This is a genomic window from Alkalibacter mobilis, from assembly GCF_015594845.1.
Taxonomy (GTDB): Bacteria; Bacillota; Clostridia; order Eubacteriales; family Alkalibacteraceae; genus Alkalibacter; species Alkalibacter mobilis.
This window is the reverse complement of record NZ_JADNRK010000003.1, coordinates 114557-171667: the sequence shown is the minus strand read 5'-3', so window position 1 is coordinate 171667 and position 57111 is coordinate 114557. Positions and strand designations below refer to the sequence as shown.

The window sequence follows — 57111 nt, the reverse complement described above, 5'->3', positions numbered from 1 at the left end:
GTTGATAAGATTTTTAAAATCGAAATTTTCTTCCATTTCCTTCGTTATTTTGTCAACTGCGTGAATGACTGTGGAATGATCCCTTCCGCCAAATTCTTCTCCTATTTTAGGAAGTGACAGATCAGTCATGTCCCTGGAAATGTACATTGCAACCTGCCTTGGATAAGCTATGGATTTAGTTCTCTTTTTAAGATTAAAATCCTCAACTTCGATATTAAAGTATTTGGCTGTAACTTCCTTGATAAGGTCAACAGTTATAATATCGGGTTTTTTGGCGGAAATTATGTCTTTGAGTGCTTCAGCAGCCAAGTCTACGGATATGGATTGACTTGTCAATCTGGAAAATGCATTTACTCGGATCAAAGCACCTTCAAGTTCCCTTATGTTGGACTGGATCTTGTTTGCTATGAAACCCAGAACTTCGTTGTTTATATCGATTTTTTCGGTATTTGCCTTCTTTTTCAGGATAGCTATCCTAGTTTCAAGATCTGGCGCTTGAATGTCTGTTATAAGACCCCATTCAAATCTGGATCTGAGTCTTTCTTCCAGTGTCGGGATCTCTTTGGGAGGCCTGTCGCTTGAAATAACTATTTGCTTGTTTGCATCGTGCAAAGCATTAAATGTATGGAAGAATTCCTCCTGGGTACCTTCCTTACCCGCAATGAATTGAATATCGTCTATGAGAAGAACATCCACATTACGGTATTTGTTTCTAAAAGAAATATTGTTTTTGTTTTGAATCGAATCTATAAAGTCATTGGTGAATTTTTCGCATGAAACATAAACTACCTTTTTATTGGGCCACTGCTCGAGGGTATAATGTCCTATAGCATGCATCAAGTGAGTTTTACCAAGTCCTACCCCTCCATATATGAACAAAGGGTTGTATCTTTGAGCAGGAGCCTCTGCGACTGCAACAGAAGCGGCGTGGGCAAACCTGTTGCTTTCTCCTATAACGAATGTGTCGAATGTATACTTTGGGTTGAGATTGCTGCTGTTTTCAAGATTTACACCATTTGATGATAAATCATTGTTGTAGCTGTTTGGTGAAGGATTGTTTTGAGAAGGATTTTCCATCTTGTTTGATGAAGGTATAACAAAATCTACGCTAACATTTTTACCGGTAACGTGTTTGAGTGAGTTACCTATCAAAATTGCATATCTTGCTTCAAGGATTCCTTTTGTAAAATCATTCTCAACACCTAAAACTATGGTGTTGTCGTTATAGGAAAGTGGCTCGATCCGTTTAAGCCAGGTTTCAAAACTGACCTGGGTAAGTTCGTCTTCGATTATTTCCAGTGTTTTGTTCCAGAGATGTTGTAGATTGTTATCCATAAAATGCCTCCTAATTAGGAAAATAAGTGTTTATATCTTGTATACAATCCATCAAAACAAATAACAACATCCATTTAACAAACAGATGTTGATAAAATTTATTAACACGCAAAATGCGATAAATATAGGCTGGATGATCTTTTTATAAACAAATTAGTGCTACATATCCACAAGTTATCAATATATTGTGGATATGTTCATAATAATAACTTGAAGTTATCAACACTTGTTTATATAATAGCAGATAGAGGAGTGATTTATCAACAATTATATTGAGTCAAACTTTAAAAATATTTTCTATTGAAACTCAAAACGTGGATAATTCTTGACATGCAATCTCATTGCATATATAATTTTATGGTAAATCCATTATAGGGAAAGTACTGTTTAATATAAATATCAGGTGTTGGGAGGTGTTGGTAATGAAGATGACTTATCAGCCAAAAGTAAGACAAAGATCCAAAGTGCATGGTTTTAGACAAAGAATGAAAACTGCTTCCGGAAGAAAAGTTTTGAGCAATAGAAGAAGAAAAGGAAGAAAGCGTTTATCAGCTTAAGGCCGCGTTTGAGTGGCCTTTTTCTAACATTGAGGGAAGGCCGGTAAATGAATGAAAAACACTTCATTTAATAATAGAAGATTCAGAGTGATATATGAGAAGGGAAAATCTACTGCAAACAGGAACCTTGTAATGTATTACATCGAAAATCAACTGAAAATGAATAGATTGGGAATTACAGTAAGTAAAAAGATTGGAAACAGTGTTACCCGTAATAGAGTTAAGCGATTGATAAAGGAATCATACAGATTGAACCAATCGATGGTAAAAGAAGGATATGACATAATCTTCATTGCAAGAAAGGGATGTGAGGCACTGGACTTTCACACTATTGAGGGTTCGGTCAAACATCTTCTAAGAAAATTGAAGTGAAATTATGTTTATTAGGTAAATAAATGAAAACAATATTTATTTTAATGATAAAATTTTATCAGAAGGCCATATCTCCGTTGCTGCCTAAAACTTGTCGTTTTTATCCGACATGCTCGGAGTACTGCCTTAAGGCGATAGAAAAGTATGGGGCCATCAAAGGTTTGTTCCTTTGCGTCAAAAGAGTTGGAAGGTGTCACCCATTCAATCCAGGGGGATATGACCCTTTGAAATAGAGTCCTTTTAGCATAATAATAAAGGTAAGAAAAATAAATTTCCAGGAGGAAAGAGATGTCGATTTTATATACCTTTTTTGGAAGTATTCTGCATACGATATACACTATAGTACAGGATTACGGTGTAGCGATCGTTGTGTTTTCGATATTTGCAAAGCTGATGCTTTTGCCTATAACGATAAAGCAAAACAAATCAATGCAGGAAATGAACAAATTACAGCCTGAGATCCAAGCTTTGCAAAAGAAATATGCAAATGACAAACAAAAATTAAACGATGAAACTATCAAGTTGTATCAAAAACATAATTATAATCCAATGGGTGGTTGTCTCCCCATGCTCATCCAATTTCCGATAATCATAGGATTGTTCGGTGTTATGAGAGAACCCGCAAAATACGTGTTTACGCCGGAAGTTTTTGCGACCATAGACAAATCTTTTTTGTGGCTGGCTGATTTGAGTGTATCGGATCCATTGCATATAATACCTATTTTGGCAGCTGCGACTACATATGCAAGCATGTCCAATCTGGGAGGTCAGTCAAAAGGTGCAGGAGGGAACAATCAGGCACAGGCTATGACTCAATCCATGAAAATAATATCTCCTCTTATGATAGGATTTGTTTCATGGACATTGCCGTCAGGTTTGGGACTGTACTGGATAATTCAAAATATTTTAACGTACGTACAACAGCTGATAATGCAGAAGGGTATCGGTTTTAAAAAGGGGGAATAGTAAATGAGAAGTGTTGTCACCGAAGGCAATTCCATTGAAGAAGCTATTGATAAAGCACTTTTAGAACTAAAAGCCACCAGAAACCAAGTTGAGACAAAAGTTTTGGAAATTCCTTCAAGAGGTATTATGGGAATCTTTGGAGCAAAAAAGGCAAAAGTTGAAGTTTTTGTTAAAGAAGAAGATTTTGTTGAGAAAGCGGTAAATTTTTTAAAGCAGATTTTTGATAAATTTGGCGTGGAAGCAACCTGCAAGGTAAAGTTGGAGCAAAGAAATCTTAGTATTACATTGGAAGGCGAAGACATGGGAATATTGATCGGAAGAAGAGGTCAGACTCTGGATGCGATCCAATATTTGACGAGTCTCGTCGTGAATAAGGATACTCAAGAGTATGTACGAGTCGTTATAGATACTGAAAATTACAGAGAAAAGCGCGAACAGACTTTGGTGGAGTTAGCAAAAAAATTAGCCAAAAAAGTTGAGAGAAACAAAGAAAAAGTTGTTTTGGAACCTATGAATCCTTATGAGAGAAGAATAATCCATGCAACTCTGCAAAATAATAGCAAGGTTTACACATATAGCGAAGGTGAAGAACCTTTTAGAAAAGTAGTTATCGATTTGAAGAAGACCAGCTAAAAGGCTGGTCTTTAATGATATTAAGAAGGTGAAACAATGAATTATTTGGAAGATACTATAGTTGCCATATCTACACCGGTTGGATTTTCAGGCATAGGCATAGTCAGAATGAGTGGAGAAAATTCCGTTGAAATAACAAAGGAAATTTTTAAGACAAAAACAAAGAAAGATTTTGACGACTATGATAACAGGTCCATCATATACGGACACATAATAGATGGAAGCGGCGAAGTTATTGATGAAGTCCTGGTTTCAAAAATGCTAGGTCCAAATACTTATACAAAAGAGGATGTTATAGAAATCAATTGTCATGGAGGCATGATATCTGTGCGAAAGATCCTGGAATTGATCGTAGAAAAGGGAGCCAGAATAGCGGAGCCCGGCGAATTTACAAAGAGAGCATTTTTAAACGGTAGATTGGATCTTTCACAAGCAGAAGCTGTAATAGACGTGATCAATGCCAAAACTGAAAAAAGTCTTCAGATGTCGGTCAAACAACTGGAAGGAAGCCTTTCTTACAAAGTAAAGACCATTAGAAATCAGTTGATAGAGATATTGGCATATATCGAGGCGGGAATAGACTATCCTGAGTACGACATAGAAGAAATGTCGTATGAAATAATAAGGGAAAAGACAAATCTTATTAAAGAGAGCATAGACAAGATGATACTTTCATCTGAGAGCGGGAAGATAATCCGTGAGGGAATAAAAACTGCAATCGTAGGAAAACCCAATGTGGGCAAATCGTCCTTGTTAAACATGCTTTTGGGGGAAGAGAGAGCCATCGTGACTGAAATCGAAGGAACGACCAGGGATACCATCGAAGAATATATAAGTATAAAAGGCATACCCTTAAAAATTATAGACACAGCTGGCATTAGAGAAACGGAAAATATAATTGAAAAGATAGGAATTACAAAGACAAAGGAAATTCTTGCCCAGAGTGATTTTGCAATTCTTTTACTGGATGGACAAAGACCTCTGGATGCGGAAGATGAAATGCTCCTCGAATTGGCAAAAGATAAAAAGGGTATCGTTGCAATAAACAAAGTCGAGAAAAATGTCATAATATCCAAAAAAGAAGTGGAAGAAAAATCACACATGGAAGTCGTGGAAATATCGGTAATAGAAGAATTAGGCATAGACAACCTGAGGAACAAAATATATGAAAATATAACCAAATCTCAGATAGATTCCGAATCTTACGATATGGTTTCCAACATAAGACATATAAATCTCTTAAAAGAGGCATCAAAATCTTTGGAAGAAGGTTTGGAAGGAATAAAGGCAAATATTCCGGTGGAGATGTTGTCGGTAGACATAAAGAATGCCTGGGATAAAATGGGAAGAATAACCGGCGAAACTGTAGCAGATGACATAGTGGATGAGATATTCAGTAAATTTTGTATTGGAAAGTAGGTGCTGATATGAATTATATAGCAGGTGATTACGAGATAATCGTTGTTGGTGGAGGTCATGCAGGTTGTGAAAGTGCATTGTCAGCCGCCAGATTGGGCCATAAGACATTGCTATTGACGTTGAATTTGGATTCTGTAGCACTAATGCCCTGCAATCCGTCCATAGGAGGTACGGGAAAAGGGCATCTGGTAAGAGAAATCGATGCTTTAGGCGGAGAAATGGGTAAAAACATCGACAAGACGATGATACAATGCAGGATGCTAAACACTGCCAAAGGTCCGGCTGTACACTCTTTAAGAGCTCAAGCAGACAAGTTGATGTATCAAAAGGAAATGAAGATGACATTGGAAAAGCAGGATAATCTTCATATAAAGCAACATGAGGTTGTAAGTCTTCAAGTAGAAGATGGGAAGGTGACAGGAGTCGTCGTAAAGACTGGAGCCATTTTCAAATCAAAAATAGTCGTACTGACCACTGGAACTTACCTCAAATCCAGGATCGTTATCGGAAATACCAGCTACGACGGTGGTCCCAACGGATTATTTGGAGCAAATGAATTATCGGACAGCTTGTTTGAAAACGGAGTCAAGCTCCTTAGATTCAAGACCGGCACTCCGGCTAGAGTAGATAAAAGAAGTGTAGATTTTTCAAAGATGATAATCCAGGAAGGTGACAAAAATATAGTACCATTCTCATTTGAAACAGACGAGTTGGAAATAGACCAAATACCATGTTATCTTACGTATACCAATGAAGAGACCCACCAGGTGATCAAGGACAATTTACATCTCTCACCTCTTTTCAGCGGAGACATACAGGGAGTGGGACCAAGGTATTGTCCTTCTATAGAAGACAAGGTAGTCAGGTTTTCAGATAAACCCAAACACCAAATTTTTGTCGAACCCGAAGGCAGGGATACCTATGAATTATACGTACAGGGTATGTCTTCAAGTTTACCTGAAGAAGTGCAGCTAAAGATGTTGAGAACTGTAGAAGGAATGGAAAATGTAGAAATCATGCGTTTGGCATATGCGATTGAATACGACAATATCGACCCTTTACAGTTAAAACCTTCACTTGAATTTAAAACTATCGAAAACTTGTTTTTTGCGGGTCAGATAAATGGAACATCAGGTTACGAAGAGGCGGCGGCACAGGGGTTGATGGCAGGGATCAATGCTTCCCGCAAACTAAAGGGAAGTGAACCGTTGATATTGGACAGGTCTCAAGCATATATTGGAGTTCTGATCGATGACATAGTAACCAAGGGTACATTGGAGCCGTATAGAATGATGACATCACGAGCAGAGTACAGATTGATATTGCGACAAGATAATGCAGATATAAGATTGACAGACATCGGAAGAAAGATTGGATTGATCGGAGAAGAAAGATATCTTAAATTTACCACTAAAGTAAAAATGATCGAAAATGAAATAGAGCGCATTAAAAAAGTATCAATAAAACCAAATTCGGATTTAGAGGCGCTTTTTGCTGCCAAAAGCAGTACTTTTTCAAATAAGGGCTTTACCCTTTACGAATTATTAAAAAGACCCGAAATGAGCTATTTTGAGCTCGAAAAATTTGATCCTGACAGACCAGAATTACCAAAAAATGTAATTGAACAAGTTGAGATACAAATCAAGTACGAGGGTTATATTAAAAAGCAAATGAATCAGGTCGAACAGTTTAAAAAACTTGAAAAGAAGAAAATTCCTGAAAGTATCGATTATGAAAAAATTAATGGACTGCGATTGGAAGCCAGACAGAAGCTATCCAAGATCCAACCGATTTCCATAGGTCACGCTTCAAGGATTTCCGGAGTATCACCTGCGGACATTTCAGTTCTTTTAGTTTATATGGAAAATTTCAGAAGGAAGGAATCTTCAAAAGCCAATGAATGAAAAAGAGATGTTGATAAGCGAATTGATCCAAAAAGACATTAACGTGACAGACGACCAAGCAGAAAAGTTGATTTCATATATGAATATGGTGCTGGAAGAAAACAAGGTCATGAATTTGACGGCTATAACCGATCCTGTTGAATTTATTTATAAACATATAATAGATTCGATAATGATGTATAAAGACGACCATAGAGAACTCAAAGTTCTGGATCTTGGAACAGGAGGCGGTTTTCCTGGGATTCCATTAAAAATAATCCATCCTGAATGGAAAATGACCATGCTGGATTCTACAGAAAAAAAGATAAGATTCATAGAGAGAGCTTCAAAAACTTTAGAATTATCGGGTGTTGAATTCGTACACGGTAGAGCTGAAGATTTGGGACAAGAGGCTTCAAACAGAGAAAATTACGATTTGGTTTTTTCCAGAGCTGTCGCTTCTTTGAATGTACTGGCTGAATATTGTATTCCTTTTGTCAAAAAAGGAGGCCATTTTATAGCTTCAAAAGGGCCCAAGTACGAGGAAGAGGTAGAAACGGCTAAAAAGGCAGTAGCAATATTGGGCGGTAAAATGGTAGAAATTAAAACTGTAGAAGTATTAAAAGATCAAATAGTAAGATATATTATAGATATTGAAAAAGTCAAAGAGACACCGAAGAAATATCCCAGAAGACAGGGAATTCCTGCAAAAAAGCCATTGTGAGGGGGAAATGAAGTATGGAAGACATGAAAGTAGAGTATGTGCCCTTAGAATATATCAAGCCTAATCCATATCAACCCAGAAATAAGTTTACGACTACTACCTTGGAAGGATTGGCTCAATCAATAGAGAGTTACGGAGTACTTCAGCCAATAACAGTTAGAAAGTTCAGCGAAACTAATTATGAATTGATTGCAGGTGAGAGAAGATTACGGGCGGCAAAAATAGCCGGACTGGAGAAAATTCCAGTAATAGTAACAGATATTGTCGATTCTGATTCTGCAACTATAGCGTTGATTGAAAATATACAGAGAGAAAATCTTGATTTCATAGAAGAAGCTGAAAGTTACAAGCAACTTATGGAACTGCATGGTTTGACGCAAGAGCAAATTGCCGGAAAAGTGGGGAAGACCCAGTCAACTATCGCAAATAAGTTAAGATTATTAAAGTTGAGCCAGCCGGTAAGGGATAAAATACTGAGTACCGAACTCACAGAAAGACATGCAAGAGCTTTATTGAAAATACCGGATGAAGAGTTGCAAATGGAAGCTCTCAAGAAGATCGTTGGTCACGATTTAAACGTAAAAAAGACAGAAGAACTTGTTGATGGGATTAGAGAAAAGGTTTTAACCAACAATTATGATGAAAAGCTAACGCCGGAAAAAAAAGCGAGGATCAAAAGCTTTATAAATCTTAAAATCTACACTAATACCATAAAAAGGGCATACGATGAGATCTTAAAGACGGGAATCGATGCTTCATATGATGAAAAGGATATGGATGAGTATTTGGAAGTTAAAATCAAAATCAAAAAAAACAGGTAGAGATACCTGTTTTTTTAATGTTTCACGTGAAACAATCAAATCTTCGTTGATATTGCATGGATAAATGTTAAAATAGTATTATGAATCATTGGAGGGTAAAAATGACTAAAACCATATCAATATTTAATCAAAAGGGTGGGGTCGGCAAAACTACCACTAACGTTAACCTCAGTACCAGTCTAGCCAGTCTTGGCAAAAAAATTCTTGTAGTGGATGCAGATCCCCAAGGAAATACAACAAGCGGATTTGGAATCGACAAGGACATGCTCGAATATTCTTTATATGACGGGATGATAAACGGCGTTGACTTCAGTGAAGTCAAAATAGAAACCAGATTTAAAAATCTTGACTTGATTCCATCCAAACCGGAACTGGCAGGATCTGAAATAGAAATGACCGGTATTAAAGATAGAGAATTATTAATGAGCAGGTTTCTAGGTGAAATTAAAAATGAGTACGATTATATATTTATAGATTGCCCTCCTTCATTGGGTTTAATATCGTTAAATGCGCTGGCAGCATCAGATTCAGTGCTTGTGCCAATACAATGTGAATTTTACGCTTTAGAGGGTGTCAGCCAATTGATGAACACTATAAATCTCGTGAAAAGAGGATTGAACAACAAGCTGCACATAGAAGGGATCTTGTTGACCATGTTTGACGGGAGAACGAACCTGTCATTGCAGGTGGTTGATGAAGTTTGCAGTTATTTTGGCGATAAGGTTTATAAAACCGTAATACCTAGAAATGTAAGGCTTGCCGAAGCTCCAAGTCATGGAATGTCCATACTTGAGTACGATGACAAGTCTAAAGGAGCGCAGGCGTATTTGGAACTCGCACAAGAATTCATTAAGAGAGCAGGTGATACTCTTTGAAAAGTAAAAGAGGACTTGGGAAGGGACTTCAAGCTCTGATCCCGGAAGAAAAAGAATCGGAAAACAAGGACATCAACAAATTGGATATAAACAAAGTTTTTCCCAACAAAAACCAACCAAGAACCAAGTTTGACAAGGAAAAACTTGAGGAACTTTCCGTATCTGTAAAAGAACATGGAATAATACAGCCAATTGTGGTTACGGCCCATGAAAAGGGATATCAAATAGTAGCCGGTGAAAGAAGATGGAGAGCAGCAAAAATGGCAGGACTTAAGGAAGTGCCTGTCATAATTATGGAGTTGGACGACAAGGAGATCATGGAGCTTGCGCTTATTGAGAATTTGCAACGTGAAGATCTGAATGAAATCGAAGCTGCAATTGCATATAGAGATTTGATCGACAAGTATGACCTGACGCAACAAGAGATTTCTGAAAGAATAGGAAAGAGCAGGGCTTCTATCGCCAACACCTTGAGATTGTTAAATCTCTCCGTCAAGATAAGAAAAATGATAGTGGACGAGACGATATCACCTGGACACGGAAGATGCCTGTTGTCAGTTGAAGGAGAGGACAGAGAAGTATTGCTCGATGCCATTATTAAAAGTAGCCTTTCAGTTAGAGAAGCGGAAAAAATGGCGCAAAAACTGAAGTTAAAAAAGCCTGAAGACAAACATAAAAAGAATGAAGACCCCCGAAGAATAATACTCTTAAGGGATCTTCAGGAAAAGATACAGTCAAATTTGGGTACTAAAGTTAGAATCAATGAAAAGGATGATAAAGGAAAAATCGAAATTGAGTTTTACAATTCCGATGATCTGGAGAGGTTGACAGAAATTCTATTAAAATAATGTTTCACGTGAAACATATCGGAGGGAAGCATGAAAGAAAAAGCAAACACTATTTTGAAGTGGGCTGTAATAGGCAATACGGCACATTTGATCATCGCAGTCTTAAATACGTACGTTGAAAAGAACAGCCTGGGGATAATGGCTTTAATGACAGCTGTTTCACTTCTGATGTGGCTGTTTATAGGATTTAAAATGGGTGAATCATCTGCAAAATCAAAAGAGACAGACTTTTTGCTCTTCGGCATCATATGTATCTTACCTGTATTTCTGTATATACTTATAGCACAATTGACGCAAGGGATTTCAGGGGAACTGACAACGTTGCAAAACTACAATATGTTTTACTTTTTGGGAGCGCCAATCTTGTTTTGGAATACACCATTCTATCCAATCATGAATTTGTTTTCCGACAGTAACATATATGTACAAATGAATATAAATTTATTGCTTGTTTTGCTTGTTGTATTTATTGGAGCATACGTGGGCAAAGAAGTGAAAATAATAAAAATTAAAAAAAATAGGAAAAAAATGGCATATAATGAAAACTGAGTTGAAAGGGCGGAGATGTTTTTGTCTTGGATAGATATAATGATATTTGGCATTTTCTTATTCTACTTTATCATGGACTTCAATAGGGGTCTTGTAGATTCACTGGCATCGGTTTTTTCGTTTTTAATATCTCTTGTGGCGGCAACAGCACTGTACAAGACTATTTATGCTTATATAGTGGAGAATACTGAAATTTACGAAAATCTGTATGGCTTTATAAAGGAGAGTTTTAATAAAGGAGATTCCATTGGCCAAAACGGGATCGAAAAAATAGATATCAGTAAATTACCGGCTGGAGCCCGGGAGTATATTGAAAACTTGGCTGTTGAAGCAGGAAATATGGATATGGGATTCGACTTTGTTGCATCCATAGCGGACATGATTTTGTATTTAATGTGTTTTGTAGGAGTGTTTTTAATAGTTAGAGTTGTAATATTCATGGTTGCGGGTATCTTCGATTTCATAGCAAAACTCCCGGTGCTCAATGTGATGAACAAGCTCGGTGGTGCGGCCATGGGGATAATAGAAGGTGGGATCGTGAGCTTGATCGTGGTGAACTCAATATACACCCTGGCCATACTGTTCAGTATGGATGGAATGACCAATGCGTTGAACAACTCAAATCTCGCACAGTATTTTTATATAGGGTATCTTTTTCTTTAAGCATTGGAGGCGTTTAAATGGAAATAAATGTAGGGGACCGAGTGGAAACCAAAAAAAAGCATCCATGCGGGAGCAGTGTCTGGACAGTTATCAGAACCGGCATGGACTATAAGATCAAATGTGATGGATGCGGAAGGATCGTTATGTTGGATAGAGAAAAATTTTTAAAGCGAATAAAAAGAATTTTGGATAAAAAAGATTAAAAGAGTTGTATGATTTTTCAAATGTGATATAATAAAAATACTGCGTGCATCCTTGCCCTTTTTTAAAGGGCCTAAAGTCCAAAGGGAGGTGAAAAAATGAACAGTTATGAAGCTATGATTATCTTTAATCCTGAACTTACAGCAGAGCAACTGACTGAAAACATTGAAAAAGTAAAAGGAATGATTTCAGCCAAAGGTGAAGTTGAGTCAGTAGATGAATGGGGTAAAAGAAAATTAGCGTACAAAATCAAAAACAAGTTTACAGAAGGTTTTTATGTTCTGATCAATTTCAAAGGAACTAATGAGCTTTTGGCAGATTTGGATCACGGTTTTAAAATTTCCGAGAATTTTGTGCGTCACATGATAATTAAAAAAGATGCTTAATCGGAGTGATAAATAATGAACAAAGTCGTACTCGTAGGTCGTTTAACAAGAGACATTGAACTCAGATATACACAAAAGGGCACAGCAGTTGCTTCTTTTACGATTGCCATAAACAGAAGGTTTAAAAATCAGAACGGTGAAAATGAAACTGATTTTATAAATTGTGTTGCATTTGGTCCTGCAGGAGAAAATGCCTCAAAGTATGTTGGCAAGGGAAGTCAAATAGGTATATCTGGTAGAATTCAAAGCCGTTCCTATGAAGCAAACGACGGCGGAAAGAGATACGTCACAGAAGTTGTTTGCGACGAAGTCGAATTTTTGGATTCACGATCCGGCCAGACCAGGCAGGGTGGAAATTACTCTCCGGCCAAACAGGATCAGAGAAGAGATGACAATGACTTCGGAGTGCCAATGGATGATTTCCAACCATTGGAGGATGAAGATGACGATCTTCCATTTTAAGTAAGGAGGTATAGAAATGGCAAAACCTTTTAGAAGAAGCAGAAAAAAAGTTTGTAACTTTTGCGAGAACAAATCTGCTGAGATAGATTATAAAGACCTGAAAACTTTAAGTAAATATGTCTCTGAAAGAGGCAAGATATTACCAAGAAGAGTGACTGGAAACTGTGCAAAACATCAGAGAGAACTTACTGTTGCAATAAAAAGAGCAAGAAGCATAGCTTTGTTGCCTTATACAGCAGAATAATGAAGATTCCCGCAAGGGAATCTTTTTTAATTGTGCGCCCTAAAAGAGGGTTATGGTATAATGTTCTTATGACTGCGTAAAGGAGGGATAGTTCTGGATAATAAGAAAATCAGCAGTTTTTTTATTCCGAATTCCAATATATATCTTTGGATTATCGGTGTATTGGTGTTTGTCCTTTATAAATACAATCTAATGCTGGCCATATTTGGAACTTTCGTTCTGATTTATTTGATATTTTACAAGTATAGATCTGCAAATCAGAGTGAGGAAAGATGGAGAGAACTGGTTGAGAATTTGCAATTGGACATGGACACAGTTTCTCAAAACACTTTGATGGACTTGCCTTTTCCGCTTTTGATATTAAAAAGCGACAGTGATGTTGTATGGTACAACAGCGGGCTGCGCGAAATGCTGCCCAAGGGAAGAAATATTCTAAACAAAAGGATTTCAGATGAATTTGAAAATTTTGACATAAAAAAATTAAACGGTGACAAGAAAGAATTTCTGGAATACAAGCTTAATGACAAAAATTATCGGATTTATTCGAGCTGTGTGAAAAATTCCAAGGGAGAAAAGTTGAACATGCTTTATTGGGTAGAAAACACAGAGTTTTACGAACTCGAAAAGAAATACCTGGATGAAATGCCGTCCCTTGCTTTTATCCAAGTTGATAATTACGATGAAATAATGAAAAGCAGCAACGAAAGTTACAAGCCGTTGATAAATGCAGTTATTGATCAAAAGATAAATTCATGGGCAAAAGAGAACAATGCATTTTTGAACAAATACGAACAAGATCAATATGTAATGTTTTTTGAATTCAAAGACTTGAAGCGCATCGAAGAGAAAAAATTTGACATTCTCGATGTGATGCGTGAGACGCAAAGCGGAAACAAATTGCCCATAACTCTCAGTATAGGCATAGGGATCTCGGATGAAAAGAAGTCCTTTTTCAATCTTAAGGAGTTGTCGAAATCGGCTCTGGACATAGCGCTTGCAAGAGGTGGAGATCAGGCGGTTATAAGAAAAGACGGCAAGATTTCATATTATGGAGGAAAAACTCAAGCTGTGGAAAAGAGGACTAAAGTCAAAGCAAGGCTCAAAGCCCACGGAATAAAAGAGTTGATCGAAAACTCCAGCAAGGTTTTTATCATGGGTCATAGCGTACCCGACATAGACGCTCTGGGAGCAGCACTGGGGATTTACAGAACAGCAGTATTTCTCGGGAAGGAAGCATACATCATAGCTGATGGATCGAATCCTTCCATAGATGTGTTATATGGAGAACTTAAAAAAGAAAATTACGGCAATATTTTGATCACATCCGATACTGCAAGAAAATCAGTGGGAGATAATAGTTTGCTTGTCATAGTGGATGTCCATCGAAAAAGCCTTGTTCAAGATCCGGCTATGGTGGACAAGGTCGACAAGGTCATCATAATCGATCATCATATAAGAGCATCGGAGTTCATTGAAGATACCGCACTTACGTATATAGAACCTTACGCATCTTCCACTTGCGAGTTGGTTACCGAGATCATAGAATACGTTGACGACAGGATAGAACTTACGGAATTGGAAGCTACAGCCCTGTTGGCGGGCATTCACATGGATACAAAGGGGTTCTCCATCAAGACGGGGGCCAGGACTTTTGAAGCAGCATCTTTTTTAAGAAAAAAAGGAGCTGACACTTTAAAAGCAAAAGAATTATTGAAGGATGACATGAGTATAATAATGGCCAAGGCGGAGGCACTTAAAAGATCCGAATTTATAAGGGATAAAATTGCGGTCACGTTTATTGACAACAAGACGGACAAAATCAATTTGATAACTGCACAGACTGCAGATGCACTGTTGAACATTCAAGGTGTCGAAGCGTCATTTGTAATTGCCCAAGGGGATGAAGGATCCATAATAAGTGGACGATCCTATGGGAAAATAAATGTCCAAAGAATTTTGGAGGAGTTGGGCGGTGGAGGCCACATGAACGTTGCAGGAGCCCAGCTGCCAGGAAATAACGGGGAAGAAGCGAAAAAAATGCTGGAAAAAGCAATAGATGAATATTTTGAGGAAGGTGAATTGAAATGAAAGTTATTTTATTGGAAGATGTTAAAGGAATGGGAAAAAAGGGGGATATAGTCAACGCCAAGGATGGCTATTTCAGAAATTTTTTGGCGCCTAAAAATTTGGCTGAAGAAGCTACAAAAGAAAACTTGAGAAAAAATGATGAAGAAAAGCAAAGGCAACAAGAAATTTTAGAACAGGAAATAAGCGATGCAAAAGAATTGGCAAAAAAATTGTCTGATTCTACGTTAAATATAAAAGAAAAAACTTCCGATGACGGAAGATTGTTCGGGTCCATCACAAGCAAGGATTTGGCTGAAGCGATCAAAACCGAGTTGGGTCTTGAAGTGGATAAAAGAAAAATAATGTTGTCTGATCCCATAAGAAATATTGGAAGATATAAAGTTACAATCAAAACATATGCGGGTATAACCGGAGACTTAACAGTCAATGTGGATAGCAAATAAAATCAGGAGTGAATGCAATGTCTGAGAGGATATCAAAAATCCCACCACACAATATAGAAGCGGAACAATCGATTCTGGGAGCCATGCTGGTAAATAAAGATGCCATAGCAACGGCAACAGAGTTGATCCCTGATTCGGAAGTTTTTTACAATGCGCAACATCAAGCTATATTCGATGGCATAGTGGAATTGTTTAAAGAAGACCTGCCTGTGGATCTGATTACTCTGTCAAACAAGTTGAGAGACACCAAGGTGTTGGAAAAAGTCGGCGGCAGAGTTTATTTGACCGAGTTGATCGAAAGCGTTCCAGTAAGCACAAATGTAAAGACCTATTGTGAGATAGTCAAAGAAAAAGCACTTTTAAGAAGTTTGATAAAGTCTTCCATGGAAGTCATCCAGGAATGCTACAGCAATGAAGAAGAGGCGGACAATGTTTTGGAGTTCGCCGAAAAGAATATTTTCGAGCTGTCACAAAAACAAAAGACCGGCGATTTTGTACATATTAAAGAAGCTTTGGTCGGAACACTTGAAAGCATCGAAGAGGTTCAGAAGAACAATAATAGAATTACAGGAGTAGCCACTGGATTTGTAGATCTGGATCATATGACAGCCGGAATGCAAAAGGCGGATTTAGTGCTGATCGCCGCCAGGCCGTCCATGGGAAAAACTGCTTTTGCCCTTAATATGGCTCAACATGCAGCTGTCAAAGAAAAAAAATCTGTTGCCATATTCAGTTTGGAAATGTCCAAAGAGCTTTTGACTCAAAGGATGCTTTGCAGTGAGGCTCACATCAACAGCCAAAGTCTAAGAACAGGCAATTTAACGGATAAAGACTGGCAGAAACTGGCATACGCCACCTCGGTTTTATCCAACAGTAAAATATACATAGACGATACTCCAGGCGTAACAGTTATGGAAATGAGATCCAAATCCAGACGTCTCAAACTAGAACACGGACTGGACATGATTCTGATAGATTATCTTCAATTAATGGAAGGATCAAAAAGAAGCGAAAACAGGCAACAAGAAATTTCTGCCATATCAAGGTCTTTAAAAGCCTTGGCACGTGAGATGCAGTGTCCTGTGGTGGCACTTTCACAGTTAAGTAGAGCGCCTGATGCCAGAACAGATCATCGTCCCATTCTTTCTGACCTGAGAGAGTCGGGTGCAATAGAGCAGGATGCGGATGTGGTAATGATGTTGTTTAGAAACTACTATTACTCCAAAGATCCTGAAGAGAGAAATATTGCAGAACTGAACATAGCAAAACAAAGAAATGGATCTACTGGAGTGATAAAACTTTCCTGGCACGAGGAATACACGCAATTTGGTAATTTGGAAGAGTACAGGGAAGCATAATATTACGAACAATATTTAAGTTAATTCAAATAAAGTTCGTTTAAATCTTGATATAAGGTGGATTATCTGATAATATCTATAGTGGATTTGGATGTCCAATTTATTCAGCCGTAAATTTTTATTGCGGTACACATATAAGGAAGTGAAAAATGAAAAAGTACGATGTCATAATAGTAGGCGCGGGTCCGGCGGGTATATTTTGCGCCATGGAACTTGTTAAACAAAATCCTGATACCAAAATACTCATGTTGGAAAAAGGCAATTCCATCGAAAAGAGGATTTGTCCCAAAAGACGTACCAACAAATGCGTAGGGTGCAAGCCATGCAACATAACTACGGGCTTTGCAGGCGCCGGCGCATATTCTGACGGAAAGTTGTCATTGTCACCGGAAGTGGGCGGTGAACTGCCTGAATACATAGGTTATGAAACCACAGAAGAACTTATAAAATATGTGGATGAAATATATTTGGATTTTGGCGCAGACAACAAGATATATGGAATCGATGATTTGGATAAAATTTCAAATATACGAAGAAAAGCGATTCAGAGCAATCTTAAACTGATCGAATGTCCCATAAGACATGTAGGGACTGAAGTAGGATACGAAATATATACCAAACTTCAGAATTACCTTTTGGACAATGGGGTTGAAATTAAATTTCGCAATCCTGCAAAGGAAATTATAATCGATAATGGCAAAGCTGTCGGGATCGAAGCGGATCACGATTATTATGGCGAACGAGTGATAATAAGTGTAGGAAGAGACGGTTCCGAATGGTTCGATCAAATATGTACAAAAAACAGGATCGAAACGGAAGTCGGAAAAGTCGACATAGGCGTCAGAATCGAATGCAGAAACGAAATAATGAAAGAAATCAATGATGTGATGTACGAAGGTAAGCTTGTCTATTATACGGAAACTTTTGATGACAAGGTAAGGACTTTTTGTTCAAATCCTGGTGGAGTAGTCGCTACCGAATACTACGATGACAATTTGGCGGTAGTAAACGGGCACAGTTACAAGGCAGACAGCTTGAAAACCAACAATACGAACTTTGCACTTTTGGTTTCCAAGGGATTTACAGAGCCTTTTAAATCACCCATAGCTTATGGAAAATACATAGCAGGGCTTGGGAACATGCTCTCCGGAAACAAAATTATTGTACAGAGATACGGCGATTTTAGAAGAGGAAGAAGAACCACTGAAAACAGACTTGTGAGAAACAATATACAACCTACTCTTAAGGATGCGGTTCCAGGAGATTTGTGTCTGGTACTTCCTTATAGAATAATGAAAGACATAGAAGAGATGATAATTGCTCTCGATAACGTTACTCCCGGGCTCGCCAGCGATGAGACCTTGATATACGGAGTTGAAGTTAAATTCTACTCCAATCGAATAAAGGTGGATGAGGATTTCCAGACGAATATTGAGAATCTTCATGTCATGGGAGACGGAGCAGGAGTCACCAGGGGTTTGATGCAAGCTTCGGTAAATGGTGTATACACAGCTAGAAAAATCTTAAAGCGATCTTGAAAGGAGATTAATGCATGAGTAGTGTTGTAGTTATAGGAGCCCAATGGGGCGATGAAGGAAAAGGTAAAATAACGGATTATTTGGCGCAGCAAGCGGAAGTAGTAGTAAGATATCAAGGTGGAAACAACGCCGGACACACAGTTGAAGTAGGGGATAAACAATATAAGCTCCATTTGGTTCCTTCCGGGATAATAAACCCTGAAAAGCCATGCATTATTGGTAATGGAGTAGTTATTGATCCGAAAGTATTTCTTGAAGAAATAGATTATCTGGAAGAAGACGGTCTTTCAACAGAACATTTGACTATAAGTGACAGAGCTCACGTGATCATGCCTTACCATAAAGTGTTGGATGAACTCTCAGAAGAAACTCTGGGAGATAAAAAAATAGGAACGACAAAAAAAGGTGTGGGGCCTGCGTATATGGACAAAACCAGCAGAGCCGGCATCAGGATATGCGATCTGATGGACAGGGAACTTTTTGCAGACAAGCTGAAAACCCTGTTAGAGGAAAAAAACAAGTTGATAACCTTGATATATGGCCATGAACCCTTGGAGTATGATGAAATTTATTCAGATTATTGCAAATATGCAGACAGGCTTAGAAAGTATGTGTCAGATACATCGGTAGAGGTCTACGACTGGGTGAACAAAGACAAGAAAGTACTTTTTGAAGGAGCGCAGGGAACTTTGCTGGATCTGGATTTTGGGACATATCCTTATGTAACTTCCTCTCATCCTGGATCAGGCGGGGTGTGCATTGGATCCGGTGTAGGACCAAAAGCTGTAAATGAAGTATTGGGTGTGGTAAAGGCGTATACTACCAGGGTAGGAGAAGGCCCTTTTCCGACAGAACTTTTTGACAAGACCGGGGATTACATCAGGCAAGTAGGAAGAGAGTACGGGACTACAACAGGAAGAGCTAGACGATGCGGTTGGTTCGACGGAATAATCCTTAAATTTGCAGCCAGAGTAAATGGCCTTACATCTTTAGCCATAACAAAACTTGATACTCTTACTGGAATTGAAAAAATTAAAGTTTGCGTGGGGTATGAAAAAGACGGTAAGATAATAACGGATTTTCCTGCTTCATTGAAGGATTTGGCAAAATGCAAACCTGTTTATGAAGAGCTTGACGGCTGGGAAGAAGATATTACCATGTGCAAGAGCTTCAGTGAACTACCGGCGACTGCCAAGAAATATGTAGAAAAAATAGAAGAGATCAGCGGAGTGCCTGCAAAAATTATTTCTGTAGGCCCAAATAGATCTGAGACTATGATTAGAAGCGACTTGTTTTAGGTTGTGAAATGATGGAAAATACCGGGGGAATTTTATATATAGTATCTACACCTATTGGAAATCTTGAAGATATTAGCTTGAGAGCATTAAGAATACTCAAAGAAGTCGGACTGATAGCTGCTGAAGATACTCGTCATTCCAAAAAACTGTTAAATCATTACGAAATCAACACAAAAATCGTTAGCTATCATCAACACAATGAAAGAGATAGAACTGAAGAATTGATAAAAGTTCTCAAAAACGGAGAAAGTGTTGCGCTGATTTCGGATGCAGGGACCCCGGGGATATCTGATCCGGGACATGAAATAGTAAAGAGATGTATCGAAGAAGGCATCGATGTGACCGGAGTGCCCGGTCCTTGTGCTGCTATAGACGCACTGGTGATTTCCGGTCTGGATACGTCGAAGTTTACCTTTTATGGCTTTTTATCCAAAGATAAAAAGGAAAGGAAGCGCCAAATCGAAGAGATGGGCACCCAACGCTCAACGGTGATCTTATACGAATCCCCACACAGGATCGAAAAAACTTTGGCATTGATCAAAGAGATATTAGGGGATATAAATATTGCCATGGTAAAAGAACTAACAAAGATCCATGAAAAAGTTTGGAGTGGAAATATTTCCCGGGCAATAATTTATTTTGCTGAAGAAAAACCCAGGGGTGAATATGTATTGCTGTTGGAAGTTAAGGATGCTTTTGAACAGAAAGAATTCTGGGCAGGGATGACTTTAGACATGCATATGGACTATTATTTAGTTCAGGGAACAAGCAAAAAAGATGCTGTAAAACTCGTGGCAAAAGACAGAGGACTTCCTAAAAGAGAAGTTTACGAATACTTTATGAAGTAAGGCGAGTCTTTAGAACATAAGATCTTAATAAAATACGCCGCACGTGTACGTGCGGCGTATGTATGTGCAAGGATGTGAATTTCCTCGCCAGTAATTATTTTTTTATGTCGTTCAAGCAGTCCTGGCAAACGTTTTTTCCTTTGAAGTTTGTTACGTCTTTGGCATTTCCGCAAAAGATACAAGCCGGTTCATATTTTTTCAAGACAACGTAATTGCCATCGACAAAAATTTCCAGTGAGTCTTTGATGTTGATATCCAGTGTTCTGCGCAGTTCAATTGGGATAACGATTCTTCCCAGCTCATCGACTTTCCTTACTATACCTGTGGATTTCATAAAATATCTCTCCCTTTCAAAAAAAGATTAAAACTGTTATTCAATGACATTATATCAGATAAATGTCACTGGAACAACGAAGGAAAATGAATTAAACATATAAGCTTACTAATTGAAAGTTGGGGATTTAATTCAAAATCATCCATAAAATTTACATTTCATATTATATGTAAAGGCTTGAAATAAGTAAATAGACTTAATCTTATTTTAAGGAAAATGATCTAAATTTTAACAAAATTATTAGAAGCTTGTATGAATTGAGAACAAAAGTATTGAAATTAGATAATACTTGTATATAATAATAAGTGATAAACTACATATTTAAAGATGCTGAAGGGAAGAGTACATCGAATTCATTATACACAGAGAGTCGGATCAGGTGGGAACCGATTGTAATAGCCGATGGAAGATGGTCCTGGAATCGATCGAATGAAAGCTAAGTAGTTCGGTACGCGCAAGCGTTATTCTGGGTGTATTTTACACACAAAGTGATGGATTCTGTGAAGAATTCATAAAAAAGGTGGTACCGCGTAAGTTTACTTTCGTCCTTTCTGTCAGGATGGAAGTTTTTTTATTACAAATGAATTGAAGAATATATATTTATTTCAAGGAGGAAAAATTGGATATGAAGCCTACTTATTATATCACGACACCTATTTATTATCCGAGTGACAAACTGCATGTTGGTCACACATATACCACGGTAGCAGCAGATGCACTTTCTCGTTTTAAAAAAATGAAAGGTTATGATGTGTTTTTTTTGACAGGTACCGACGAGCATGGGCAAAAAATCGAAGAAAAAGCAAAAGAAAGTGGAGTTGCCCCTATAGAGTATGTTGACAAGATAGTAAAGGATATTAAGGATCTTTGGGATCTTATGGATATCGATTACGACTTTTTCATCAGGACAACAGATCCTGAACATGAAAAATCAGTGCAAAGAATTTTTAAAAAATTGTACGAAAACGGAGATATCTACAAATCTTTTTATGAAGGTTGGTACTGCACACCCTGTGAGGCATTTTGGACCGAAACTCAGTTGAAGGAAGGAAAATGTCCTGATTGCGGAAGGGAAGTCAAACAAGAAAAAGAAGAGGCGTATTTCTTTAAAATGTCCAAATATGCCGACAGGCTTATTGCACATATCGAAGAGAATCCTGACTTCATTCAACCGGAATCAAGAAAAAATGAAATGATCAACAATTTCCTGAAACCCGGACTTCAAGATCTGTGTGTATCCAGAACAACATTTGATTGGGGAGTGCCTGTGGATTTCGATCCTGGACATGTAGTATACGTTTGGATCGATGCCCTGTCAAACTACATAACTGCCCTTGGCTATATGAACGACCGACCTCAATTGATGGAAAAATACTGGCCTGCAGATGTGCATCTGATAGGAAAGGACATACTCCGGTTCCACACGATATATTGGCCTATAATGTTGATGGCCCTTGATTTGCCGCTGCCAAAACAGATATTCGGTCATGGCTGGATATTGCTGAAGGGTGGGAAAATGTCAAAATCAAAGGGAAATGTGGTAGATCCAGTAGTTTTGTCCAATAAATATGGTGTGGACTCATTGCGATATTTTGCCTTAAGGGAGATGACTTTTGGGGCTGATGGTGTGTACAATGAAGAAGCTCTGATTTCCAGGATCAATTCAGATCTGGCAAATGATTTGGGAAATTTACTGAGTAGAACAATAGCCATGGTGGAGAAATATTTTGGCGGAATCATACCTCTGGAAAAACAAGAAGATGCAATTGACCTTGATTTAAGAGAGCTTATTTCCCAAACGCCTGAAACATTGGAAAAGCATATGGACAAGCTGGAATTGAGCAACGCTCTGGCGTCCATATGGAAGTTGATTTCAAGAGCCAACAAATATATAGACGAAACCACTCCTTGGATTTTGGGAAAGGATGAATCGAAAAAAGCCAGGCTTTCCATGGTTTTGTTCAATTTGGCAGAAACATTGAGAGTTGTAACTTCATTGATAAAACCATTCATGCCTTCCACTTCACAAAAAATGCAGGAACAGTTAAATATTCCCGATGATGCATTGACTTGGGACAGTTTGAAAGAATTTGGATCATACGATTATGGAATGAAAATGAGCAAGAAAGAAAATCTATTTCCGCGAGTCGAGCTTGAAAAAGAAGAAAAGAAATCTGAAAAAGAAAAGAATAATATCAAGGCAAAGAATGAAAAGAAAACAGATACAAGCAAAAATGAAGAAGATCTGATCAAAATAGACGACTTTGCAAAGGTGAAACTCAAGGTAGGATCTGTAGAAGAATGCACAAAGCACCCGGATGCTGACAAATTGCTGATTTTGAAAGTTAGAATTGGAGAGGAAGTCAGACAAATCGTTTCCGGAATTGCAAACCATTATTCACCAGAGAGTTTGGTTGGTAAAAAGGTAGTAGTGGTAACAAATCTTAAGAAAAGCAAAATTAGAGGTGTGGAATCACAAGGAATGATATTGGCTGCGGCAAATGAAGATGCTTTGAATGTAGTGACCATAGATGGAGGACTTCCTTCAGGTACGGAAGTCAGATGATTTTATAAAAAAGTAGTTGATATTTTATGATTTTCTGATATAATGTAACAGATGCATATTATTAGAAGTAGGAAAAGAGGTGAATGAGATGAAAGAAGGAATTCATCCTAATTACAATAAATCGATCGTGAAATGCGCATGCGGAAATACTTTTGAAACTGGTTCTGTAAAAGAAGAGTTGAAAGTAGAGATCTGCTCTGCATGTCATCCATTCTTTACAGGCAAGCAAAAACTTATTGACACAGGTGGTAGAGTGGATAGATTTAAGAAAAAATACGGAATTAAAGACGAAGAACAAGAATAATCAGCTGCATGCAGCTGATTTTTTTCATATTCAAAATAGAGGATATGCTAATTTAGGCGGGAGATAAAAATGAACATTCAAGAGCTACTCATCAAAGGAACAAAAATTTTAAAAGAAAAGAACATATCGACAGCCAGGTTAGACAGCGAAATTTTACTGGCTGAAAGATTGAATAAGGAAAGAAGCTATTTCTTAAGTCATTATGACAGGGAAATTTCGAAAGATATCGAAGTGTCTTTTTTCGAAGACATAACGAGAAGATGCGAAATGGAGCCAATAGCTTATATAATAGGTAAAAAAGAGTTTATGGGTTTGGAGTTTGAAGTAAATAGAAATGTATTGATACCAAGGCCTGATACGGAAATATTGGTTGAAACCGCAATTGAGATCTTGAAAGATAAAGGTGAATATGCATCCGTGTTGGATATGGGAACGGGAAGCGGAGCAATTGGGATCAGCCTGGCCAATTATTTACCCAAAATCAGAGTAACGGCAGTTGATGTGGATGAAGCAGCTTTGGAAACTGCAAAACGCAACGGAGCCAGACTCAATGTTGCCAATCGAATGGATTTTGTTTTAAGCGATTGTTTTAAAGGACTTAAAGAAATGAAATTTGATATCATAGTTTCAAATCCACCATATATAGATTTGAAAGAAATGGGAGAATTAGAGCCCAATGTAGCGAATTACGAGCCGCGGAAAGCTCTCTTTGGGGGGCATGACGGCCTCGATTTTTATAGGGAGATCGCAATGGAAGCTCCACGCTTCCTTAAAGAACAAGGTCATTTGATATTTGAAATTGGATGTGGGCAATCTAAAGACGTTATGGAAACCATGGGAAAAGCAGGATTCAAGTCTATAATAACGATCAAGGATCTGTCAGGCTTGGACAGAGTTGTCATAGGACAGTTGAAATAATGAATAGTAAGCAGATATACATATTGTAGAAAGATACATCAAAAGAAATCAGGATCCCGAAATTTTTCGGGGTCCTGATTAGTTAATTCGTAAACAATGATTTTGGATTGCTGAGCTTCGTATTTTCATTCATGATCTTCTTGCTGATCTCAAGGGAGGATATCATACGTTCTTCCTCATTTTCGATATTGATGCCCAAACCGAAGTATGTGGTTTTAAGAACATACAACCTGAACTGTTCATCAGTAATTTTCAGTTTCCCCAACTGGCGCATTCTTCCCAAAGATTTTATGGTATTGTGATAAGTATAGAAATTTAACTGTATGGTGAGATGCGAATCAAACTCTGGAGCGAATTGATGATGATCTAAAATCTTTGTGTTGAGAGTATATTCTCGAGATTTGAAAAAAGCCTGATCCAAGTCTTCCATGATTTCATCGGAGAAGGCCTCAACGATAAAAAGCTCTACTCTATCATCATTGAAAATAACATTCAAAAAAGTATTGGTGTAGGTCATGGCGTACAATAATGGATCTGCATTTTCGTCTAAATGATTATCAAGAGATTTTATGATCTCATCCAATATTTCCTTCAACATCTTAAATGCCAAAACTTTTTTGCTGTCGTAGTAATACTTGATAAGGCCAAGATTGGTTTTAGACATGGAAGTTATATCCCTTGTTGTTGTTCCGAAATAACCACGTTCGTAAAACAGTGCTTTGGCGGTTTTGTATATCTTGTCCGCGGCTGTAATCTTTTTCATAGAGTCACGCCTTTCATTCAGATTCAAAGTATATTCTATCATATATGTAACTAATTCAAAAATAAATTTTAAAAAGTGAAAACGGAACTGAAGCAATGAAATGATAAAATGATTGACAGGTACAATATTTTTAAAATATCATATATATAGTATAAAATTTTATATGATTTTGCAAGGTTTTTATACAGATATAACTAATTGCTGGGATCTATTGTGATTCGATTGCCGCTGGAAGCGAAGAGCCGGAGAGGAGAGACTTATGATTCCGAGAAGCGAAATGAAAATTCATAAAAATCCAATAGAAATAAACAAAGATATGTACGAAAGATATCCTGTAACCAGGCAGGCGTTTATAACAGTCGGTTACAAGGATACCGGTGAAATGGGGCATAATTTTTTCTTGGGGAAAATGATGGAGAATATGCTCAAAAAAATGATCAGTGGTGAAAAGGGAAGACTTCAGGAAGACAATGCGCTGGATTTTGGAGCAAATACATTAAATCTTTTGATTGGGCAGTATGGTGTGCCCAATTTCCAATTTTTACAATGGAAACCCCTGTTCATACCTGAAGAAATGACTAAAAATCCGGTTAAGATAGAACCGGACCAATTGTCATCCATGACTAAAAAAGCAGCCGTGTTGTATGGAGCTGATTTAGTGGGGATAACTAAACTTAAACCGGATTGGGTGTACACCCGAGATGTTTTTAAATCAATAGAGTTTACTGATGGTGGAGAGGCTGACGAAACTGAAGAAGCGTATTTGATTCCAAGAAGGGTGGACAAGGCCATAGTCATGGCTTTTTCCATGGACGACAGAATGATAGATCATTCACCGGAAGTGATGGCAAGTACCGCAGCATCGATTGGGTACTCAAGAATGGGAATTGCAGCGGTTTCACTGGCAGAATATATAAGAGGATTGGGTTATCAGGCTATACCGTGCATGAATGATACCGCCTTGAGCATACCACTGGCCATTGAGGCAGGTTTAGGGCAGTTGGGGAGACTTGGATTGCTCATCACCCCGGAATTTGGACCAGCCATTAGATTGGCCAAGGTACTTACGGACATGCCATTGGAATTCGACCAACCGATAGACTTCGGGATACCGGAATTTTGCAAAAATTGTTATCTTTGTGAGCAGCATTGCCCCTCAGGTTCCATAAGCAACGGAGAACCCGGGTTTGAAGGAGTTTGTGAGAATAACAATTCCGGAACAAAGAAATGGTACATAAATGCTGAAAGATGTCTAAGATTTTGGCAGGCCAATGGTGCCAGTTGTTCAAATTGCATTGCTGTATGTCCATTTACAAAAGGATTTGAGTCCATGCAATGTTTTGAATGTGAAAAATGTGAAACTCAAACAGGTTGTGAACTACAGGTCAATACACACTTGAGGATCAAGTACGGTTACCTGAAAAGCGATACATGGGGAAATACACCTGAAGTAATAAGACCGGCACGAAAAGGTCTGTAAAGCAAGAAATTCCGAGTATGAAAACTATACTCGGAATTTCTTTGATTTTTAAATCCCCATATCGGCAATCATGCTGTCATCGGTCAATCCATAAGATATGTCAAGATGTGTAGGATCAAGTTGCTTTTCCAACCAAAAGATCACATCGCCGATCACTTCATCTTTAGTGTATTCGTTGAAAATTTCATGGAACAACTTGGAGTAAATTTTTAAAGATTTATCTTCAGAGCTTATGTCGTTGAAAAATTCCATGGAATCGCGGTAACTTACCAAGCTGTCCATGGAACCATGAAGAATGAGAACCGGTTCCCTAAATCTGTCGGAATTGTGTTTCAACCAGTCGACTCCAGCAAACAGGGAATAAAAAAGTCCTGCTGAAATTTCTTTTTCGACTAAAGGATCCTGTTTATAAGCTTCAATTACTTTCGGATCACTGCATACTCCAGATCCCAATTCATTTGGGAAATAAGCTTTGGGATCCATATCTGGATCTAACTGGCTTCCAGCCTTTGCATTGTTTCTGGTCAAGGCTCCGGATAGAACAAAACCGTCGACTTTTCCAGGGAAGTGACTGCCGAATAAGGATACGGCATAACCTCCCATGCTGTGTCCTATTACGAAAATCGGCAACTCTTGATGTTCGTTTTTCATGATATCCACTACTGAGTTTACATCTTCAAAAATTTGAGTGTAATCATCGTAATATACTCTAGTTCCTTCGGATTTGCCGTGACCACGGTGATCAAAACGATAAACCCCAAAATCTTTAAAATTTAGTTTACCTGCAAGGTAATCGTACCTGCCTTGGTGCTCGCACAGACCATGAACTATTAGAACCAAAGCCTTTGGATTTTTGGGCAGATCGCTCTTAAGGTAAAGTCTTGTTTTGTCAAAAGATTCGACCATTCTGCTGTCCACATTCATCCCTCCATAAATGTATATTTAATTGTGGTATACCCATTTTTAAATTATTTAAAACTTTGGGAAAGCGGGATGCTCCGAGGGGATCAGAAAATATCTTCATTCAATGTTATGGTATTTCTGTCAAATTCGATCAATCCACTTCTACTCATTTTCTGCAGTTCTCTTGAGAGGCTTGTGCGAGCTACACCCAAAAGCTGGGCAAGAGTCGTCTTGCTGACAGGTAAAATAATGGTTTTAGACATTTGCCTTTTGGATTCAGTCAAAATATAATTTCTGAGACTTTCCCGCAAGGGGATTTTTACATGATGTCTGATTTTGTCGCCCAGGATAAAAGCGTTCTCAGAAATGGATTCCAAAAAAACTCTCAAAAAATCCTGATTGGTTGAGCACAGTCTAAAGACAGCATCTTTTTTTAATACAAATATCTTGCTGTCCTCCTTCGATGTTACTGTCATGGGATAAATGGAGTCCCGGGAAAAGAGCAGATTTCCACCGATCATATCGTCATGCCTGAATTCTGCAATCGTTAAAAGATTTCCCGAGGGATCGATCCTTTCAACTGCCACAATACCTTCCAATACGATTTCCAGTTCAACGCACCTTGATCCCTCCAGGTGGATAATGCGATTTTTTTCATAACGCTCGATCCTGCAAAGACCATTTGCAAAGAAATCATCCACTGTATCCGAACTTACGTCTTGTAAAATTTTAATATTCAAAATCTGCCTCCAGTGTTACACAAGTAACTACTTTTTTTTAATTATAAGATTATAATCATCGTAAATCAATCAATTATGGCAGGGAGGAAATAGAATGGGGAAAGTTTTAACAAATATTATCAGATGGGCGTTCTTTATTTTGTTCGTGGGAATAGTTTCAACAGGGAAAATGAACATTTGGCTTGCAATATTTGGGTTGACGGTAGCAGGAGCATTATTTTTCGGGAGATTCTTTTGCGGTTATGTGTGTCCCATGAATACCCTGATGATTCCAATTGGTATATTATCCAGGAAGTTGAAAATCCAGAGGAAGGATGTTCCTAAATGGATGAACTCGACCGCGGGAGCAGTTATAGTGCTTGTATTGTCCCTGGCTGCGGTTTTGATATCGAAAAGAATGCTTGGAAAAAATTTGCCGATCTTATTCGTTTTACTGGCAGTGGCAGTCATAGTGACGATCAGATATCCTGAGAGCGGATTTCACAATGGGCTATGTCCATTTGGCTTGATCCAAAGTATCACAGGAAGATTTGCCATGTTCAGCAAAAGAGTCAAAGTTGATAAATGCGTTGGGTGCGCTAAATGTGTGCAAGTCTGTCCTTCGGCAGCAGTAGTCGTAGATAATGACAAGAAAAAAGCCCAAATAAACAGATCTTTGTGTCATCAATGCCAAAATTGCACCACGGCTTGTCCCACTCAGGCAATATCCTACGGAAAATATTGAGAACATGAAAAGGCTATGTGAAAACATAGCTTTTTTCATGTCTTTTAAAACAGAAATTAAAGGGTATATAAGCAATATGATCAAACGAAAATATGCGGGGAGAGATCAAGATGGATTACAACCATTTGAAAGTGATAATAATATTTTTGCTGGGAGTGGCAATATTGTCGGGTTTTTTGTTTTTTAACAAGGGAAGAGATGATGATACCATCAAAATCGTGCCTGATTTCAGAAACAGCAGGTACAAGGAAATTTATTTTGCAGGAGGATGTTTTTGGGGAGTACAGGCATATTTTGACCGAATAATAGGAGTAATATACACTGATGTGGGCTATGCCAACGGCAAAGGTACCGACACAGATTATAGATCCATCAAAAACACCGGGCATACTGAAACAGTTCACATAGTATACGATCCTGAAAGAATCGAGTTGGAGACTCTTGCAAGATATTTTTACGATATTATTGATCCCACCAGCATCAACAAACAGGGAAACGACGTGGGGACTCAGTATCGCAGCGGGATTTATTTTGTAGATCCAAAAGACATGGTGGTCATACAAAAGGTGACGGGAGAGATAAGCAAAAAATATGAAGATCCCGTTGTCACAGAAATTGAAGCACTGAATAACTACGTTTTGGCTGAGGAATACCATCAGGATTATCTGGAAAAGAATCCCGGAGGATATTGTCATATTAATTTAAGCAAGATACCAAATGAAAAACCTGTAGTCAGAGAAGAAGAATACTCTCTTCCCACCAAAGAGGAAATCAGAAATATGTTGACGGACAGTCAGTTCAATATCACACAGGGAAGCGGAACTGAACGAGCATTTGAGAATTTGTACTGGGATAACAAGGAAAAGGGTATATACGTGGATATCGTCACTGGAGAGCCGCTGTTTTTATCAGACGACAAATATGACTCAGGTTCCGGATGGCCCAGCTTTACCAAGCCTGTCCAGTGGGATGTAGTGGAATACAGGTTGGACGATTCCATGCTAACTGAAAGGATCGAGGTAGTGAGTCGGGTCGGAAAGACTCATCTGGGTCACGTATTTAAAGACGGACCCAGATCCGAAGGTGGATTGAGATATTGTATGAATAGTGGAGCCATGAAATTCATACCATTTGAAAACTTGTTAAAGGAAGGGTATGGAAAATTTACTGTATTGTTTAAATGACTGAAACAAGTTGAAGGGAATGGAGGTGTTGCTATGAATACGATGAAAAGACTTACACAAGCTTACGAGGAAGCTCACAGGGTCAAATTCGACGAAGGTTCAAAGTTCATAATTTTTAGTGATGTTCACAGGGGGGACAATAGTCTGTCTGACGAATTTGCCCATAATTCAAATATATATTACCACGCGCTGAATTATTATTTTGAAAACGATTATACGTATATAGAGGCTGGAGACGGAGATGAATTGTGGGAACACGAAAAATTCAAGTACATTATCCGTGCATATGGCGATATTTACACCCTAATCAGCGAATTTTACAGAAAAAACAGATTATACATGCTATACGGGAATCATAATATGGATTTAAAGTACGATGATTACGTTGAAAAAAACCTTCATAAGTTTTACGATATTTATGAAGATACATTTGATATTCTTTTTCCCGGATTGAAAGTTCACGAGGGATTGGTGCTGGAACATGATGAAACAGGGAAAGAGATATTCATTGTGCACGGTCATCAGGGAGATTTCTTGAATGATCAGCTTTGGCCCATAACAAAATTTTTGAATCGGCATCTCTGGCATTACTTTCATATAATAGGTTTCAGAAATCCTTCAAGTCCTTCAAAGAATATGCATAAATGTCACAAAATAGAACGGAACTATTCCAAGTGGATAAATCAAAACAAAAAAATGCTGATAGCAGGTCACACTCACAGGCCCAAGTTTGTAAGCAACACCGGTGATTCGTATTTTAATACGGGCGCGTGTGTATTTCCGCTCGGAATAACAGGATTGGAAATCAGGGAATGTACCATATCGCTGGTGAAATGGCATATACGCCCTGACGCTACAGGATCTTTAACGGTTATGAGAGATATTTTGAAAGGGCCAGCTGATTTGCGGGAGTTTATGTATTGAAAATGTCACGACAAGTCATGATCGACATCGAAGCCATATAGAAGGAAGGGATCCGTGTATGAAAAGTTCTTTTGTAATAGGGAAAGTCAAAGGGATAGACATTGAAATAAATTTAAGTTGGATCGTAATATTTGCGCTATTGACATATACTCTGGCAACCAATTATTTGCCATCCGTATTTGATGGAATTGAAACGACAACTGCTTGGCTCATTTCAGGTCTGATGGCTGTGTTGTTTTTTACATCGGTTCTATTGCATGAGTTGTCGCATTCAATAGTTGCAAACGGTCTGGGCGTGGAAGTAAAAAGGATAACGTTGTTTATTTTTGGTGGACTGGCTCAGATGGAGAAGGATGTGGACCAACCTGTCAAAGAGCTTAAAATCGCTATCGCCGGACCAGCTATGAGTGTATTTTTAAGCATTTTATTTTATGGAGCAGGAACGCTCATGGATTTTCTGGAATTGTCACTTGTTTTCAGAGAGCCTGCATATTATTTATCTACAGTAAATCTGATTTTGGCAGTCTTTAACCTCGTACCTGCTTTTCCCCTTGATGGCGGACGTGTTTTAAGGGCAATTTTGTGGAAAGCTACAGGTGATCGAAAGAAAGCTACCAGAATAACATCCGGCATGGGAAGTTTTTTTGGTTATCTGTTGATTTTCAATGGAATATTTCTGGCCTTTGGAGGAAACGTATTCAATGGATTATGGATGCTTTTTATAGGATGGTTCATCACACAGGCAGCGCAGACAGGATATCAGCAGGTCTTGATGGATGATATCTTTAATAAGATCTGCGTAAAGGAGTTTATGACGAAAAATGTGGTAAGCGTGGAATACCACGTTAATCTGGCGGATCTGGTCGAAGAATATTTTTTGCGTTACAAATATTCCATTTTTCCGGTCATCAGGATCAATGATATAATGGGAATTGTCAGCTTGAATGAGATCAAGAAAGTAGACAGGACCTTATGGGCTGAAACCACCGTGGCAAGTGTTGCTTACCCACTTAACGACAACCTGGTGGTGTCGCCTTCAGACTGTGTTTCCAAGGCCATGGACAAGGCTTTTAAAAACAATGTGGGAAGAGTTCTCGTTATGGAGGGGGGAGAGTTGTTGGGGATAGTATCCAAAACGGATATTCTCAATTACTTGAGGATACAGTCGCAGATCGGTGGCATGGAATCCGATACAAGAAATACGAGGAATTAAAATGAGGTGAAGGATTGAAAAAAAGTCGAATTTTGTCGATTGTGGGAATTTTTATTCTGGTGATGTTGTTTTTAAGCTTTCTAAATGACGTTTTGGAATTGGGGGAGAGATTTTTCAACATACACCCATATGCGGCATGGGTCTTTTATTTATTCTTGGCCGGATTTATGATTTGGGGGATTTCCGTTCCTGTCAGATGGATGTTGAAGGCTCCGGTGAACGATTATGCAGAGCTTTTTAGGGACAAGGAACCGGAAAGAAAAGATCTTCAAAAAATAAAGGCGTCATTGGTCAAGGACAGAGAAAAATCCATGGCTATGGAAGTTCTAGACGATTCCGCATACAAGGGAAAGCTGATAGAAATACTCAAAGAACGGGAAAAAACCGCAGATGATACCATCGTACAGGCTTCCCTTCTCACACTTTTGACTACCGCGATATCACCTAACGGATTTATCGATGTCCTGGCAATAATCTACTACAACTTTAAAATGATAGATACGATAGTCAGGGCGTTTGGAGTCAGACCTTCGCTTCTCAACATCTTGAGGATCACAAAAAACATCTTTTTGACAGCCTTTGTTGTAAATCAGCTGGAGGAATTGGAAATAAACGAATATATCGAAGAAATGGTAGACTCATTAAGTGATGTAGCAGCGGGGAAGCTGCTTTCAAAAACCGTGGACTCACTTATTCAAGGAGTCCTGGCCGCATTTGTGACATTGAAGATAGGATATGCAGCCAAGGCGGTTTTAATAGACCCTTCCAGTACGAAAGAATATGGGTTTAGAAGATCCATCAGAAAGAAAGCCAGATACACTCTGGTCAAGAATGTAATGCCCAGAAGTGCCGCTGCGGTCCCAAAGGGATTTGGGAAATTTCTTGAAACTCTGATTGGGAAAATGAAAACATCTCAGCCGGATTTAGGTTGAAAGTATCCCCTCCATATCAGTTGGAGGGGATTTAATGTTGGACAAGTTCATCGAATGTGGTTCAAGAATTCAGTAAAGGGCTTCATATAAGGATCATCGATCTTTTTGAGCTCGATCAAAACCGCATTGAATTCAACTCCCAAAAGCAGGATGATGGATGTCAAAAGCAGCCAGAGCATTAGTGCGATAACGGCTCCCAAAGCACCGTAAAATCTTGAGTAGTTTGCATAATTGTCCACGTAATATTGAAAAGCAAATGTGAATGCAACCCAGGACAGCGTTGAAAATATCGCGCCGGGAAAGGCAAATCGAAATTTGACCCTTTTGGCTGGAACGAAAATATAAAAATTTAAAATCATCAGGAACAGAAATGCTATGGGCAAAACTATCCGCAGGAAACTTATGATGTTTTCAAGAGGCAACACAGGAAAGTACGAAGTGATCAGCGATATGATCTGACGCCCGAAAACAATTCCCAGCAAGGATAAAAGGATGGTAGTGGCAAAAATGATAACCCAAAATATGGACAATAAAAATTTGACCAGTACATTGCGGTCGTCTTGTATGCCTAAAGCCTGATTGGTTCCTTTCATAAAAGCTCTGAATCCGCCGGATGAGGAATAAACCGCAAGAAAAACTGACAAACTCATTAATCCGGTCCTTTGCTTGTCAACAATATCTATGACTATGGAAGACAACAAGCTGAAAATATTCTCCGGAAGAGAATTTTGGATGGCAGAGAGTATCTCCCCGGAATCCAGATTGATATATCCCACCAGAGTGAACAAAAAAATAAGGAAGGGAAACAGGGCGAGCAATAAGCTGTAAGTCAATTGGTAGGCGTATGCGATCAAATTGTTCTGATCGATCCTTTTCATGAATAAAAGAATGAACTCTTTTGGTTTAGATATGGACATAGGCTTATCCTCCAAATTATCTATTCGGCTTAAAGGTTTCCATTTTCGGCAAAACTGTAGTAGCTGTCGCCTGCAACAATTATATGATCTACAACTTTAATCGAGATGGGTTCAAGCGCGGACGAGATGCGATCAGTGACTTCAATATCCGCTCTGGATGGCCTCAAGCTTCCGCCTGGATGATTGTGGCTTAAGATGATGCTGTTGGCCTGATGTCTGAGCGCAGTTTCTACAATAAGTCTTGGATAGACCGGAGCCTCGTTTATAGTGCCTTCGTGGACCAATGCGGAATGTCTGACTTTATTTTGCGTATCAAGGCAGATAATGAAAAACGCTTCGTAGATGTATCCGGTAAAAAGGGTTTTTGCAAATTCTCCTGCTTTGGACGAACTGTTCAAAAGAGGCTTGTCGCCCCAACGGGCTTTTGAATATCTTTTTGAAAGTGAAGGGATCATGGATAAAAGAATGGATGCATTTAGACTTACACCGCTTCTTTGACTGATCTCTTCCGGTGAAGATTCAAAAAGTGTCGCTAAGCTGCCAAATTCTTTTAGCATTTTGTGTGCGATTTCGTTGGTGTCTTTCCTGGGGATAGAGTAAAACAAAAGCATTTCCAGGACCTGATGATCATCGAAGTGATCCATGCCTTCATTTAAGAAACGTGTCTTTACTCTATTGCGGTGTCCGTTGTGCAAGTTTTTTTCCATTCAAATCTCCTTGTGTTTTGTTTATATGAATACGATATCATAACAGCAGCAAAAATAAAAAACAAAAAATCCCATGAAAACACGTCAATGGGAGATAAAAACATCGCGTAGGTGCTGGTTGGAGTAAAGAAAAATAAGAAAACAAGTTTGCATTTGAGTTTTATGGTAATAAAGTGAAAAAAAGGGTATAAAAATTTTAAACGGTATATTAAGAAATGCGTTTGAACGTTATCCTGTTCAATCCCAGATCGTCTGATGTGCTGACCGAGTATGAGCTTTTGCCATTTATATATATTATATCTCCAACGTATTCCTTTAATTTGCTTTTTATGCTTTGAAAATCGCTTCGACTGTTGGAAACCAATGTATAGGCTATGGATCCTTCGGTTTCTTCAACGGTAAAAGCATCGTATTTTCCGCTAATGGAGTTGATTATCTCATCAAAATAAGTAGTCTTCATGTTCGCCTCCTGAGTAATGAGTACATTATAGCAAATTTTGACCTAAAATCAAACACCGGAGCGGCAGATAATTTGAAATTGTCGCAGAGATTATGACAAATTTAAAGTATCTTTGAAAGTATCACTTCTTGTATTGGTGATATTATAAACTTAACAAATTTTAAGGAGGTAATAAAATGGACGGACAAACAAAAACTAAATCTCAGGCATCAGTGAAGATACAGAGTTTCGGAAGATTTATGAGCGGTATGATCATGCCGAACATCGGCGCATTTATCGCTTGGGGATTGCTGACCGCATTTGTAATTCCAACCGGTTGGGTGCCGAATGAAACCTTTGCCACATTGGTAGGGCCAATGATAAATTTCTTGCTGCCTTTGCTGATAGGATATAGCGGTGGTAAATTGGTGCATGACGTCAGAGGTGGGGTAGTAGGTGCAGCGGCCACCATGGGTGTCATTGTTGGTGCTGACATACCCATGTTCATGGGCGCCATGATAATGGGCCCTCTAGCAGCATTCTTGATGAAAAAAATCGACGAATCATATGAAGGGAAAATCCCTGCAGGTTTTGAAATGCTGGTCAACAATTTTTCGGCGGGAATTTTGATTGGAATCATGGCTATATTGGGGCTTGTTGCAATAGGCCCCGTAGTATTGGCATTAAATAATGTTTTGGAAGCAGGAGTGTCATTCATAGTCAATGCAGGCTTGTTGCCCTTGGCAAACATATTTATAGAACCTGCAAAAGTACTTTTCTTAAATAACGCAATAAACCACGGTGTGCTTGGCCCTATTGGGATCAAGGAATCGGCAGAAATGGGAAAATCCATATTCTTCATGCTTGAAAGCAATCCGGGACCTGGCCTTGGAATCCTGTTGGCTTACTGGTTCGTTGGAAAAGGAAATGCAAAACAATCAGCTCCAGGAGCAATCATAATTCACTTCCTTGGTGGAATACATGAAATATATTTCCCGTATATCCTGATGAACCCGAAATTGTTGCTGGCAGCCATAGGCGGTGGAGTCAGTGCAGTATTTACCTTCACTTTATTCAACGTAGGTCTTGTGGCAACACCGTCGCCAGGCAGTATATTTGCGTACATTGCCATGACACCCAGAGGTGACCACCTTGGAGTTCTTGCCGGAGTTGCAGTCGGCGCGATAGTATCGTTCCTTATCGCTTCAGTTCTGTTAAAAGGCGGATCAAACTTGGATGAGAAAGATCTTGCGGCAGCTACTGAAAAGATGCAAGAGCTCAAGGGCAAAAAAAGCAGTGTGGCTCAAACTACAAAAAAAGATGCATCTCAAGTCAAGAAGGTAATATTTGCATGTGATGCAGGAATGGGTTCGAGTGCCATGGGCGCAAGCTTATTGAAGAACAAGTTCAAGAGTGCGGGACTTGACATAACTGTTACCAATGTGGCGATCAACGAGTTGCCGGATGACGTGGACATCGTAATAACACAAAAGAGCTTGACTGACAGGGCAAGAGAAAAGGCTCCAAAGGCGGAGCACATATCTGTAGACAACTTTCTCGGCAGTCCGAAGTATGACGAATTGACAGACAGATTGTCCGGAAAGTAGGATGAAAAAGATAGTGCGAAATTTCGCACTATCTTTTTTGAGGTAAAAAAATAATTTTGGGTATCAATAACTAAAGTACCTATGGGGAAGTGGTGTTTTGGGGCTAAATGAAAGACAAATGAAGGTTCTCGGACATGTTTTGAGACAAAACAAGTTTTCCTTGAGTGAGATCGCTGATGAGTTTGAAATAAATACCAGAACTTTATACAGGGACATAAACAAAATCCTCAAGTGGTTGGTCGAAAACAATATAGTTTTTGAAGCTGATCAAATCCATGGGTTGGACGATGTCTGGAAAGCCAGAAGAGAAGTTGGCACAAGACTGAAAACTGTGATCCCAAAAGAAATCAAAAAAACAAAATACGACTCTGAAAGCAGAAAGATGTTGATACTAACTGAATTGCTTTTAGACACTGAACCTGTGAAGGTATACGCCATTGCAGACAAATTGAACGTATCCGAGGGTACTGTTATAAGCGACCTTGATAAAGTGGAGCAGTGGCTTGAAAATTACGAAATCACTTTGATCAGAAGGCAGGGACTGGGGGTGTATGCGCAAGGTTCCGAAAAATCATTTAGAAACGCGATCCTTGCGGTCGTATACCAAGGCACGGAGCTCAAGGAACTTAGAGACATGATAAAGGAAAAATTCACAGCCGACCTGGTAAACAGGACAAGATATGATATCGCTGACCGGTTATTGGGTTTGGTGGACAGCAGATCAATAAAAATAGTTGAAGAATCGATAGATTCGATGGAAAGAGATCTGGGGGAGACTTTTTCAGATGATTCATATCTGGGATTATTGATCCACATCGTTCTGGCGATATCAAGACTGAAGAAAGGCGAGACTATAGCTGTCTCCAAAGAAATAGAAGAAAGCCTGATCACAACACATGAGTACGGTATAGCCATGAAAGCGGGGGAAAAGCTGGAGGATGCATTTGGGATCAGGATACCTCCGGAAGAAATAGTGTATATCACCATGCACTTAAGAGGTGCGAAAGTGATCGAAAACGGAGAAATCATTCCGGGATCCGTTTCAAAACACAGTGCCAGGGATATTGCAGTTCAATTGTTAAATAAAGCGAGTGAAATATCCGGAGTCGATTTTATGGAAGATGAAGATTTGCTTAGGAGTCTTATCATGCATCTGAGGCCAGCCATAACCCGACTGGAGTTGCATATGGAAATAAGAAATCCCCTGTTGGAGCAGATAAAGGAACAATATTCGGATGTGTACAGGCTGTCGGTGAAGGTCTGTGAATTGTTGGGTGAACTGTTGGAAAGATCGGTTCCCGAAGAAGAAATTGGGTTCATAGCAATGCATTTGGGGGCTTATCTGGAACGTTTCAAATCTTCGGAAATCGAAAAATCCGATATTTTAGTCGTTTGTCCCAGCGGTTTGGGCACATCGAGACTTCTCACATCCAAAATCAACAAAGAGATCAAGGAAGTCAGAGTTTTGGGGACCACATCTATTGAAGAGTCGGAAAATCTGATAGCGATGTACCCGACTATTGATATGGTAGTATCGACGGTAGATCTGGGGGAAAGGGATTATGATTACGTAGTTGTGAGTCCGCTTTTAAATGAAAGAGATATAAACAAAATCAAAAGTAATCTTGGATTGAAAACAAAGGATCATTCGGATCTCGAATCCCGTGTGGATACAGGGGCAAAAGACGTTGAACAAGATTTTGAAATTTATCGACTGAGAAATTATCTGAAGTCCATGGAGAAGTTGATGAAGGATTTTTTTATAAAAGAAGACCTCTTGATCAAGACTTCGGAGGAAATGATCAGGTATATATCCCGATTTGTTCATCCGCAAAACACTGAAAATGCAAAGCACTTGAACTTGGAAATTGACAGAAGGGAAAGGCTGATGGGGACTGCATTGCCGGGTGAAGGGATGGCCTTGGTACATACAAGGACTTCGACTTTTCAGGGAATACGTGTTGGAGTTTTTAGAAGCAAAAGCCAAATGATATTTTACGACATGGAAGGTAAAAAAGAACAGATAAATACGGTGTTGATGCTTTTGGCAGGTGAAGAGGCAGAGCGAGAGGATCTTGAAGTTTTAAGTAAAATAAGTGCAGGCTTGATCGAGAACAAAAAATTCGCAAAGTATATCAAAGAGGGGACTTTAGATCAGGTAAAAGCGGAATTGAACAGCATATTTAAAACGTTTGTCAGAGAGTATGTCATAAAGTGAAAAATAATTATATGGAGGTTTTTATCATGGATATCCTTAAAAAAGAGAACATCATCATAGGTGCTGAGCTAAACAGCAAAGACGAAGCGGTGGAATATGCCGGGAGACTGCTGATCGATTCGGGTTATGTGGAAGAATCTTATATCGATCTTATGAAGGAAAGAGAAGAAGTAATGTCGACTTTTATGGGCAATGGTCTTGCAATACCGCATGGAGTTGCAAAATCCAGAGAGGGAAACGTCATAAAGAAATCTGGGATAGTAGTTATTCAAGTTCCCAAAGGCGTAGATTTTGGCGATGGAAATACAGCCTTTATGGTCATCGGTATAGCAGGGAAAGACAATGAACACCTGGACATATTGGCGAATATTGCGACAATATTCAATGAAGAAAAAAATGTGGAAGCTATGGTGAATGCCAAGGATGCAGATGAAATTTATCAAAAATTCACTCAAAGTGTGTGAGGTGTTGAAATGATTGGAAAAGCTGTCCATTTTGGAGCGGGAAACATAGGCAGGGGGTTTATAGGACTCCTGCTGGCGGAATCTGGCTATGAGGTGGCGTTCGTAGATGTAAATGAAGCGGTTATCAATGAAATGAACGAAAAAGGAAGATACAGGGTCATTCTGGCCGGAAACGAGGATCAGAGCGTAGAGGTGACTGGAATCAGAGGAATATTGAGCAGCTCGGAAGAAAAGGTGATAGATGCTATCCTCGAAGCTGATGTGATCACTACGGCTGTGGGTGTGAATATTTTGCCGATAATTGCGGGATCCATAGCAAAAGGGATAGAAAAGAGAGCTGCTGAAAGACCTTCAGATATTTTGAATGTAATGGCTTGTGAAAATGCTGTTGGAAACAGCGACATTTTGAAGAATGCGGTCATAGGTAAATTATCATCCAAGGGACTTGAATATTGCGAAAAACATGTGGGGTTTCCCAACACCACCGTGGACAGGATAGTCCCGGAAGGTGCAAAGGAAGAAAAGGATATACTTAAGGTAGTAGTGGAGCCGTTTTACGAATGGAATGTTGAAAAGTCAAAGATTTTGGGAAGCTTTCCCGAAATCAAAGGAATGACATTGGTTGATGACTTGTCCGCTTACATCGAAAGAAAACTGTTTACTTTGAATACCGGACATGCAATCACAGCCTACCTGGGATATGACGGAAAATTAAACTATATACATGAGGCCATAAAAGTTGACGATATACGAAAGATAGTTTTGGGCGCAATGAGAGAAGTCGGACAAGCTTTGGTGAAAAAACACGGATTTGATCCTGTACAACATGAAGCTTACATTCAAAAGATATTATCGAGGTTTGAAAATGAAGCCCTGGCAGACCCAGTCGCACGCGTAGGTCGGGATCCAATAAGAAAACTGGGTCCCAAGGACAGGCTGATCGCACCGGCTAAAGAAGCTTTGGACCACGGGATAGAGCCGGTGAATCTGGTAAAGGGAATCGTCAAGGCAATTGGCTTTGCAAACGAAAATGATCCAAAATCCGTTGAATTGTCAAGGATGCTTGAGACGGAAGGGCTTGGTTTTATATTGAAAAAAGTTTGTGGACTTAGTGAAGATGAAAGATTGTTTAAAATGATCACAGATGAATTCGGAAAGCAATAAAAAACCGGGAAATTCCCGGTTTTTTTGTCAAGATCTTTTGGCTGGGATCAAGAGCACTGAACAATTTGCGTTTCTTGCAACGCTGTGACTGACGCTGCCAAGAAACAGTTCTTTTACAAAACCTCTTCCCTGGCTGCCCATTACTATCATGTTGATTTCATTTTCATCGGCATAATCGATGATTTCATCCGAAGGGGAACCGTACTTGATCACGACATTAACGTGGTTTACTCCGGCATCCATCAGTTTTGATTGCATGTTTTCAATCCGTTCTCTATCGACCTCATTAAAATCTTCAAGATTTCCCACCATGTTAGGTGATAATTGACCTTTGTCCTGGACATGCATCAAAGTGACGTTCTTGACACCGGAACCTACCATTTCCAACAAGTAATCAAAGGCAAGATCGGCATTTTTAGAAAAATCCGTCGGAAAGAGAACGTTCATATTTTCATTTAGATCAGGATCTCTGGCACAAACCACCCCTTCCGGAGTATCTTTTAACCTTAATAATAGAACAGGCTTCTTTGCATGATGAATTATATCATAGGCCAGACCCTTGAAAAAAGCTTCGCTGGCGGCAGACTGTTTCTGGGCGCCTGTAACTATGAGAGAATAATCTTCCCTGGATGCGATTCTATTCAGCTCGTTTTTGATCTGACCGGGGATGACCCGAGTGTCGACTTTGAAACCGAACCCTTCGAGGATCTCCCTTTGCTTCTTGAAATTTTCTTCCAGAATCGATGCTGTGGACGACAGGGCAATCGAAGCGGTTTCCTGTACGCTCAGGCATTGCAAAAGCAGGCACTCTTCAGTCTTAAGGGGTTTCAAGTACTCGAGACACTTTATCAGAGCAAAAGACGCAGGTGATAAATCTGTAGCTACGATCAATCGTTTAAACATTATGACCACTCCTCATGAATTCTTTATTAATATGTACCCCAAAAATCAAAAGATATCAAAATTTTTGCTTAATGAACAAAAATTAATTGTTCTGAATTGAACAAGAAGGGTATCATATATAGGAATAATGTATAGAGAAGGATGATGCAGATGAAGTATGAGGCAGTGATTTTTGACATGGACGGGGTCATAATAGACAGTGAACCCCTGCATTTCAAAAGCGATATGTTGACAATGAGGGAATGCGGCGTAGAGCTGACGTTTCAGGAGATGCAAAAATTTATTGGAGTGTCGGACCGTGAAACATATGAAGTTTTAAAAAAAAAGTACAACATAACCGATTCAGTTGAGGATCTCTTGAACAGGCAAATAGCTATAAAGGAAAGGCTTTTCGGCTCGGAAGAGATCATCGTAATGGATGGTCTGGAACAGTTGCTGGACTTGTTGGATGAGCGAGGATTTAAAATCGGCCTGGCATCTTCGTCAAAGAAAGCCTTTATAGAAATCATATTGAAGCGAATCGGGTTGAAAGACAGATTTTCAGTAGTTGTAAGCGGTGAAGATGTGAAAAAGGGAAAACCGGAACCCGATATATTTCTTAAGGCAGCCAAGGGTTTGGGAATTTCGGCACAAAAATGTATAGCCATCGAGGATTCGGCTTCAGGAGTCAGATCTGCAAAATCTGCGGGCATGTATGTATTTGGATTTGTCAGCCCGCATTCTTTCGGACAGGATATATCCCCTTCAGATACAAAAATCAACTCCCTTATGGAAGCTACTGATAGCAGTTCAGTTATTTTCATGGACTAAAGGCGGCAAGACTGATATAATTTTCAGTGGAGAATTTGTAATTGCACGTCATAAAATTTTTTTTATTCATTTAAATCACATGATAAATCACATTTTCGGTCAGCGGATACATATAAAATTCTTAAAAAAAATCAAAGGAATGATAAAATGGAAAAATTGAAGTTTGAAGAAATACCCCATATCAGCAGCGAGATCAAACGTGCTGTTGAGGATATGGGTTTTGAAGAGATGACCCCTATACAACAGTTGGCAATACCACATGTGTACGAAGGACTGGATATTGTAGGACAAGCTCAAACGGGCACCGGAAAAACGGCTGCTTTTGGCATACCCACCATCGATTCTATCGACCCAGACGATAAAAAAACGCAAGCCCTTATACTCTGCCCGACTAGAGAATTGGCATTGCAGGTATCGGAAGAAATATCAAAATTGGCAAAATACAAAAAAGGTATCAAAGTCCTTCCGGTTTTTGGAGGACAGTCCATCGACAGGCAAATACAAGGATTGAAAAGAGGAGCCCAGATAGTTATTGGTACTCCCGGAAGAGTCATGGACCACATCAGAAGAAGAACTCTGAAAATCGACAACTTGAGCAAATTCATATTGGATGAAGCGGACGAGATGCTCAACATGGGATTCAGGGAAGATATCGAAACTATTCTTGAGAGCGTTAAGCACGAGAGACAGACGTTGTTGTTTTCTGCCACCATGCCAAAAGCAATTTTGGAAATAATCAACAAGTATCAAAAGAATCCAAAAATAGTCAAAGTAGAGCACAAGGAACTGACTACTCCCAATGTCGAACAGTTTTATCTGGAAGTAAAAGAAAAGGATAAAATGGAGGTAATGACTCGACTCATCGATGTCTACAATCCAAAACTCACAATAATTTTTTGCAACACCAAGAGAAAAGTAGATGATGTCACAGAGATGTTGCAAACTAGAGGATACAGTTCAGACAAGATCCATGGTGACATGAAACAAAATGTAAGGTCTTCGGTCATATCCAAATTCAAACGAGGAGACATAGACATATTGATAGCTACAGATGTAGCAGCCAGAGGACTTGACATAGACGATGTAGAAATAGTCTTGAACTACGACATGCCAAGTCATGAGGAGTATTATGTGCACAGGATAGGAAGGACCGGAAGAGCCGGAAGAGCGGGAAGCGCTTTTACAATGGTGACGCCAAGGGACTATTATCTTCTGAAAAACGTAATGAATTATACGAAGAAGAAGATACAAAGACATCCAATACCGAGCATCGGTGAGATAGAAAATGTAAAAACGGATGCTTTCATGCAAAAGCTGAAGGGCATAATCGACAAAGGCGGATTGGAAAGATACATAAAAATAATCGACAAGGTCCTTGAGACTGAAGATTATCAAGCCATTGAAATCGCGGCAGCACTGGTGAAATCAGAGCTGGAGCTTCCTGAAAAGGACAATGTGGACACAAAAGGTTTCAAAAGCGAACCGGCCAAGGGAAAAAGAAAATCAAGCAAAACGGGTTCAAATGAGCCTATGGCCAAAATGTTCATCAATATAGGAAAAAACCACCACATAAAGCCTGGAGACGTGGTTGGTTCCATCGCCGGAGAAACAGGCGTAAGCGGCAACAGGATCGGCAGTATCGACATCTTTGAAGATTACACTTTTGTGGAGATACCGGAAGAGTTTGCAGATCAAGTATTGGAGATCATGAGCCAGAACACCATTAAAGGAAAGAAAATCAACATCGAACGTGCCAAAGCGGGCAGAAAAAGTCAACCCAGATCAAAAAAATCCTCACCTGGAGACAGGGGCATAAAACGAGGAAAATCGAAAAGAAGTTTTTGATCGGGTAAATAAAATTTAATGATATATGATCAAGAGTCGAATTCGGGAATGCCTGGGTTTGACTCTTTTTTTAAAGATCATTATAAAAGCCGAATAAAATCAAATATTTGCCATTACGGTATTTTACATGTAATATTAAATAAAAAGGATGGATGGTGAAATATGGGTCCGGAGTATAATTTGGAATCATTCGAACTTTCAACTCAGGAAGTAATCAAGGAAGCACAACGAAGAGGCATTAAAGTGGAGATTCTTGACAGCCAGGATAATTTTATCAGGCTGTCCAAGGGTGACAAAACGGAAATAATACGCCAGGCTACGAAAACTTCGGCAGATACATATATATCTTCGCAAATAATGGAAAACAAGGAAGTGACCAAGATCCTTCTTGCAGAGGCAGGAATACGTGTGCCCGCAGGCATAAGAGTCATGGATACCGAATCAGGATTGAAATATTTTGAGGAGTTTGAAGGCAAGGATTTGGTGATCAAACCACAATCGACAAATTTCGGACTGGGAGTAGTGGTGATCAAGAACCTGAATGCTCCAGATGAAATGAGATCGGCGCTGGATCTGGGATTTTCACACGACAAGACAGTAATGATAGAAGAGTTCATAGAGGGAAAAGAATACAGGTTTTTAGTCATTGGAGACGAAGTAGTCGGGGTCCTGCACAGAGAACCGGCTAATGTGGTAGGGGATGGAAGAAATTCCATCGCACAATTGATTGAAATCAAAAATCAAGATCCTTTAAGGGGGACGGGGTATAAAACACCTCTTGAAAAAATTAAAACCGGAAGGATAGAGAAGGATTTTTTAAACAAGCAGGGATTGGATTTCGATCGCGTGCCCACGAAAAATCAGAAGGTCTATCTAAGAGAAAATTCTAATATCAGCACCGGAGGAGACAGTCTTGATTTTACAGATGAGGTTCATGAGGAATACAAAAAAATCGCAATAAAATGTGCGAATGTTGTTGGAGCCAGGATCACCGGAGCGGACATTATGATCAAGGAAATCGGACAAAAACCGAATGAGACCAATTATGGCGTTATTGAACTGAATTTTAATCCCGCCTTGCATATCCACAATCACCCTTACAAAGGCAAAAACAGGGGCGTGGAGAAAAAATTGCTGGATCTTTTAGGGTTTTAGGTGTAGGCATGCATAGAAAATGGTTTAGATTGGATAATGCAGGCAGATTATACGCTTCTGTATCAAATCCCAGGGATACGACACTTTTTCGCGTATCGGCTACTTTGAAAAATAAAGTTGATGAGAATAAACTTGATATTGCCCTGAAAAATATGATAAAAAGATTTCCTTATTTTAATACCCATATAAAAAAAGGGATTTTCTGGTATTATGCTGAAGAAAATGAAAAAAAGCCTGTGCCTGTTGAGGAAAAATACTACCCATGCATGAACTACGATATAATAAAAAGACATAATTTCCCATTTAGAGTTCTTTACTACAAAAAAAGGATCAGTGTGGAGTTTACTCATGCGATCACAGACGGAACGGGCGCATTGTTCTTTCTAAGATCATTGTTGTTTGAGTACTTTAAATTAATGGGGATCCAAGCAAAACCAGATGAAAGCATTGCATTGGCGGAAGAAACAGCTTCGGATTTGGAAGTGGAAGACAGCTTTTCCAAGTACTACATAAAAAAATATCCCGTAGCTAAAAGGGTCAGCAAGGCATTTCATTTTCCTTACAGACTGTTTCCAAAGGGTGTGTATTCCATTGTGACCGGCACAGTGGAGATCGATCAGATCAAATCCATCGCAAAAGACATGGATTCCACACTAACGGAATTTCTTTGCGCACTTTATTTTAAGAGCATCATCGACGTTATCGAAAAGCGTGGTTACAAGAAGCGTCCTGTGGTATTGAATGTGCCTGTGAATCTTAGGAATCTATATCCGTCAAAAACCATGAGAAACTTTTTTGTTTCCCTGACCCCTTCCATCGACCCGAGGCTTGGAGAATATTCTTTTGAAGAGATACTTCGATATGTCAAGAATTTCATGGAGATCCAGGTGGATACCAAGTACATAAACCAGATGATAAGTCGAAATGTCAAGAATGAAAGAAACTTTATCTTAAGGACATTTCCGGCCTTTATAAAGGACCTTATAATGCCGTGGATCTATCATTTTTACGGGGAAAGGGGATTTACCAGCGGGATTTCCAACATGGGTCTGATCAAGATGCCGCTTGAACTGGAAGATGAAATTGAAAAATTTGAAGTTTATCCGGCCCCGAGCAGCGGCAATATCCTAAAGATTACAACTGTAGGTTATAATGGCAGACTGGCCATTTCTTTCGGGAAAATGACTTATGAAAAAGAAATTGAGAGGACTTTTTTCAGAAAATTAGTGGAGTTTGGAATAAAAGTGGAAATAGAAACTAATCTGGAGTGATGTATATGGCATACTGTCCAAAGTGCGGCGTTAAAGTCGACCAAGGCGGGAAGAACTGCCCCTTGTGTGATTTTCCCATACCCGATATAGAAGGAGAGGACAACAATGCGGAAAAGCCTTTTCCAACGCCTGAGAACGTTTACCCAAAAGAATTCAAGGAAATCAAAAAAAGAATACTAAAAAACATTACAGTAATATTCATGCTGGCTATTTTGGTCATGATAATCGAAAATATTTATTTGCAGGGAAGCCTCACCTGGGCAAAATACAGTGTGGCATCTACAGTGTTTTTACTGGGATACATAACGATTTTTTTGAATTTCATACCAAATGTTTATTTTTATCTGGTAGCTGCAGCCATAAATACCACTGTGCTTCTATTTACCCTGGATATGCTGGAAGGGGATTTGGCGTGGTTTTTCTCTTTGGGGCTGCCGTTGGTAGTAGGAACACTGATCATTTCGGTGATTTCTGTTTTTATGTACCGCAGATTGAGATCAAAAATTTTATTGTACATTGGAGTGAACATGTTTCTTGCAGCGGCGTATTTTGCCATTGTAGAAGCGGCAGTGACCAGGCATTTGACACAAAAGCTCGATTTGTTTTGGTCATACATAGGCGGGATCCCGTTAGTGACATTGGGGTTGGCCTTGTTCTATTTTCATTTTTACTTTCCTGCTGTAATGAAAGAAGAAATCAAGCGACGATTTCACATATAAAGAGGCGCATCAGATGCGCCTCTTTATTATAGTTTTTCCTTTACGATACCTTTTCGGTAAGCCTGTATAAGCATTTCCAAATAATATATCTGCTTTTTTAATTTGGTTCCGATATCGGTATCTCCGACGGTTTTTCTTTCCAGAACTTTTTCTATGACACTTGTTGTGGAGCGTATATCTATACCGTCATTTATTGCCCTGTCTACAGATTCAAAGGGTTCATGACTTGCCAGTTGAAGTCCGTAGGAATTATATATCAAGGTGTAACCGGCGATCCCCGTAGTTTTCTGATAAGCCTTTGCAAAGCCGCCGTCTATGACCAGTAATTTCCCATTGGCTTTGATCGGGCTTTCACCATCCCTTGTTTTTACCGGAACATGACCGTTTATTATGTGGCTGTCATCCGGATCCATTCCAAACTCTTCCAGGACCATTTTTGCAACGCGCTCTTCTGAAACCATTGTGAAATAAGGAGTGTATCTTTCCTTGTGAGGTTTTTTGTCGGTAATGAAGTACCTTTCGAAGGTGGCCATTTTGTCCTTGCCGAACAGCGGTGAATTTATATTGCACCACAGATACCATAAGAACTCCGTGCCGCAAGGATTATTCTCCAGGCTGAAATAAGCTTCTCTTGCCCATTTGTCCATTTTATCCATAAGCGCCATCCCGGAAGCTTTTTCTCCGTAGAGTTCTACTGTTTTAAATGTGCCGTCCTGATTCATGGGTATGGAAGCGTGAAACAAGAGGTTTCCGTTATGTTTCAGGTATATGCTGCCTTTTGCGTACATGAACCTGATATGTTTCTGAAGTTTGTCGCTGGTAAGGAAGGATGTCTGCAACCTGTCTATAACGTGAAGTTCTTCTTCCGTGAGTTCCCAGGGTTTTTCCGGATCCACTGTAGGAAAGGAATTCGTGTTCAATTGATAGGTTTCTCCGTCTATGTTTATTGTAAATTTATCGTAGTCGATCTTGTCTAGAAGTTGCCTGTTTTCCATCAGAAAATCGGGATGATCCATGACTATTGAGTGTTCCAGTTTGAATTGGATCATCGAAATTGCCTTATGCATTTTGGCAAGAAGATTCTTGTCGCTGTCAGAAAGTATCTCGTTTTCTGAAAGCTTGGGCATGAACTTTTCGCAAGGATCAGTGCGATAAGCCCGCATTGCAAATGTTGCCAATGGAAGCATGTTGATACCGTAACCATCTTCTAAAATATCCATATTTGAATATCTCAGGCATATTCTGACCGCATTTGCTATACATGCCTTGTCACCGGCGGCAGCGCCCATCCACAATACGTCGTGATTGCCCCATTGCAAATCGACAGAATGATGATTTATTAAAGTGTCCATAATAAAATGAGGCCCAGGTCCCCTGTCGTATACATCACCTATGATATGAAGATGGTCGATGGTCAATCTTTGAATGACAGCAGAGAGACGGACGATGAATTCGTCTGCTCTTTCCAGTTCTACTATGGTGTCGATGATTTTGTTGTAGTAATTTTTTTTATTGAATCGCTCTTCATCTTCATGGAGAAGTTCTTCCATCATGTAGGAGAAATCTTTTGGGAGGGCTTTGCGGACCTTTGAGCGTGTATATTTAGATGAGGCATCCCTGCACACCTGAATCAATCGGTAGATCGTAACTTTGTACCAATCGGCCATGTCTGTTTTATTTTTTTTGATTAGTTGAAGCTTTTCCTCTGGATAGTATATAAGTGATGCAAGTTCTGTTATATCATCTTTTGGCAAGGTCTTGCCCAGCACGTCGTTGATCTTGCGTTTTACTACGCCGGAAGCATTTCTCATTACATGATTGAATGCGATGTGTTCACCGTGGATATCAGTTAGAAAATGTTCCGTTCCTTTGGGAAGATTCAATATGGCCTTCAGATTCACCACTTCCGATGTGGCAAAAGAAATATTTGAAAATTTTTCGGATAGCAGTTCCAGGTACTCTTTTTTTTCGATAAGTTCAGATTCTTTGAAAAGCTTCAATTCAAATCCCTCCGTTAGTTGAAATGGTGAAAATTTACATTATATTTTACATTTTACATAAATTATCAGATATTTTCAATTTGCCAATCGATTTCTTTTGATCCGTTTGCTTTCAAAAACGCATTTGTTTTTGAAAAAGGTCGACTGCCAAAAAAGCCTCTCGATGCAGAAAGTGGGCTTGGATGCGCTGATTCCAGAACCAGGTGGATGGGATTTGTGATCAAAGATTTTTTGCTTCTAGCATAATTTCCCCAAAGAATAAAGACCACAGGATCCGATTTTTTGTTGAGTAACGATATTATATTGTCAGTAAACTGGTTCCATCCTATCTTGCCGTGAGAACCTGGGGATGAAGATCTGACCGTCAAAACTGCATTCAACAAGAGTACTCCCTGATCCGCCCACTTTTTCAAATAGCCGTTGTTGGGGATATAACAACCCAGATCTTGTTGAAGTTCCTTGTAAATATTTATGAGGGAAGGCGGGATCCTTATCGAAGGATTTACGGAAAAGCAAAGGCCGTGAGCCTGGTTCTCTCCGTGATACGGATCCTGACCCAAAATCAAGACTTTGGTGTCCTTGTACGAAGTGTAGTGCAGTGCGTTGAAAATATCGTTTTTGGGGGGGAATACACGGTGGTTGCCGTATTCAGCTTTTAATATCGACCTAAGGTTTTTGTAGTATTCCTTGCCGAACTCTTCTGACAGAATGTCCTTCCAATCGTTTTCAAAATCAACTCCCATAGCTACCTCCTAAAGTTAATCGATGATACAACCATTGTACAACAATCAAAAACTTTTGTCATTTCAGAGAGCAGTAATGATTGACAAATCCGAGATCGAAAAGTAAAATTAACATATGAACACATATTCATATGAATTGGGGGTTTTCGAATGAATAAACCAACAAATGAAAATATATCCGATATGGCGGAATTTTTCAAAGTCTTTGGGGATCCAACCAGAATGAAGATACTGTTATCCCTGTTGGGAAAAGAGATGTGCGTCAACTGTATCACAGATACGACTGAAGTGTCCCAATCTGCGATAAGCCACCAGCTCAGAATATTGAGGACGTCAGGTTTGGTAAAATCCCGGCGTGTGGGCAAACAGATCTATTATTCACTGGACGATGACCATATCAAGTCCATACTTGAAATAGCCCACGAACACGTAAATCATAAAAGGCAGGTTTGAAAATGATAAAAATAATACTTGAAGGACTAAATTGTTCCAATTGTGCAGGGAAAATAGAAGATCATACCAATAAATTGCCTGAAGTGGAATCGGCAAGGATAAACTTTGTGAACAGCACTCTTGAAGTTGTCCATAAAGAATCGGTGGATGTGGAAGGCTTGATCGAAAAGGTTGAAAAATTAGTCAAAAGATTTGAACCGGACGTTGTGGTCAGACTAAAAAAAGATGGAGAGGCTGATTACCAAGGAGAAATATCCAGCTGTGAAGCATGTGAGATAAATCCGGGGGAGAAAACCGGTGAGGCAAAAAAGAGTTTGGTCAAATACTTTATGACTCGATACAGGCTGCTGGCGGGTATAGCTTTTTACGCATTTGCAGTCGCTTACGGCGATAAATTTTTAGATCCACTGTTCTGGTTTCTGATTGCGTACGGATTGATAGGTTATGACGTGGTCAAAACGGCCGTAAAAAATATTTTACGGGGAGAAGTCTTCGATGAAAATTTTCTTATGTTCATTGCCACCGTGGGAGCTTTTTTCCTCGGGGAGTATATTGAGGCCGTTGCAGTCATGCTTTTTTATGAAGTCGGGGAGGTTTTCCAGTCATACGCCGTTGACAATTCCAGAAAATCGATAAAAGATCTGGTAGATCTGAAGGCGGCATATGCCAACAGAGTTGACGGAAAATCTTTTGTGAGGGTAAGTCCGGAAAGTCTTGAGCCTGGTGATAGGATCCTTGTAAAACCTGGTGAAAAGGTACCTGTTGACGGAAAAATCATAAAGGGAATGTCGCTGCTGGATACATCAGCTTTGACAGGTGAATCGATCCCCAGGGAATTGACCATTGGGGAGGATGTCTTGGGAGGTTTTATCAATACAAGCTCCACCTTGGAAGTGGAAGTATCCAACAGATATCAGGATTCCACAGTGGCAAAGGTTTTAAATCTCATCGAAAATGCCAGCAGTAAAAAATCAAATACAGAAAAATTCATTACGAAATTTGCACGATATTATACCCCGGCGGTAGTATTTATGGCTTTGGCGATTTCAGTGATCCCCCCTCTTTTAACGGGTGATGACTTCGGGAACTGGCTTCAAAGGGGTTTGATATTTTTAGTTATCTCATGCCCGTGTGCTTTGGTTATTTCCATTCCATTGGGCTACTTCGGAGGTATTGGGGCAGCGTCCAAAGAGGGGATACTCATTAAGGGAAGTCAGTATCTGGAAGCCTTGAAAAATATGGACACCCTGGTCATGGACAAAACAGGTACCTTGACCAAAGGAGTGTTCGAGGTGGTGGAAATGGAATCATCTGAAAGTTCGGATGTTACTGAATTGGTAAGATTCGCTGCCATCGCTGAAGAGATGTCCAATCATCCCATCGCCTTATCAGTAAGAGACAAGTTTACTGGGGATATCGACATAGACAGACTGACGGAATATACGGAAATAGGTGGCAAGGGTGTGTCCGTGCTTTATGACGGCAGGCCTGTAATTGCAGGAAACAGCAGGTTGATGCGGGAGAACGGCATTGAGCCGGCTGCAATCGAAGAAATTGGAACTGTGGTCCACGTTGCGTTTGACGGACGTTACCTAGGCTACATTTTGATAGCCGATGAAATAAAGGAAACTTCATTAGGGCTTGTTGAAAAGCTTAAGGAAGTGGGAATCAAAAGAACTGTAATGTTGACAGGAGACCATGAAAACATAGCGCTTCATGTAAGGAACAGGCTGAATATCGACGAATATAGATCTGAGCTTCTGCCTCAGGAAAAAGTCGAGATATTCGAAGAACTGAAAAAATCCAAGAGGGACAGGAAAACCATTGGCTTTGTAGGTGACGGAATAAATGATGCCCCTGTTCTGGCTCTTTCAGACATAGGGATTTCCATGGGGTCGGTGGGTTCAGATGCCGCCGTTGAGGCAAGTGATGTAGTTATCATGAAAGATGATCCGGCAAAGATAGTGGAAGTTATCAGAATTGCCAAATACACACACAAGATCGTATTGCAGAACATAGTATTTGCATTGGGGGTCAAGGCCTTGGTAATGGGACTTGGAGCCTTGGGAATGGCAAACATGTGGGCTGCGGTGTTCGCAGATGTGGGAGTTGCTTTGATAGCGGTTTTGAACGTCAGCAGAATATTTTATGCAGGTAAAAGAAATAAGTCTTGAATTTGCATGACGTTCTCTGTATAATTGTGTGGTAAAGATCTCGTAGCTCAGCTGGGAGAGCGCTACCCTGACACGGTAGAGGTCGCTGGTTCAAGTCCAGTCGGGATCACCATTATGAAATTACAACCCTGTTTTCAAACTTTTGAAAGCGGGGTTTTTGCGTAATTGCACCCATGCAAGATTTTTGGATTTTTTTATAAGATGTTGTCTAGACCATTTCTTAATGATAATATATAGTAGAATATTTGGAGGTTGTTATGAAAATTTCTACCAAAGGAAGATACGCTCTTGAAGCGGTATTGGATCTGGCTTGCCACAGCAAAGAGGAACTTGAAAGCCTGAAAAATATCGCAATGCGGCTGGATAAATCAAAAAATTATTTGGAGCAGTTGTTTGTGATCCTAAGAAAATCGCAACTTATCGAAAGCGTCAGGGGAGCCCAAGGGGGTTACCGGCTTGCAAGAACTCCTGAAACAATAACAGCAGGAGATATAATAAGATCCGTTGAAGGCAGCATGGCGCCGGTGGGATGTTTGGAAGCTGGAATAGATGCCTGCGAATGCGGCAATTACAAAATTTGCCCCACCAGAGATGTTTGGGGTGGAATAGAAAGCCGTATAAACGAAGTTTTGGATAGTGTGACGTTAAAAGATTTGATGGATTGTTACGAATCTTACAGTGGAAAGAACGAATTGGAGTACTATATTTGAAATGAGGTAATTGAATGAAGTTGTCTACGAAGGGCAGGTACGGGCTCAGAGCATTGATCGACCTGGCGTTCTACGGGAGTAATGGGCATCAGTCTTTGGGCCAGATCGCCGAAAGACAAAATATATCTGAAATTTATTTGGAACAGGTATTTGCAACACTTAGGAAAAATGGGATAGTAAAAAGCATCAAAGGCGCTCAGGGAGGCTACTTTCTGAATGCCGATCCGGACAAGCTTTCTGTTGCAGAAATATTGAGAATACTGGAAGGGGATTTTTCGATCATTGACCAGGCATCGGAAGAAGTGACAAACTCATTGACGTTGTGCATAAACATGAATGTATGGGAAAAAATAGATGAGGAAATAAATGAATATTTGGATGCCGTGACACTGAAAAGGTTGGTGGAAGATTATAAAAATAAACTAGGTGCCAACGCCCCGATGTACTATATCTGATAACGCGGCATATAACGAAAGGGTTAACAACATATGATTAGAATTGAAAACATATCAAAGATGTACAAGACTAAGACGGGCGGATTTCTTGCCTTGGACAACGTAAGCCTCAATGTTGAAAAAGGCGACATTTACGGAGTTATCGGTTTGAGTGGTGCCGGTAAAAGCACGCTGGTCAGATGCATAAACTTATTGGAACGTCCTACCGAGGGAAAAGTTTTTATCGAAGGACAGGAAATAACCGCCATGGATGAAAAAGATCTTAGAAAGATCCGCCAAAGCCTGGGAATGATTTTTCAGGACTTTAATCTATTGATGCAAAGAAATGTGCTCGACAATATAAAATTTCCTTTGGAGATAGCAAAAACAGATAAAAAAACAGCTGAGAAAAGAGCGGAGGATTTACTAAAGCTGGTAGGATTAGAAGAGAAGTCCAACAGTTATCCCGCTCAACTGAGTGGTGGCCAAAAACAGAGAGTGGCAATAGCGCGAGCTTTGGCAAACAATCCAAAGGTCCTTCTCTGCGATGAGGCAACATCTGCTTTAGACCCGGTGACCACACTGTCCATATTAAATTTGCTCAAGGATATAAATGAAAAGCTTGGTGTTACCATAATAATTATCACTCATGAAATGAAAGTAGTGGAGACGATCTGCAACAAGGTGGCTGTAATTGAAAGTGCGAGAATCGTAAAAGACGGATTGACCAAAGACTTGATCAATCATTTTGAGGAGGTGAATCAATGAGCTTGTTGACAGAATTCAGTGACATTTTGATCAAGGGAACATTGGATTCCCTTTACATGATTTTTGCATCGACTTTTTTCTCCTATCTTTTTGGATTGCCCTTGGGGATCGCACTGGTAGTCACCGGCGACAATCACATCATGCCTGCAAAGCATGTCAACAGGGTTTTGGAGACGGTCGTTAACATCGTCAGATCAGTTCCTTTTATAATCCTCATAATTGCAGTAATGCCATTTACCCGCATGGTGGCGGGAACATCCATAGGACCAAAAGCGGCCATAGTGGCTTTGGTCATAGGCGCCACACCTTTTGTTGCCCGATTGGTGGAAAGTTCCTTAAAGGAAGTGGACAAAGGCATAATAGAGGCGGCAACTTCAATGGGATGCTCAAAGTTTGAAATCATATACAAGGTCATGGTGCCGGAAAGTATGCCGTCCTTGATCATGGGGGCATCGATCACTACGATAACCCTTGTAGGTTATTCCGCCATGGCTGGCGTGCTTGGTGGAGGAGGCCTGGGAGATATAGCCATTCGTTACGGTTACTACAGATACGAAGGAGAATTGATGGTAGTCACCATCATTTTGTTGGTGGCCATAGTCCAGGGAATCCAGGTAATAGGAAACAAATGGTCTAAAAAGATCAACCATTTGAATTGAATTTCATAATTATTGACTTTTTAAATCTTCAAGAATAGAATTATCAAAAAGGGAATTGAAACGATAGTTTCAAGGGAGGAGAGATAGTATGAAAAAAAAGGGAGTATTACTATTGGCCGTAATCGCGGTTATTGCTTTGTTACTTGCGGGCTGCGGCAACAACGGTCAAGATGGCGAAGATCTGGTCACTTTAAAAATCGGGGCTACGCCGGTACCGCACTATGAAATTTTGGATTTTATCAAGCCCATGATGGAAGAAGAAGGAATTGAATTGGAGATAATCGAATTCACCGATTATGTTCAACCCAATCTGACATTGGCAAATGAAGAACTGGATGCAAATTTTTTCCAGCATGTGCCTTACTTGGAGGACTTCAATATAAAAAATGAAACGGATCTGAGTGCTGTGATTTCAGTTCACTTCGAACCATTGGGATTATATCCGGGGAAGACAGCCACATTGAATGAAATCAAAGAAGGAGACCAGATAGCGGTTCCGAACGACACTACTAACGAAGCAAGAGCACTTTTGTTGCTTGAAGAGGCCGGACTTATAGAAGTGGACGACAATGCAGGTCTGGAAGCGACTGTAAAGGACATTACATCAAATCCTTTGAATCTGGAAATTGTGGAGTTGGAAGCGGCTCAAGTATCCAGATCGCTGGTGGACGTGAATATGGCTGTTATAAACGGGAACTACGCTATTGAAGCAGGATTGAATGCCGCCGCCGATGCTCTATTGGCAGAGGATAAGGATTCATTGGCTGCCCAGACATTTGCTAATGTCATAGTAACCAGGACAGGGGACGACAGAGAGATGTTCGAAACGCTGAAAAACGTGATACAGTCAGATGAAGTCAAACAGTTTTTGGAAGAAAAATATGAAGGCTCAGTTGTGCCTATGTTCTAAAAAAAGAGGGGAACCCCTCTTTTTTTGATTTTATCTGGCGTTTCTAGCCTTTTTCATCCCTATCACCACAAAAACCAAACCCATAATCAAAAATGCGGGAGTTTTATTTTCTCCGTCCGAAATATAGTTTGCGGCGCTGAAAACTAAAAATCCAAATCCTATAGCAGCCATGATGTATCCTTGGATCTTGCTGTTCATATTGATCCCTCCGGTAAATTAAATATAAAAATTGATTCATATCAAGAGCTTGATGTGATCATAACTCAAGCTTTTAAAGATTTCATAAGACTCATGTAAGATTTCGTCTACAAGGGTCTGGTCTATCTTAAGCAGTCTGGGGACTATACCGTTTGCAAAAGTTACCAGGTCTTGAATGTCGGTTTTTTCAGGAGATTCAAATTTGTTGAGGAAGACCTCTCTTCTAGCCCCGAAATCAGCATGAAGAATATCGGAAAACCCGGTTTTGGAAATATGGACGTTGAAATCTTTCAGATAGTTTGTGTATATGTCGCCGATTGGTCCGTGAAGCAATTTGTAATTGGATT

Annotated in this window: 60 protein-coding genes, 1 tRNA gene, 1 pseudogene and 1 other annotated feature (2 of these 63 only partly in view); of the genes and pseudogenes, 49 read left to right on the top strand and 13 right to left on the bottom strand. The window is 39.5% G+C overall.

The features are described from left to right. Positions 1–1335, bottom strand: the 5' portion of a protein-coding gene (gene dnaA / locus IWB18_RS02950; RefSeq protein WP_195682106.1) for a chromosomal replication initiator protein DnaA. Its footprint begins 33 nt before the window's first position; only the first 1335 of its 1368 coding nucleotides appear in the window; the start codon lies at positions 1333–1335; its stop codon lies beyond the left edge, outside the window. A gap of 422 nt (positions 1336–1757) precedes the next feature. Here dnaA and rpmH point away from each other — a divergent pair, with 422 nt between their 5' ends. From rpmH to rsmI, 23 genes are all read left to right on the top strand, one after another. Further along, entirely contained in the window at positions 1758–1892 is a 135-nt protein-coding gene (gene rpmH / locus IWB18_RS02945) for a 50S ribosomal protein L34 (protein ID WP_195682105.1), read from the top strand. 51 nt (positions 1893–1943) lie between these two features. Then, entirely contained in the window at positions 1944–2264 is a 321-nt protein-coding gene (rnpA, locus tag IWB18_RS02940) for a ribonuclease P protein component (protein ID WP_195682104.1), read from the top strand. A gap of 23 nt (positions 2265–2287) precedes the next feature. Then, positions 2288–2497, top strand: coding sequence for a membrane protein insertion efficiency factor YidD (gene yidD, locus IWB18_RS02935; protein ID WP_195682103.1), 210 nt, complete (start codon positions 2288–2290; stop codon positions 2495–2497). A gap of 55 nt (positions 2498–2552) precedes the next feature. Continuing rightward, positions 2553–3230: a YidC/Oxa1 family membrane protein insertase gene (locus IWB18_RS02930; RefSeq protein WP_195682102.1), complete on the top strand. Its 678-nt coding sequence runs from the start codon at positions 2553–2555 to the stop codon at positions 3228–3230. A 3-nt stretch (positions 3231–3233) separates the two neighbouring features. Further along, positions 3234–3863 carry an RNA-binding cell elongation regulator Jag/EloR gene (jag, locus tag IWB18_RS02925; protein WP_195682101.1) on the top strand — a complete coding sequence of 210 codons (630 nt, stop codon included), beginning with the start codon at positions 3234–3236 and terminating at the stop codon, positions 3861–3863. Between the two features lie 36 nt (positions 3864–3899). Continuing rightward, entirely contained in the window at positions 3900–5282 is a 1383-nt protein-coding gene (gene mnmE, locus IWB18_RS02920) for a tRNA uridine-5-carboxymethylaminomethyl(34) synthesis GTPase MnmE (RefSeq protein WP_195682100.1), read from the top strand. An 8-nt stretch (positions 5283–5290) separates the two neighbouring features. After that, positions 5291–7186 (top strand): tRNA uridine-5-carboxymethylaminomethyl(34) synthesis enzyme MnmG, encoded by a 1896-nt coding sequence (gene mnmG, locus IWB18_RS02915; protein ID WP_195682099.1) that lies wholly within the window; start codon positions 5291–5293, stop codon positions 7184–7186. Next, positions 7179–7889 carry a 16S rRNA (guanine(527)-N(7))-methyltransferase RsmG gene (rsmG, locus tag IWB18_RS02910; RefSeq protein ID WP_195682098.1) on the top strand — a complete coding sequence of 237 codons (711 nt, stop codon included), beginning with the start codon at positions 7179–7181 and terminating at the stop codon, positions 7887–7889. The genes mnmG and rsmG overlap by 8 nt, the downstream gene beginning before the upstream one ends. Positions 7890–7903: 14 nt before the next feature. Next, positions 7904–8710 (top strand): nucleoid occlusion protein, encoded by an 807-nt coding sequence (noc, locus tag IWB18_RS02905; protein ID WP_195682097.1) that lies wholly within the window; start codon positions 7904–7906, stop codon positions 8708–8710. 101 nt (positions 8711–8811) lie between these two features. After that, on the top strand, positions 8812–9585 hold the full coding sequence (locus IWB18_RS02900; protein WP_195682096.1) for a ParA family protein: 774 nt from the start codon (positions 8812–8814) through the stop codon (positions 9583–9585). Beyond that, positions 9582–10433, top strand: coding sequence for a ParB/RepB/Spo0J family partition protein (locus IWB18_RS02895; protein WP_195682095.1), 852 nt, complete (start codon positions 9582–9584; stop codon positions 10431–10433). The genes IWB18_RS02900 and IWB18_RS02895 overlap by 4 nt, the downstream gene beginning before the upstream one ends. A gap of 30 nt (positions 10434–10463) precedes the next feature. Beyond that, positions 10464–10982, top strand: a complete 519-nt coding sequence (locus tag IWB18_RS02890; protein WP_195682094.1) for a hypothetical protein — start codon at positions 10464–10466, stop codon at positions 10980–10982. A gap of 72 nt (positions 10983–11054) precedes the next feature. After that, positions 11055–11645, top strand: a complete 591-nt coding sequence (locus tag IWB18_RS02885) for a CvpA family protein (RefSeq protein ID WP_232366949.1) — start codon at positions 11055–11057, stop codon at positions 11643–11645. Positions 11646–11662: 17 nt separating this feature from the next. Further along, positions 11663–11848, top strand: coding sequence for a DUF951 domain-containing protein (locus IWB18_RS02880; RefSeq protein WP_195682092.1), 186 nt, complete (start codon positions 11663–11665; stop codon positions 11846–11848). Positions 11849–11944: 96 nt separating this feature from the next. After that, complete coding sequence (gene rpsF, locus IWB18_RS02875) at positions 11945–12232, top strand: 30S ribosomal protein S6 (protein ID WP_195682091.1); 288 nt, start codon at positions 11945–11947, stop codon at positions 12230–12232. A 15-nt stretch (positions 12233–12247) separates the two neighbouring features. After that, complete coding sequence (locus IWB18_RS02870; protein ID WP_195682090.1) at positions 12248–12694, top strand: single-stranded DNA-binding protein; 447 nt, start codon at positions 12248–12250, stop codon at positions 12692–12694. Between the two features lie 16 nt (positions 12695–12710). Then, positions 12711–12938: a 30S ribosomal protein S18 gene (gene rpsR, locus IWB18_RS02865; RefSeq protein WP_195682089.1), complete on the top strand. Its 228-nt coding sequence runs from the start codon at positions 12711–12713 to the stop codon at positions 12936–12938. Between the two features lie 192 nt (positions 12939–13130). Next, a complete protein-coding gene (locus tag IWB18_RS02860) occupies positions 13131–15026 on the top strand; it encodes a DHH family phosphoesterase (RefSeq protein ID WP_195682088.1) in 1896 nt (631 codons plus the stop codon). After that, a complete protein-coding gene (rplI, locus tag IWB18_RS02855) occupies positions 15023–15469 on the top strand; it encodes a 50S ribosomal protein L9 (protein WP_195682087.1) in 447 nt (148 codons plus the stop codon). The genes IWB18_RS02860 and rplI overlap by 4 nt, the downstream gene beginning before the upstream one ends. 17 nt (positions 15470–15486) lie before the next feature. Continuing rightward, entirely contained in the window at positions 15487–16827 is a 1341-nt protein-coding gene (gene dnaB, locus IWB18_RS02850) for a replicative DNA helicase (RefSeq protein WP_195682086.1), read from the top strand. Positions 16828–16976: 149 nt separating this feature from the next. Beyond that, entirely contained in the window at positions 16977–18365 is a 1389-nt protein-coding gene (locus tag IWB18_RS02845) for an NAD(P)/FAD-dependent oxidoreductase (protein WP_195682085.1), read from the top strand. A gap of 14 nt (positions 18366–18379) precedes the next feature. Next, positions 18380–19663 (top strand): adenylosuccinate synthase, encoded by a 1284-nt coding sequence (locus tag IWB18_RS02840; RefSeq protein ID WP_195682084.1) that lies wholly within the window; start codon positions 18380–18382, stop codon positions 19661–19663. 11 nt (positions 19664–19674) lie between these two features. After that, the gene (gene rsmI, locus IWB18_RS02835; protein ID WP_195682083.1) at positions 19675–20511 is read left to right on the top strand and encodes a 16S rRNA (cytidine(1402)-2'-O)-methyltransferase; all 837 of its coding nucleotides are present in this window, start codon (positions 19675–19677) and stop codon (positions 20509–20511) included. A gap of 94 nt (positions 20512–20605) precedes the next feature. On the opposite strand, the gene IWB18_RS02830 is transcribed toward rsmI, so the two are convergent. Continuing rightward, positions 20606–20845: an AbrB/MazE/SpoVT family DNA-binding domain-containing protein gene (locus IWB18_RS02830; protein ID WP_195682082.1), complete on the bottom strand. Its 240-nt coding sequence runs from the start codon at positions 20843–20845 to the stop codon at positions 20606–20608. 321 nt (positions 20846–21166) lie between these two features. Continuing rightward, positions 21167–21398 (top strand) — a binding site (T-box leader). Positions 21399–21443: 45 nt separating this feature from the next. Between IWB18_RS02830 and metG the strand changes: the two genes are divergently transcribed. From metG to prmC, 3 genes are all read left to right on the top strand, one after another. After that, positions 21444–23411 (top strand): methionine--tRNA ligase, encoded by a 1968-nt coding sequence (gene metG, locus IWB18_RS02825; protein WP_332310655.1) that lies wholly within the window; start codon positions 21444–21446, stop codon positions 23409–23411. An 88-nt stretch (positions 23412–23499) separates the two neighbouring features. Next, positions 23500–23715, top strand: a complete 216-nt coding sequence (gene rpmE / locus IWB18_RS02820; RefSeq protein ID WP_195682080.1) for a 50S ribosomal protein L31 — start codon at positions 23500–23502, stop codon at positions 23713–23715. 69 nt (positions 23716–23784) lie between these two features. Next, positions 23785–24633, top strand: a complete 849-nt coding sequence (prmC, locus tag IWB18_RS02815; protein ID WP_195682079.1) for a peptide chain release factor N(5)-glutamine methyltransferase — start codon at positions 23785–23787, stop codon at positions 24631–24633. 82 nt (positions 24634–24715) lie between these two features. On the opposite strand, the gene IWB18_RS02810 is transcribed toward prmC, so the two are convergent. Further along, entirely contained in the window at positions 24716–25396 is a 681-nt protein-coding gene (locus tag IWB18_RS02810) for a TetR/AcrR family transcriptional regulator (RefSeq protein ID WP_195682078.1), read from the bottom strand. A gap of 259 nt (positions 25397–25655) precedes the next feature. Here IWB18_RS02810 and IWB18_RS02805 point away from each other — a divergent pair, with 259 nt between their 5' ends. Continuing rightward, the gene (locus IWB18_RS02805; RefSeq protein ID WP_195682077.1) at positions 25656–26876 is read left to right on the top strand and encodes a reductive dehalogenase; all 1221 of its coding nucleotides are present in this window, start codon (positions 25656–25658) and stop codon (positions 26874–26876) included. A gap of 48 nt (positions 26877–26924) precedes the next feature. Here the strand turns inward: IWB18_RS02805 and IWB18_RS02800 are convergent, their stop codons facing one another. Together IWB18_RS02800 and IWB18_RS02795 are read right to left on the bottom strand one after the other, a co-directional pair. Beyond that, positions 26925–27794, bottom strand: coding sequence for an alpha/beta hydrolase (locus IWB18_RS02800; RefSeq protein WP_332310653.1), 870 nt, complete (start codon positions 27792–27794; stop codon positions 26925–26927). An 89-nt stretch (positions 27795–27883) separates the two neighbouring features. Then, complete coding sequence (locus IWB18_RS02795) at positions 27884–28519, bottom strand: Crp/Fnr family transcriptional regulator (protein ID WP_195682075.1); 636 nt, start codon at positions 28517–28519, stop codon at positions 27884–27886. Between the two features lie 94 nt (positions 28520–28613). On the opposite strand from IWB18_RS02795, the gene IWB18_RS02790 reads away from it, so the two are divergent. The 5 genes from IWB18_RS02790 to IWB18_RS02770 all read left to right on the top strand — a co-directional run bounded on the left by IWB18_RS02790 (position 28614) and on the right by IWB18_RS02770 (position 33496). Further along, entirely contained in the window at positions 28614–29243 is a 630-nt protein-coding gene (locus tag IWB18_RS02790; RefSeq protein ID WP_195682074.1) for a 4Fe-4S binding protein, read from the top strand. Between the two features lie 110 nt (positions 29244–29353). After that, entirely contained in the window at positions 29354–30427 is a 1074-nt protein-coding gene (gene msrB / locus IWB18_RS02785) for a peptide-methionine (R)-S-oxide reductase MsrB (RefSeq protein ID WP_195682073.1), read from the top strand. A gap of 33 nt (positions 30428–30460) precedes the next feature. Continuing rightward, positions 30461–31351 (top strand): metallophosphoesterase family protein, encoded by an 891-nt coding sequence (locus tag IWB18_RS02780; protein WP_195682072.1) that lies wholly within the window; start codon positions 30461–30463, stop codon positions 31349–31351. 58 nt (positions 31352–31409) lie between these two features. Then, positions 31410–32564, top strand: a complete 1155-nt coding sequence (locus IWB18_RS02775; protein ID WP_195682071.1) for a site-2 protease family protein — start codon at positions 31410–31412, stop codon at positions 32562–32564. Between the two features lie 14 nt (positions 32565–32578). Continuing rightward, complete coding sequence (locus tag IWB18_RS02770; RefSeq protein ID WP_195682070.1) at positions 32579–33496, top strand: YcjF family protein; 918 nt, start codon at positions 32579–32581, stop codon at positions 33494–33496. 47 nt (positions 33497–33543) lie between these two features. Here IWB18_RS02770 and IWB18_RS02765 read toward each other — a convergent pair whose 3' ends face one another. The 3 genes from IWB18_RS02765 to IWB18_RS02755 form a co-directional block, all read right to left on the bottom strand. Next, complete coding sequence (locus tag IWB18_RS02765; protein ID WP_195682069.1) at positions 33544–34413, bottom strand: YihY/virulence factor BrkB family protein; 870 nt, start codon at positions 34411–34413, stop codon at positions 33544–33546. A gap of 29 nt (positions 34414–34442) precedes the next feature. After that, the gene (gene radC, locus IWB18_RS02760; protein ID WP_195682068.1) at positions 34443–35120 is read right to left on the bottom strand and encodes a RadC family protein; all 678 of its coding nucleotides are present in this window, start codon (positions 35118–35120) and stop codon (positions 34443–34445) included. A 208-nt stretch (positions 35121–35328) separates the two neighbouring features. Then, on the bottom strand, positions 35329–35580 hold the full coding sequence (locus IWB18_RS02755) for a hypothetical protein (RefSeq protein ID WP_195682067.1): 252 nt from the start codon (positions 35578–35580) through the stop codon (positions 35329–35331). 176 nt (positions 35581–35756) lie between these two features. Here IWB18_RS02755 and IWB18_RS02750 point away from each other — a divergent pair, with 176 nt between their 5' ends. From IWB18_RS02750 to IWB18_RS02735, 4 genes are all read left to right on the top strand, one after another. After that, positions 35757–37166, top strand: a complete 1410-nt coding sequence (locus IWB18_RS02750) for a PTS mannitol transporter subunit IICB (protein WP_195682066.1) — start codon at positions 35757–35759, stop codon at positions 37164–37166. Positions 37167–37263: 97 nt separating this feature from the next. Further along, the gene (locus IWB18_RS02745; RefSeq protein ID WP_195682065.1) at positions 37264–39384 is read left to right on the top strand and encodes a BglG family transcription antiterminator; all 2121 of its coding nucleotides are present in this window, start codon (positions 37264–37266) and stop codon (positions 39382–39384) included. A gap of 26 nt (positions 39385–39410) precedes the next feature. Further along, positions 39411–39848 carry a PTS sugar transporter subunit IIA gene (locus IWB18_RS02740; protein ID WP_195682064.1) on the top strand — a complete coding sequence of 146 codons (438 nt, stop codon included), beginning with the start codon at positions 39411–39413 and terminating at the stop codon, positions 39846–39848. A 9-nt stretch (positions 39849–39857) separates the two neighbouring features. Continuing rightward, a complete protein-coding gene (locus IWB18_RS02735; protein ID WP_195682063.1) occupies positions 39858–41012 on the top strand; it encodes a mannitol-1-phosphate 5-dehydrogenase in 1155 nt (384 codons plus the stop codon). 27 nt (positions 41013–41039) lie between these two features. On the opposite strand, the gene IWB18_RS02730 is transcribed toward IWB18_RS02735, so the two are convergent. Next, positions 41040–41915, bottom strand: coding sequence for a universal stress protein (locus IWB18_RS02730; RefSeq protein ID WP_195682062.1), 876 nt, complete (start codon positions 41913–41915; stop codon positions 41040–41042). A gap of 141 nt (positions 41916–42056) precedes the next feature. On the opposite strand from IWB18_RS02730, the gene IWB18_RS02725 reads away from it, so the two are divergent. The 5 genes from IWB18_RS02725 to IWB18_RS02705 all read left to right on the top strand — a co-directional run bounded on the left by IWB18_RS02725 (position 42057) and on the right by IWB18_RS02705 (position 47715). Continuing rightward, positions 42057–42725, top strand: coding sequence for an HAD family hydrolase (locus IWB18_RS02725; RefSeq protein ID WP_195682061.1), 669 nt, complete (start codon positions 42057–42059; stop codon positions 42723–42725). 147 nt (positions 42726–42872) lie between these two features. Then, on the top strand, positions 42873–44570 hold the full coding sequence (locus tag IWB18_RS02720; RefSeq protein ID WP_195682060.1) for a DEAD/DEAH box helicase: 1698 nt from the start codon (positions 42873–42875) through the stop codon (positions 44568–44570). Positions 44571–44732: 162 nt separating this feature from the next. Continuing rightward, positions 44733–45725 carry a bifunctional glutamate--cysteine ligase GshA/glutathione synthetase GshB gene (gene gshAB, locus IWB18_RS02715; protein ID WP_195682059.1) on the top strand — a complete coding sequence of 331 codons (993 nt, stop codon included), beginning with the start codon at positions 44733–44735 and terminating at the stop codon, positions 45723–45725. A gap of 8 nt (positions 45726–45733) precedes the next feature. Then, entirely contained in the window at positions 45734–46996 is a 1263-nt protein-coding gene (locus IWB18_RS02710) for a hypothetical protein (RefSeq protein WP_195682058.1), read from the top strand. A gap of 5 nt (positions 46997–47001) precedes the next feature. Then, entirely contained in the window at positions 47002–47715 is a 714-nt protein-coding gene (locus tag IWB18_RS02705) for a DUF6320 domain-containing protein (RefSeq protein ID WP_195682057.1), read from the top strand. A gap of 26 nt (positions 47716–47741) precedes the next feature. Here the strand turns inward: IWB18_RS02705 and IWB18_RS02700 are convergent, their stop codons facing one another. Continuing rightward, entirely contained in the window at positions 47742–49715 is a 1974-nt protein-coding gene (locus IWB18_RS02700; protein ID WP_195682056.1) for a fructose-1,6-bisphosphatase, read from the bottom strand. Positions 49716–49780: 65 nt separating this feature from the next. Further along, positions 49781–50458, bottom strand: coding sequence for a uracil-DNA glycosylase (locus IWB18_RS02695; RefSeq protein WP_195682055.1), 678 nt, complete (start codon positions 50456–50458; stop codon positions 49781–49783). Between the two features lie 150 nt (positions 50459–50608). Between IWB18_RS02695 and IWB18_RS02690 the strand changes: the two genes are divergently transcribed. The 8 genes and pseudogenes from IWB18_RS02690 (at position 50609) to IWB18_RS02655 (ending at position 56566) form a co-directional block, all read left to right on the top strand. Continuing rightward, the gene (locus IWB18_RS02690; protein WP_195682054.1) at positions 50609–50911 is read left to right on the top strand and encodes an ArsR/SmtB family transcription factor; all 303 of its coding nucleotides are present in this window, start codon (positions 50609–50611) and stop codon (positions 50909–50911) included. Further along, positions 50908–53085 (top strand): heavy metal translocating P-type ATPase, encoded by a 2178-nt coding sequence (locus IWB18_RS02685; protein WP_207740726.1) that lies wholly within the window; start codon positions 50908–50910, stop codon positions 53083–53085. Before IWB18_RS02690 ends, IWB18_RS02685 begins: the two co-directional genes overlap by 4 nt. Before the next feature lie 36 nt (positions 53086–53121). Then, a tRNA-Val gene (locus IWB18_RS02680) sits at positions 53122–53197 on the top strand. Positions 53198–53342: 145 nt separating this feature from the next. Then, entirely contained in the window at positions 53343–53795 is a 453-nt protein-coding gene (locus tag IWB18_RS02675; protein WP_195682052.1) for an RrF2 family transcriptional regulator, read from the top strand. Positions 53796–53809: 14 nt separating this feature from the next. Continuing rightward, a complete protein-coding gene (locus IWB18_RS02670; RefSeq protein ID WP_195682051.1) occupies positions 53810–54250 on the top strand; it encodes an RrF2 family transcriptional regulator in 441 nt (146 codons plus the stop codon). 33 nt (positions 54251–54283) lie between these two features. After that, positions 54284–54976, top strand: a pseudogene (locus tag IWB18_RS02665) (methionine ABC transporter ATP-binding protein); the annotation flags it as partial. Positions 54977–54993: 17 nt separating this feature from the next. Then, positions 54994–55656, top strand: coding sequence for a methionine ABC transporter permease (locus tag IWB18_RS02660; RefSeq protein ID WP_195682049.1), 663 nt, complete (start codon positions 54994–54996; stop codon positions 55654–55656). 88 nt (positions 55657–55744) lie between these two features. Beyond that, the gene (locus tag IWB18_RS02655) at positions 55745–56566 is read left to right on the top strand and encodes a MetQ/NlpA family ABC transporter substrate-binding protein (RefSeq protein WP_195682048.1); all 822 of its coding nucleotides are present in this window, start codon (positions 55745–55747) and stop codon (positions 56564–56566) included. Positions 56567–56596: 30 nt separating this feature from the next. On the opposite strand, the gene IWB18_RS02650 is transcribed toward IWB18_RS02655, so the two are convergent. Both IWB18_RS02650 and IWB18_RS02645 read right to left on the bottom strand, forming a co-directional pair. Next, the gene (locus IWB18_RS02650) at positions 56597–56764 is read right to left on the bottom strand and encodes a hypothetical protein (RefSeq protein ID WP_195682047.1); all 168 of its coding nucleotides are present in this window, start codon (positions 56762–56764) and stop codon (positions 56597–56599) included. A gap of 36 nt (positions 56765–56800) precedes the next feature. Beyond that, on the bottom strand, positions 56801–57111 hold the final stretch of the coding sequence (locus IWB18_RS02645; protein WP_195682046.1) for a TetR/AcrR family transcriptional regulator. It continues 343 nt past the right edge of the window; the window shows 311 of its 654 coding nt (coding positions 344–654); its start codon lies off the right edge, out of view — the gene reads right to left on this strand; it ends in the stop codon at positions 56801–56803.

Excerpts from the sequence above, each read along its gene's own strand:
- IWB18_RS02780 (WP_195682072.1), top strand. The coding sequence starts at position 30,461 with ATGAATACGATGAAAAGACTTACACAAGCTTACGAGGAAGCTCACAGG.
- IWB18_RS02750 (WP_195682066.1), top strand. The coding sequence starts at position 35,757 with ATGGACGGACAAACAAAAACTAAATCTCAGGCATCAGTGAAGATACAG.
- IWB18_RS02765 (WP_195682069.1), bottom strand. The coding sequence starts at position 34,413 with ATGTCCATATCTAAACCAAAAGAGTTCATTCTTTTATTCATGAAAAGG.
- IWB18_RS02690 (WP_195682054.1), top strand. The coding sequence starts at position 50,609 with ATGAATAAACCAACAAATGAAAATATATCCGATATGGCGGAATTTTTC.
- rsmI (WP_195682083.1), top strand. The coding sequence starts at position 19,675 with ATGGAAAATACCGGGGGAATTTTATATATAGTATCTACACCTATTGGA.
- IWB18_RS02725 (WP_195682061.1), top strand. The coding sequence starts at position 42,057 with ATGATGCAGATGAAGTATGAGGCAGTGATTTTTGACATGGACGGGGTC.
- noc (WP_195682097.1), top strand. The coding sequence starts at position 7,904 with ATGGAAGACATGAAAGTAGAGTATGTGCCCTTAGAATATATCAAGCCT.
- IWB18_RS02805 (WP_195682077.1), top strand. The coding sequence starts at position 25,656 with ATGATTCCGAGAAGCGAAATGAAAATTCATAAAAATCCAATAGAAATA.
- rpsF (WP_195682091.1), top strand. The coding sequence starts at position 11,945 with ATGAACAGTTATGAAGCTATGATTATCTTTAATCCTGAACTTACAGCA.
- IWB18_RS02900 (WP_195682096.1), top strand. The coding sequence starts at position 8,812 with ATGACTAAAACCATATCAATATTTAATCAAAAGGGTGGGGTCGGCAAA.
- radC (WP_195682068.1), bottom strand. The coding sequence starts at position 35,120 with ATGGAAAAAAACTTGCACAACGGACACCGCAATAGAGTAAAGACACGT.
- rpmE (WP_195682080.1), top strand. The coding sequence starts at position 23,500 with ATGAAAGAAGGAATTCATCCTAATTACAATAAATCGATCGTGAAATGC.
- IWB18_RS02705 (WP_195682057.1), top strand. The coding sequence starts at position 47,002 with ATGGCATACTGTCCAAAGTGCGGCGTTAAAGTCGACCAAGGCGGGAAG.
- IWB18_RS02930 (WP_195682102.1), top strand. The coding sequence starts at position 2,553 with ATGTCGATTTTATATACCTTTTTTGGAAGTATTCTGCATACGATATAC.
- IWB18_RS02710 (WP_195682058.1), top strand. The coding sequence starts at position 45,734 with ATGCATAGAAAATGGTTTAGATTGGATAATGCAGGCAGATTATACGCT.
- IWB18_RS02740 (WP_195682064.1), top strand. The coding sequence starts at position 39,411 with ATGGATATCCTTAAAAAAGAGAACATCATCATAGGTGCTGAGCTAAAC.
- rpmH (WP_195682105.1), top strand. The coding sequence starts at position 1,758 with ATGAAGATGACTTATCAGCCAAAAGTAAGACAAAGATCCAAAGTGCAT.
- IWB18_RS02755 (WP_195682067.1), bottom strand. The coding sequence starts at position 35,580 with ATGAAGACTACTTATTTTGATGAGATAATCAACTCCATTAGCGGAAAA.
- rsmG (WP_195682098.1), top strand. The coding sequence starts at position 7,179 with ATGAATGAAAAAGAGATGTTGATAAGCGAATTGATCCAAAAAGACATT.
- IWB18_RS02775 (WP_195682071.1), top strand. The coding sequence starts at position 31,410 with ATGAAAAGTTCTTTTGTAATAGGGAAAGTCAAAGGGATAGACATTGAA.
- IWB18_RS02860 (WP_195682088.1), top strand. The coding sequence starts at position 13,131 with ATGCTGGCCATATTTGGAACTTTCGTTCTGATTTATTTGATATTTTAC.
- mnmE (WP_195682100.1), top strand. The coding sequence starts at position 3,900 with ATGAATTATTTGGAAGATACTATAGTTGCCATATCTACACCGGTTGGA.
- gshAB (WP_195682059.1), top strand. The coding sequence starts at position 44,733 with ATGGGTCCGGAGTATAATTTGGAATCATTCGAACTTTCAACTCAGGAA.
- IWB18_RS02845 (WP_195682085.1), top strand. The coding sequence starts at position 16,977 with ATGAAAAAGTACGATGTCATAATAGTAGGCGCGGGTCCGGCGGGTATA.
- IWB18_RS02840 (WP_195682084.1), top strand. The coding sequence starts at position 18,380 with ATGAGTAGTGTTGTAGTTATAGGAGCCCAATGGGGCGATGAAGGAAAA.
- mnmG (WP_195682099.1), top strand. The coding sequence starts at position 5,291 with ATGAATTATATAGCAGGTGATTACGAGATAATCGTTGTTGGTGGAGGT.
- yidD (WP_195682103.1), top strand. The coding sequence starts at position 2,288 with ATGAAAACAATATTTATTTTAATGATAAAATTTTATCAGAAGGCCATA.
- IWB18_RS02735 (WP_195682063.1), top strand. The coding sequence starts at position 39,858 with ATGATTGGAAAAGCTGTCCATTTTGGAGCGGGAAACATAGGCAGGGGG.
- IWB18_RS02880 (WP_195682092.1), top strand. The coding sequence starts at position 11,663 with ATGGAAATAAATGTAGGGGACCGAGTGGAAACCAAAAAAAAGCATCCA.
- rnpA (WP_195682104.1), top strand. The coding sequence starts at position 1,944 with ATGAAAAACACTTCATTTAATAATAGAAGATTCAGAGTGATATATGAG.
- IWB18_RS02650 (WP_195682047.1), bottom strand. The coding sequence starts at position 56,764 with ATGAACAGCAAGATCCAAGGATACATCATGGCTGCTATAGGATTTGGA.
- rpsR (WP_195682089.1), top strand. The coding sequence starts at position 12,711 with ATGGCAAAACCTTTTAGAAGAAGCAGAAAAAAAGTTTGTAACTTTTGC.
- IWB18_RS02655 (WP_195682048.1), top strand. The coding sequence starts at position 55,745 with ATGAAAAAAAAGGGAGTATTACTATTGGCCGTAATCGCGGTTATTGCT.
- IWB18_RS02695 (WP_195682055.1), bottom strand. The coding sequence starts at position 50,458 with ATGGGAGTTGATTTTGAAAACGATTGGAAGGACATTCTGTCAGAAGAG.
- msrB (WP_195682073.1), top strand. The coding sequence starts at position 29,354 with ATGGATTACAACCATTTGAAAGTGATAATAATATTTTTGCTGGGAGTG.
- IWB18_RS02890 (WP_195682094.1), top strand. The coding sequence starts at position 10,464 with ATGAAAGAAAAAGCAAACACTATTTTGAAGTGGGCTGTAATAGGCAAT.
- IWB18_RS02885 (WP_232366949.1), top strand. The coding sequence starts at position 11,055 with ATGGACTTCAATAGGGGTCTTGTAGATTCACTGGCATCGGTTTTTTCG.
- dnaB (WP_195682086.1), top strand. The coding sequence starts at position 15,487 with ATGTCTGAGAGGATATCAAAAATCCCACCACACAATATAGAAGCGGAA.
- IWB18_RS02720 (WP_195682060.1), top strand. The coding sequence starts at position 42,873 with ATGGAAAAATTGAAGTTTGAAGAAATACCCCATATCAGCAGCGAGATC.
- IWB18_RS02660 (WP_195682049.1), top strand. The coding sequence starts at position 54,994 with ATGAGCTTGTTGACAGAATTCAGTGACATTTTGATCAAGGGAACATTG.
- IWB18_RS02830 (WP_195682082.1), bottom strand. The coding sequence starts at position 20,845 with ATGAAATCCACAGGTATAGTAAGGAAAGTCGATGAGCTGGGAAGAATC.
- prmC (WP_195682079.1), top strand. The coding sequence starts at position 23,785 with ATGAACATTCAAGAGCTACTCATCAAAGGAACAAAAATTTTAAAAGAA.
- jag (WP_195682101.1), top strand. The coding sequence starts at position 3,234 with ATGAGAAGTGTTGTCACCGAAGGCAATTCCATTGAAGAAGCTATTGAT.
- IWB18_RS02675 (WP_195682052.1), top strand. The coding sequence starts at position 53,343 with ATGAAAATTTCTACCAAAGGAAGATACGCTCTTGAAGCGGTATTGGAT.
- IWB18_RS02810 (WP_195682078.1), bottom strand. The coding sequence starts at position 25,396 with ATGAAAAAGATTACAGCCGCGGACAAGATATACAAAACCGCCAAAGCA.
- IWB18_RS02870 (WP_195682090.1), top strand. The coding sequence starts at position 12,248 with ATGAACAAAGTCGTACTCGTAGGTCGTTTAACAAGAGACATTGAACTC.
- IWB18_RS02790 (WP_195682074.1), top strand. The coding sequence starts at position 28,614 with ATGGGGAAAGTTTTAACAAATATTATCAGATGGGCGTTCTTTATTTTG.
- IWB18_RS02670 (WP_195682051.1), top strand. The coding sequence starts at position 53,810 with ATGAAGTTGTCTACGAAGGGCAGGTACGGGCTCAGAGCATTGATCGAC.
- rplI (WP_195682087.1), top strand. The coding sequence starts at position 15,023 with ATGAAAGTTATTTTATTGGAAGATGTTAAAGGAATGGGAAAAAAGGGG.
- IWB18_RS02730 (WP_195682062.1), bottom strand. The coding sequence starts at position 41,915 with ATGTTTAAACGATTGATCGTAGCTACAGATTTATCACCTGCGTCTTTT.